At 31.8% G+C, this 45729-nt stretch carries 45 protein-coding genes; 3 read left to right on the forward strand and 42 right to left on the reverse strand.

Annotated features, from left to right (window positions below):
- Positions 1–39: 39 nt before the first annotated feature.
- From atpG to porW, 10 genes are all read right to left on the reverse strand, one after another.
- Positions 40–900, reverse strand: a complete 861-nt coding sequence (gene atpG / locus DZ60_RS0119680) for an ATP synthase F1 subunit gamma (RefSeq protein ID WP_025743734.1) — start codon at positions 898–900, stop codon at positions 40–42.
- A gap of 126 nt (positions 901–1026) precedes the next feature.
- The gene (gene atpA, locus DZ60_RS0119685) at positions 1027–2607 is read right to left on the reverse strand and encodes a F0F1 ATP synthase subunit alpha (protein WP_025743735.1); all 1581 of its coding nucleotides are present in this window, start codon (positions 2605–2607) and stop codon (positions 1027–1029) included.
- Positions 2608–2673: 66 nt separating this feature from the next.
- Positions 2674–3201, reverse strand: a complete 528-nt coding sequence (gene atpH, locus DZ60_RS0119690; RefSeq protein WP_025743736.1) for an ATP synthase F1 subunit delta — start codon at positions 3199–3201, stop codon at positions 2674–2676.
- A 7-nt stretch (positions 3202–3208) separates the two neighbouring features.
- Entirely contained in the window at positions 3209–3709 is a 501-nt protein-coding gene (locus DZ60_RS0119695; RefSeq protein WP_025743737.1) for a F0F1 ATP synthase subunit B, read from the reverse strand.
- A 98-nt stretch (positions 3710–3807) separates the two neighbouring features.
- On the reverse strand, positions 3808–3999 hold the full coding sequence (gene atpE, locus DZ60_RS0119700; RefSeq protein ID WP_025743738.1) for an ATP synthase F0 subunit C: 192 nt from the start codon (positions 3997–3999) through the stop codon (positions 3808–3810).
- Between the two features lie 31 nt (positions 4000–4030).
- A complete protein-coding gene (atpB, locus tag DZ60_RS0119705) occupies positions 4031–5098 on the reverse strand; it encodes a F0F1 ATP synthase subunit A (protein ID WP_025743739.1) in 1068 nt (355 codons plus the stop codon).
- A gap of 122 nt (positions 5099–5220) precedes the next feature.
- The gene (locus tag DZ60_RS0119710; protein ID WP_025743740.1) at positions 5221–5598 is read right to left on the reverse strand and encodes a hypothetical protein; all 378 of its coding nucleotides are present in this window, start codon (positions 5596–5598) and stop codon (positions 5221–5223) included.
- Between the two features lie 139 nt (positions 5599–5737).
- Positions 5738–5980 carry an AtpZ/AtpI family protein gene (locus DZ60_RS24760; protein ID WP_025743741.1) on the reverse strand — a complete coding sequence of 81 codons (243 nt, stop codon included), beginning with the start codon at positions 5978–5980 and terminating at the stop codon, positions 5738–5740.
- Positions 5940–6374, reverse strand: a complete 435-nt coding sequence (locus DZ60_RS0119720; protein ID WP_025743742.1) for a bactofilin family protein — start codon at positions 6372–6374, stop codon at positions 5940–5942. The genes DZ60_RS24760 and DZ60_RS0119720 overlap by 41 nt, the downstream gene beginning before the upstream one ends.
- A 28-nt stretch (positions 6375–6402) precedes the next feature.
- The gene (porW, locus tag DZ60_RS0119725) at positions 6403–9045 is read right to left on the reverse strand and encodes a type IX secretion system periplasmic lipoprotein PorW/SprE (RefSeq protein ID WP_025743743.1); all 2643 of its coding nucleotides are present in this window, start codon (positions 9043–9045) and stop codon (positions 6403–6405) included.
- Between the two features lie 260 nt (positions 9046–9305).
- Between porW and DZ60_RS0119730 the strand changes: the two genes are divergently transcribed.
- Complete coding sequence (locus tag DZ60_RS0119730) at positions 9306–10361, forward strand: ferredoxin--NADP reductase (RefSeq protein ID WP_025743744.1); 1056 nt, start codon at positions 9306–9308, stop codon at positions 10359–10361.
- Positions 10362–10448: 87 nt separating this feature from the next.
- Here the strand turns inward: DZ60_RS0119730 and DZ60_RS0119735 are convergent, their stop codons facing one another.
- From DZ60_RS0119735 to DZ60_RS0119745, 3 genes are all read right to left on the reverse strand, one after another.
- A complete protein-coding gene (locus tag DZ60_RS0119735; RefSeq protein ID WP_025743745.1) occupies positions 10449–11516 on the reverse strand; it encodes a glycosyltransferase family 9 protein in 1068 nt (355 codons plus the stop codon).
- A gap of 33 nt (positions 11517–11549) precedes the next feature.
- The gene (locus DZ60_RS0119740) at positions 11550–12161 is read right to left on the reverse strand and encodes a DUF4254 domain-containing protein (RefSeq protein WP_025743746.1); all 612 of its coding nucleotides are present in this window, start codon (positions 12159–12161) and stop codon (positions 11550–11552) included.
- Between the two features lie 216 nt (positions 12162–12377).
- Positions 12378–13298: a DUF6427 family protein gene (locus tag DZ60_RS0119745; protein ID WP_152537478.1), complete on the reverse strand. Its 921-nt coding sequence runs from the start codon at positions 13296–13298 to the stop codon at positions 12378–12380.
- A gap of 126 nt (positions 13299–13424) precedes the next feature.
- Here DZ60_RS0119745 and DZ60_RS0119750 point away from each other — a divergent pair, with 126 nt between their 5' ends.
- A complete protein-coding gene (locus tag DZ60_RS0119750) occupies positions 13425–13655 on the forward strand; it encodes a DUF6341 family protein (RefSeq protein WP_025743748.1) in 231 nt (76 codons plus the stop codon).
- Positions 13656–13757: 102 nt separating this feature from the next.
- Here the strand turns inward: DZ60_RS0119750 and purD are convergent, their stop codons facing one another.
- The 29 genes from purD to DZ60_RS0119895 form a co-directional block, all read right to left on the reverse strand.
- Positions 13758–15035, reverse strand: a complete 1278-nt coding sequence (purD, locus tag DZ60_RS0119755; protein WP_025743749.1) for a phosphoribosylamine--glycine ligase — start codon at positions 15033–15035, stop codon at positions 13758–13760.
- Positions 15036–15135: 100 nt separating this feature from the next.
- Complete coding sequence (locus DZ60_RS0119760) at positions 15136–16395, reverse strand: O-antigen ligase family protein (RefSeq protein ID WP_025743750.1); 1260 nt, start codon at positions 16393–16395, stop codon at positions 15136–15138.
- A 56-nt stretch (positions 16396–16451) separates the two neighbouring features.
- Positions 16452–17795, reverse strand: coding sequence for an undecaprenyl-phosphate glucose phosphotransferase (locus DZ60_RS0119765; protein WP_025743751.1), 1344 nt, complete (start codon positions 17793–17795; stop codon positions 16452–16454).
- Between the two features lie 12 nt (positions 17796–17807).
- Complete coding sequence (locus DZ60_RS0119770) at positions 17808–18785, reverse strand: UDP-glucuronic acid decarboxylase family protein (protein WP_025743752.1); 978 nt, start codon at positions 18783–18785, stop codon at positions 17808–17810.
- On the reverse strand, positions 18782–20107 hold the full coding sequence (locus tag DZ60_RS0119775; protein ID WP_025743753.1) for a UDP-glucose dehydrogenase family protein: 1326 nt from the start codon (positions 20105–20107) through the stop codon (positions 18782–18784). Before DZ60_RS0119775 ends, DZ60_RS0119770 begins: the two co-directional genes overlap by 4 nt.
- Positions 20104–21234: a glycosyltransferase gene (locus DZ60_RS0119780; RefSeq protein ID WP_025743754.1), complete on the reverse strand. Its 1131-nt coding sequence runs from the start codon at positions 21232–21234 to the stop codon at positions 20104–20106. Before DZ60_RS0119780 ends, DZ60_RS0119775 begins: the two co-directional genes overlap by 4 nt.
- A complete protein-coding gene (locus DZ60_RS25720) occupies positions 21221–22504 on the reverse strand; it encodes an O-antigen ligase family protein (RefSeq protein WP_025743755.1) in 1284 nt (427 codons plus the stop codon). Before DZ60_RS25720 ends, DZ60_RS0119780 begins: the two co-directional genes overlap by 14 nt.
- Positions 22479–23435: a hypothetical protein gene (locus tag DZ60_RS0119790; RefSeq protein WP_241448766.1), complete on the reverse strand. Its 957-nt coding sequence runs from the start codon at positions 23433–23435 to the stop codon at positions 22479–22481. Before DZ60_RS0119790 ends, DZ60_RS25720 begins: the two co-directional genes overlap by 26 nt.
- Before the next feature lie 101 nt (positions 23436–23536).
- A complete protein-coding gene (locus tag DZ60_RS0119795; RefSeq protein WP_161634445.1) occupies positions 23537–24628 on the reverse strand; it encodes a glycosyltransferase in 1092 nt (363 codons plus the stop codon).
- Between the two features lie 117 nt (positions 24629–24745).
- A complete protein-coding gene (locus DZ60_RS0119800) occupies positions 24746–25696 on the reverse strand; it encodes a glycosyltransferase (RefSeq protein ID WP_025743758.1) in 951 nt (316 codons plus the stop codon).
- The gene (glf, locus tag DZ60_RS0119805) at positions 25686–26801 is read right to left on the reverse strand and encodes a UDP-galactopyranose mutase (protein ID WP_025743759.1); all 1116 of its coding nucleotides are present in this window, start codon (positions 26799–26801) and stop codon (positions 25686–25688) included. Before glf ends, DZ60_RS0119800 begins: the two co-directional genes overlap by 11 nt.
- Positions 26802–26806: 5 nt before the next feature.
- Entirely contained in the window at positions 26807–27727 is a 921-nt protein-coding gene (locus DZ60_RS0119810) for a sulfotransferase domain-containing protein (protein WP_025743760.1), read from the reverse strand.
- 2 nt (positions 27728–27729) lie between these two features.
- Positions 27730–29049: an oligosaccharide flippase family protein gene (locus DZ60_RS0119815; RefSeq protein WP_025743761.1), complete on the reverse strand. Its 1320-nt coding sequence runs from the start codon at positions 29047–29049 to the stop codon at positions 27730–27732.
- 4 nt (positions 29050–29053) lie between these two features.
- On the reverse strand, positions 29054–30076 hold the full coding sequence (locus tag DZ60_RS0119820) for an NAD-dependent epimerase (protein WP_025743763.1): 1023 nt from the start codon (positions 30074–30076) through the stop codon (positions 29054–29056).
- Positions 30077–30093: 17 nt separating this feature from the next.
- Positions 30094–31347 (reverse strand): sulfate adenylyltransferase subunit 1, encoded by a 1254-nt coding sequence (locus tag DZ60_RS0119825; protein ID WP_025743764.1) that lies wholly within the window; start codon positions 31345–31347, stop codon positions 30094–30096.
- Between the two features lie 25 nt (positions 31348–31372).
- Positions 31373–32278 (reverse strand): sulfate adenylyltransferase subunit CysD, encoded by a 906-nt coding sequence (gene cysD / locus DZ60_RS0119830; RefSeq protein ID WP_025743765.1) that lies wholly within the window; start codon positions 32276–32278, stop codon positions 31373–31375.
- Positions 32271–32873 carry an adenylyl-sulfate kinase gene (gene cysC / locus DZ60_RS0119835; RefSeq protein ID WP_025743766.1) on the reverse strand — a complete coding sequence of 201 codons (603 nt, stop codon included), beginning with the start codon at positions 32871–32873 and terminating at the stop codon, positions 32271–32273. The genes cysD and cysC overlap by 8 nt, the downstream gene beginning before the upstream one ends.
- On the reverse strand, positions 32858–33286 hold the full coding sequence (locus DZ60_RS0119840; RefSeq protein ID WP_025743767.1) for a DUF2061 domain-containing protein: 429 nt from the start codon (positions 33284–33286) through the stop codon (positions 32858–32860). The genes cysC and DZ60_RS0119840 overlap by 16 nt, the downstream gene beginning before the upstream one ends.
- Positions 33286–34089, reverse strand: coding sequence for a 3'(2'),5'-bisphosphate nucleotidase CysQ (gene cysQ / locus DZ60_RS0119845; RefSeq protein ID WP_034230200.1), 804 nt, complete (start codon positions 34087–34089; stop codon positions 33286–33288). The genes DZ60_RS0119840 and cysQ overlap by 1 nt, the downstream gene beginning before the upstream one ends.
- Positions 34090–34220: 131 nt before the next feature.
- On the reverse strand, positions 34221–35129 hold the full coding sequence (gene rfbD, locus DZ60_RS0119850; RefSeq protein WP_081740540.1) for a dTDP-4-dehydrorhamnose reductase: 909 nt from the start codon (positions 35127–35129) through the stop codon (positions 34221–34223).
- Positions 35110–36150: a hypothetical protein gene (locus DZ60_RS0119855; protein ID WP_025743770.1), complete on the reverse strand. Its 1041-nt coding sequence runs from the start codon at positions 36148–36150 to the stop codon at positions 35110–35112. The genes rfbD and DZ60_RS0119855 overlap by 20 nt, the downstream gene beginning before the upstream one ends.
- Before the next feature lie 296 nt (positions 36151–36446).
- The gene (rfbC, locus tag DZ60_RS0119860; protein ID WP_025743771.1) at positions 36447–37001 is read right to left on the reverse strand and encodes a dTDP-4-dehydrorhamnose 3,5-epimerase; all 555 of its coding nucleotides are present in this window, start codon (positions 36999–37001) and stop codon (positions 36447–36449) included.
- A gap of 72 nt (positions 37002–37073) precedes the next feature.
- On the reverse strand, positions 37074–37931 hold the full coding sequence (gene rfbA, locus DZ60_RS0119865; protein WP_025743772.1) for a glucose-1-phosphate thymidylyltransferase RfbA: 858 nt from the start codon (positions 37929–37931) through the stop codon (positions 37074–37076).
- Between the two features lie 25 nt (positions 37932–37956).
- On the reverse strand, positions 37957–38967 hold the full coding sequence (rfbB, locus tag DZ60_RS0119870) for a dTDP-glucose 4,6-dehydratase (RefSeq protein WP_025743773.1): 1011 nt from the start codon (positions 38965–38967) through the stop codon (positions 37957–37959).
- Between the two features lie 4 nt (positions 38968–38971).
- Entirely contained in the window at positions 38972–39943 is a 972-nt protein-coding gene (locus DZ60_RS0119875; protein WP_025743774.1) for a type I phosphomannose isomerase catalytic subunit, read from the reverse strand.
- 42 nt (positions 39944–39985) lie between these two features.
- On the reverse strand, positions 39986–40987 hold the full coding sequence (locus DZ60_RS0119880) for a hypothetical protein (protein WP_025743775.1): 1002 nt from the start codon (positions 40985–40987) through the stop codon (positions 39986–39988).
- 2 nt (positions 40988–40989) lie between these two features.
- Positions 40990–42687 carry a DUF6909 family protein gene (locus DZ60_RS0119885; RefSeq protein WP_025743776.1) on the reverse strand — a complete coding sequence of 566 codons (1698 nt, stop codon included), beginning with the start codon at positions 42685–42687 and terminating at the stop codon, positions 40990–40992.
- A 25-nt stretch (positions 42688–42712) separates the two neighbouring features.
- Positions 42713–44212, reverse strand: a complete 1500-nt coding sequence (locus DZ60_RS0119890; protein ID WP_025743777.1) for a GH3 auxin-responsive promoter family protein — start codon at positions 44210–44212, stop codon at positions 42713–42715.
- A gap of 116 nt (positions 44213–44328) precedes the next feature.
- The gene (locus DZ60_RS0119895; RefSeq protein ID WP_025743778.1) at positions 44329–45198 is read right to left on the reverse strand and encodes a M23 family metallopeptidase; all 870 of its coding nucleotides are present in this window, start codon (positions 45196–45198) and stop codon (positions 44329–44331) included.
- Positions 45199–45477: 279 nt separating this feature from the next.
- On the opposite strand from DZ60_RS0119895, the gene DZ60_RS0119900 reads away from it, so the two are divergent.
- Positions 45478–45666, forward strand: a complete 189-nt coding sequence (locus tag DZ60_RS0119900) for a twin-arginine translocase TatA/TatE family subunit (RefSeq protein WP_025743779.1) — start codon at positions 45478–45480, stop codon at positions 45664–45666.
- The last annotated feature ends 63 nt before the right edge of the window (positions 45667–45729 follow it).

The following is a 45729-nucleotide window of genomic DNA, read 5'->3' on the forward strand; positions in this document are numbered from 1 at the left end:
TGTAACGATTATTCAGGACGTCACAAAAACAAGATTTTTTTAATTATTCAGTGCCTCAGCACCACCAACTATTTCTAAGATTTCATTAGTAATAGAAGCCTGTCTTGCTTTGTTATAAGATAACTTAAGTGAATCCCTAAGTTCTGTAGCATTATCTGTAGCTTTATGCATGGCAGTCATACGTGCGCCGTGTTCTGATGCAAAAGAATCTCTAATTGCCTTATACAATTGTGTTTTGAGTGATTTTGGTATCAGCTGCTCAACAATTTCCTCCTTAGATGGTTCAAAGATATAATCAAGGCTAACATTTGTGTCACTTTCTACAGGAACAATCGGCAAAAATTGTTCTGTAGTTACATCTTGAGAAGCCGCATTTCTAAATTTATTGTACACGACCACAATCTTATCATAAGATCCATTAGTAAACAATTGCATTAACTCTTCAGCAATAGCTGAAACATTGGCAAATGTAAGATCATCAAATACTTCATTCTTATTAGCAATAACTGTATGCGTTTTAGAAACGATATCATTTACTTTTTTACCAATAGTAACAAATTCTACCTGTTTACCAGCGTATACGTTTTCGTACAGTTCTCTAACCCCTTTAACTATATTAGAGTTAAATGCGCCTGCCAAACCACGATTTGAGGCTATAGCAACTACAAGTACCTTATTGACTTCTCTTTGTTCTGAATAAACACTTGCACTATCTCCTTCTAATGAAGCGCTCAAGTTTTGCAATAACTCTGTAAGTTTATCTGCATAAGGACGCATTGCAGTAATTGCCATCTGTGCTTTATTCAACTTTGCAGCAGATACCATTTTCATGGCACTGGTAATTTGCATCGTCGAAGAGACAGAGGTAATTCTACTACGTAATTCTTTTAAGTTTGCCATTTTTCTTAGTATTGAGCATTGAGTAGTTAGTAAAAAAATACTATCTAAATCAACACCTATCTAATATTAAACTTTATAAAGTACAGCTTACTGAGAAGTTAATTTCTCAGTAAGCTGTACTAAATGCTAATTTTTATATTTCGCTGAAATCTCTTTACAAGCTGACAGTAGCACATCTGTTACTTCATCAGTTAATTTTCCAGCTTTAAGTGTGTCTAGGGTATCTCTATGCTTTGCATTAAGGTACTCTATGAAATCACCTTCAAATTCCTTTATTTTATTTACAGGAACATCTCTTAGTAGATTCTTAGACCCTGCGTAAATAATTGCAATCTGATCTTCTACTGTATATGGATCATTTTGAGCTTGCTTAAGAATTTCAACATTACGCTTTCCTTTCTCAATTACATTTAATGTTGCTGCATCAAGATCAGAACCAAACTTAGCAAATGCTTCTAGTTCACGGAACTGTGCTTGATCTAACTTAAGTGTACCTGCTACCTTCTTCATTGATTTAATCTGAGCAGATCCTCCTACACGAGATACAGATATACCTACATTAATTGCCGGACGAACACCAGAGTTAAATAAATCTGAAGTTAAAAATATTTGACCATCTGTAATCGAAATTACGTTTGTAGGGATATATGCAGATACATCTCCTGCTTGTGTTTCGATAATTGGCAATGCAGTTAACGATCCTCCTCCTTTTACTTTTGACTTTAATGACTCAGGAAGGTCATTCATATCTTTTGCAATAGTATCATCAGCAATTACTTTTGCTGCACGCTCTAATAATCTAGAGTGAAGATAGAATACATCTCCTGGATACGCCTCACGACCCGGTGGACGACGTAATAAAAGAGATACCTCACGATATGCAACTGCCTGTTTAGATAAATCATCATAGATGATTAATGCAGGACGTCCCGTATCTCTAAAATATTCTCCGATAGCAGCACCTGCAAACGGAGCATATACTTGCATAGGAGCAGGATCAGAAGCATTAGCAGCAACAATAGTTGTATATGCCATTGCACCTTTATCTTCTAATACTTTAGCAATTCCTGCTACCGTAGACGCTTTTTGACCAATAGCAACGTATATACAATATACTGGTTCTCCTGCGTCAAAAAATTCTTTTTGATTAAGTATCGTATCTATACATACGGTAGTTTTACCAGTTTGACGGTCACCAATTACCAACTCACGTTGTCCTCTACCTACAGGCACCATGGCATCTATAGATTTAATACCCGTTTGTAATGGTTCTGTTACTGGTTGACGAAAAACTACTCCAGGAGCTTTACGCTCTAATGGCATTTCGAAAGTTTCACCTTCTATCGCACCTTTACCATCGATTGGAGTACCTAAAGTATCTACCACACGACCAACGATTCCTTCTCCTACATTGATAGATGCAATACGTTGTGTACGTTTTACTGTTGCACCTTCTTTCACTTCTGTTGAAGAACCTAATAGTACTACCCCAACGTTATCCTCTTCGAGGTTCAATACGATACCTTCTAATCCAGATTCGAACTGTACTAATTCTCCATATTGAGCATTAGCCAAGCCATATACTCTGGCGATACCATCTCCGATCTGTAGTACTGTACCTACTTCTTCTAATGAAGCTGATGCTTCAAATCCAGATAACTGTTGTTTTAATATTGCTGAAACTTCAGCAGGATTCACTTCTGCCATTTTATAATAGTTTGTAAGACCAAATTAGTAGCCTCTTATTATTAAATTTATATTATTAGGTAATTATTAATTACTTAATTCTCTTTTTAAATGTGTTAATTTATGTGCAATACTTGCATTATACTGCAAGTCTCCCACTCGAAGAATAAATCCCCCGATAATACTTTCATCAACACTATTTTCTATTGTTGCTTCATTACCTGTAAGCTCTTTGACTTTGGCCATCACCATAGTACTCAAAGCTTCGTTTATTGGAACCGCAGTTGTAACCTTGGCTACCTGTGTATTATGTAACTGATCAAACAAAATCGTATATTGTTTTGCTACATTAGGCAATAGATCTATTCTTTTGTTTGCGATCAAAACTTCAAATAGTTTTTGAGTACCTTCTCCAACATTTTTGAATATTTCTTTCAAAGAAGCTAATTTGACTTCACTTTTAATCAATGGGCTACTTAACACCATTTTGAGTTCGGCACTACCATCTACCGTAGCGATAATACTTTGCATATCTTCCTGAATGGCCGAAGTAGTCTTGTTGTCCTGAGCTAAACTCAAAACTGCTTTTGCATAACGTATTGCTGCTCTACTCATTTACTTCTTAGTTTAAAGTAACTTCTCCCAACATAGACTCAACCAATTCTAGTTGCTTACCATTGTCAGACAATTCTTTTCGTACTATTTTTTCTGCGATCTCAATAGAAAGGCCTGCTACTTGTGTTTTTACTTCTGCAATTGCAGCCTTTTTCTCACTTGCTATTGTTGCTTGTGCTTGTGCAACTACTTTATCAGCTTCTGCTTGAGCTTCTGCTTTTGCCTCTGCAATTATATTTTCTTTAAGCTCCTTTGCTTCTTTAAGCATTCCATCTCTCTGAGCTCTTGCTTCATTTAAAATTCTCTCATTATCAGATTGTAGGTTCTGCATTTCTTTTCTAGCTTCTTCTGCAGACTCTAATGCATTTTTAATTCCTTCTTCTCTACTATTAACAGCATCAAGAATAGGTTTCCATGCAAATTTTCTTAGTAGTAATACAAGTCCAACAAAAAGTAATATCTGCCAAAAAAACAGACCGAACGAAAAATCATTTATTAACTTCTCCATAATTAATGTATGTTATTCTTTTTTATGGTTTAATTTTAAAAAATATTAAACAACAACTACAACCAACCGTTGCAGTTGTTGTTATCTGTCATAATGAATTAAGATGCAAATAATGCAGCAAATCCAATACCTTCAATAAGAGCGGCAGCAATAAGCATAGCTGTTTGGATCTTACCAGAAGCTTCTGGTTGACGTGCGATAGCTTCCATCGCTTGTCCACCAATTCTACCGATACCTAAACCAGCACCAATTACTATTAAACCTGCTCCAACAATGTTTGGGATAGTCATAACTATATAATTAAAATTAAACGTTCAAAAATTAGTGATGTGCCTCTTCATTAGCCATACCAAAATACAGCGCAGACAACATCGTAAATATATATGCTTGTAATGCAGCTACCAATAATTCTAATATTGATAACGCAAATGCTAGTCCAAATGATAATGGACTACCAATCCAACTTTTAAATAAAAATATCATTCCTACAATACTCATTATTACTACGTGACCTGCAGTCATATTAGCGTATAAACGAATCATTAATGAGAAAGGCTTGATAAAAACACCTAATAACTCAATAGGCGCTAATACTACTTTCATAAAAGTAGGTACACCGGGCATCCAAAAGATATGACCCCAGTAGTTTTTATTTGCCGTTAAATTTGTAATTAAAAATGTAATTAATGCCAGTGCAAATGTAACAGCAATGTTACCCGTAACATTTACTCCCAGAGGAGTCATTCCTAACAAATTTAACAACCATATAAAGAAGAACGTTGTTAGCAGAAAGCTCATGTACTTCTTGTATTTCTTTTCTCCTATATTAGGGATAGCAATTTCGTCTCTAACAAAAAGAACAAGTGGCTCTAAAAAACGACCAATCCCTGTCGGTATACCATTATTCTTTTTATATGATTTAGCCAAGCTTCTAAACATAAAAAACATTAGCACACCTATAAAAAATATTGTCATTACATTTTTAGTAATTGAAAAATCTAGTGGCTTATCATTTGTTGCATGGTGGTGATCGTCATAATTGATCGTCCCCTCGGCATCTGTTTTGTATATTTTAGAGTGGTACAATTTGTAGTAATTTCCATCCACCTCAGCAACGGTTTCTCCATGATGGAATTTTGAAGAAGAAAAAACTTTTAAGCCTCCATCCCAAAGAATCACAGGAAGCGGAAATCCGTAATGCTTTCCTGTTTCTTTATCAGAAAATAACGTAAAATCATGTGAATCCTGAAGGTGATGATCTATAAACTCTTTGATTTCTGTTTTTAAATCTCCTTTTGCCTCTGTTTTTGACTCTTTTGCGAATAAAATGGTATTCGTAAACACCAGAGTAACAATCAATAAAAATTTAACAATAGTACGTTTTTGCATTACGCGTAAAATTTCGGTTCCTAAATTTGGGTGCAAATGTACATAATTATGTTAGATTCTTACACCTTTTTTCCGAAATAAGTTTGAGATTATTAATTTCAGTTTAAAATATTGAATTTCAATTATTTATAATCTTTTAAAATTCTTGAAACCCAATACACTTCTAATATCAGACAAATGACATATGCAATAAAGAAGTCGAGAAAAACACTTTTATGAATTTCTAAATCGGCTACCCTACTAATTACAAGAAAAAGTCCCAGTTTAACCAGACTTCCTGCCATAAAAATAAAACCCACCTGATCTTTGAATTTTTCCCTGAGTACCACAATGATAATTGTTAATAGACAACTAAAAACACCATTAAATACATACGAAAAATTGATAATGAAAAAATCCTTAGTCGGTGTCAAATACTTTACCACAACACTATGTATAAAGTATCCTACGACCAAAACGATACTACACAAAAACAAAAAACGAACTATTTCTTTAATCATTCTTACAAAAACCTCTTTTGCAAATCCTTATCGCGGATTGCTTGTATCCACTAAAGAATCTATAAAACCAAAAATGGTATGTACTTTTAGCATTGTGCAAACAAATTTGAAGAAAAACAAACACTATCTTAATTGGGATTCATCGATTAGACTTATTATTAATACGGTCTAATTGTTTAATTACCACGTATATTGAGGTTACCATTCCAAAAAGCACAAAGCCCATAGTGAACCATTGTTTTTCTAGCTGATAATGGGCATCAAGTTTTTTCCCGGCGTAGGCACATAGAAATATAGTCGCTCCCATCTGAAATGCTATTCCAGATAATGCGGCATATTTTCTAAGCTGTTTGCCCTTGTGGTTGTCCTGTTTTTTGTCCAATAGGTTTGCTTATAGATTTGATGCTTCCGCCTTTCATAGAGCATGATGCATTAAAGTTTGCTCCTGGTTCTACTGCTAGCTTACCTACACTTACTTCACCTTCTATATGTGCAGTTGGTTTAAGGGATAGTGTATTAGACACTGTAAGAGTTCCTGAAAACTTACCTTCAAAATCAGCATCAGAACATTCTAAAGTTCCTTGTATATAGCCTGATTTTCCTACGACTACCTTACCCGTAGTTTTGAATGTTCCTTCTATTGTTCCTTCTATTCTAAAACCACCTTCAGAAACAACATCACCTACGATTTTTGTTCCCTCAGAGATTTTGTTCTGATTGCGTGAGAAATCAGCTGTATTGCTCTGATCTCTGCCTTTTTTATTGTCTGAAAACATAGTATATAATTAAAGGGGGATTAAATTATTATTCTGATTCTAACTCTACTTCTGGGGGTTGGTATTCTTCAATATTTTTATGAATTTGAATAATTCTGTAATTAGGCGACGCAATTGTTAAAAAAGCATGGTCTACTTTATCAAAATATTTCTTTTTTCTATTCCATTTAGTAAGGTCAACACCTCGGGTATCTTCTGTTTTACCCAATGATAGTAACTCTCCAAATCCTTCTGCTTCTAGTTTTGTTCTTCTGGTATGAACAACAACAATTTGCTGATCTTTATCATAAACATCAAGAGAGACTTTCATTTTCTCATAACGAAGCTCTTTGATAATATTTTCTATGTGCTCTTTTAGACCTTGAGCCTGATTATTACCAAAAGTCGAAAAAACATACATCAATTTATGATTTTTTTCTTCTTCTAAGCCTGTTAAGAAGGTTTTTTCTTGTATTTGAGGAATTGTTACTTGATAAATCAACTGTGCCTTTTTTCCTTCTGGACTTTGTGGGTAATTAAGGGCCACATAGTTAAGTGCTTCTTTGTATGCTTCAAAACCTCTATATCTGCCTATTGCCTGAGCTTTTAACAACTCAAATTTTGGTAAAAATTCTCCTTCGCCTCCAAATTTGGTAATCAGCTCATCGCTTCGTTTAATAACTTCTGCATATTTTTGATCCCCAAAATCTTTGTATAATTGATTATACATAGCATTGGGACTATTTTTATCATCTTCTAATGCTTGATCAGGGTTTTGAAGAATCTTAGCATATCTTGATGTCGTATGATTATTAATAATATCTTGTTTGTACGCATTTGACTTTGTCGTATTTCCTTGTGCCAAATAAATTTTATACAGATTATATTTTGTCGGAATTATTAATCTTTCCTCTGGGTTACTGCTTAATAGATTCTCAAACTTATCTATTGCCAACCCATATTCCTGAAACTTTTCTTTATAAACAACTCCTAATTGATAGTATGCAAAATTTCTATCTGTTTGCAAGCTATCAATGATCGCAGGATCTGTTGGTAATTGAGAAATATATGTTTGAGGATCAAATGTTGGGTCAGTGTCTATTGAATATTTCTCTTCTTTCTCTTTTTCTTCTTTTGGAGCTGCGCTTGGGTTAGAAATACTAGAAACTCTCCAGTTATCCTGTAATTCTCTATTCCCAAAAGTTCTTTTAAAAACAGTCTTACCAAAAGCAACTGTTGTTTGATTATAAAAATAAAAAGTGCCTTCACTAGAGTTGTTAGGTCCTCTAGAAGTTGTTCCTATGCCAGCTCCTGGTTGTCTAAACCTCTGTTCTGTTGGCAACTCTCCCTTTATACGAGCAATTTCAGCTGCTCTCTCTGCTATTATTGCCTTGGCTTTTAACTTATCTGTATACTCTTTGTAGTACGCTATTCTTTCTTCGGGAGACATGGCATATACAGTAAGAATACTATCATTTACTGTTGCTATACCTTCATACAAAATTACATCCTCAAGATTATCACGTTTTTTCTTTAAAACTCTATATCTTTTTGAATCTACAACCATACGCTGAAGCGTACTATCATAATACGCTCCTGAATTAGCATATTCTTTTCTATCAAAACTTATATCACCTAATGTATAATAATTGAGAGATTCTAAATACTTATCTTCTGAGTTAGTTCGCAATGATTTATTGTAATAGTCTACTGCCAAATCAATAGAATCATTTGTTTTATGATAAACCGCTATTTGATTATATATCATATCTAGAAATGGCCTGTTTTCTCTATTCTCTTCTAGATCTGTTAATAGTTCTAAAAATTCTTCTATATTACCACTTTCGTAGTCAAAATTTCTAGCTTTGGCCATATAGGCATTCATCATATATCTTCTCGGAGTACGCCTGTTAAGGTCTATAACTTGATCAAATGCATAATTAGCACTATCCTTTCGTCCAAGTTCATTTAACAATTGTCCTTTTATATAGAAATATCGTCCTTTTTCTTCGTTTTTTCTCGTATGAATGGCAGCTTTATTAATATAGGTAACCGCAGAATCTTTTAGTTTAAGATTTATACATGCTTGCGCAATCATTGCGGCAGCATCTGCATACTCCTGAGGTGTCATAACCTCCTGTTCTATCATTCTATTGAGATCTTCAATAGCCTTTTCATTATTATCTAGACGAAGGTTGGTTTTAGCCTTCCACACTTTGGCATGATTAATTGTGTTACTTGCGGGATATTTATAGAGTATATAATTAAAAGCCTCTAAAGCGGGAACAAAACGTTGTTCAAAATATCGTGCTTTCCCTAATAATAAAAATGCCTCATCGATTTTAGGATTACGCTCTTTCCCATCAATTAGCATACTATGCTTCTGGATAGATTTTACAGCTTTTTCTTCTGCTCTGTCAAAATTCTGGTTCAATACTTCGTTAGGCAGCCTCACATCTTCGCTCACAATCATACGTTCTATCGGTAGTAATTCCCAGAAATTATCCTTATAGGAGTCTATAAGCTCTTCCTGACCACTATCAAAAGCTAACCTACCGTTGTATAAAGTGTTATTTTTGGTTGTGACATCATGCCATGCGCGATTTACAAACTTGTTTTTCTTACGAGAACAAGCAAGTCCAATAGTAGCCAAAAGCAACACAAGAGTAACCTGTGATATTTTTCTTCCCAAACCAAATGATTTATTACGAGTGATAACTAAAAAAAAATCTTTTTAGTGTATTTTTTATACAAAAATATGATGTATGTGGTAAAAATACATTTCTTTATCCAAAAAAAAGGTTATTAACAAAAAATTCTCCTTGGGCTCGTGATTTTTAGTATCCTAAGTAGAGTTATCAACAACTTAATTGATTCATAGGATTTTGTCAATAATTTTACCTTAAAATACATTTGCTTTTGTTGCATTTATTACTTTTGCAAAAAAAAGTAATGTCAGATTTTAATACACTCACTATAGCAAATATTATACGTGAGACAGCTAAAGCAGTATCTATAACCTTCGAAATTCCGGCGAACTTAAAAGAAGCATACTCATTTATTTCAGGTCAGTATATCACCATCAAGACCCAAGTCAACGAAAAAGAAATTCGAAGAGCTTATTCAATTTGTAGCACTCCTAAGAGTAATCAGTTGACTGTCGCTGTTAAAGAAATTAAAGACGGAACTTTTTCTGTTATTGCTAATAACGAACTAAAAGTTGGCGACCAACTTGATGTGCATACTCCCGAGGGTAATTTTTTATTACACCAAAATTCTGAGTTAAGTAATACGTACTGTGCATTTGCTGCAGGAAGCGGAATCACCCCTATTCTTAGCATGATCAAATCTGTATTAGAATCTACACCTAATGGTAAATTTGTACTTGTTTATGGTAATAAAACTCCCGAAGAAACTATTTTTCTAAAAGAGCTTCTATCACTAAAAGATCAATACCCAGATCGCTTTTTTCTAGAACTTTTCTATAGTAGAACTGATCAAGAAGGTGCGCATTTTGGAAGAATAGAAAAACCTACCATTAATTATATCTCAAAAAACAAATTCAAAGATGTTTCTTTCGATGCCTTTTATCTCTGTGGGCCCGAAGAAATGATTACAACCGTAACCGAAGTGCTAATTGAAAATAATATCCAAAAAGAAAAAATTCATTTTGAGTTATTTACAAGTAGTAGTGATTCCTCAAATGAAACTGTTTCTAATCTCGAAGGCAAATCTACAATTACTGTAGTTGTTGATGATGAAGAGTTTAATTTTCTTATGGATCAGAAAAAAACGATATTAGATGCTACATTAGAAGAGGACATTGACGCCCCTTACTCATGTCAAGGAGGTGTATGTAGCTCATGCATTTGTAGAATAAAAAATGGTACTGCTGTTATGGAAAAAAACAGTATTCTTACAGATTCAGAAATAGCAGAGGGGCTTGTACTTGCGTGTCAAGCACATCCTACTTCATCTGTTGTGACCGTAGATTTTGATGATGTATAGATAAAGCTAATGTGTTAATAATTGAATTATTTAGTATTAACCGCAATTTGCTGAAAACACAAAACTCTTTTTTATTGTTTTTGTGATTCAAATATTCAATAACTTCTTAATCTGACTCACCACATGTTTCGGAGCGATGGTATACATCACTTTTTCATATCCAGAGGGTACTTTATTACCATATATTGATGTGGGAATCTGACTATATCTCTCTAAATCAGGCAGAATAGCATTTTCTAATGGCTGATTAAAAGGCGCAAATCCTGTAAAAGGGTGTGTTACGCCCCATAACGTAATAGTAGGTATCCCATACATCGCGGCTAAATGTCCGTTGCCACTATCCATAGACAGCATACCGTCTAGATTACTTATTAGTGTCAATTCATCTGCAAAGGGTAATTTGCCAGCAATATTAGTCACATTTTGATATTTACTAGATACCATATGTAAAATATCCTCTTCTTTTTTACCTCCTCCGAAAAGAAAAATCTCTACAGTATTTGTAGCATCTATTGTTTCTATTACCTCAATAATTAATTCTAATGGGTATGTCTTGCTATCATATTGAGCAAATGGAGCAATACCTAACCATTTTTTTACAGAGTTTTGAGTTAACGTTAAAACACCTTGAGTCAATGACTTTTTTACAGGAAACTCATGTTTAGACAAATCTAATGGGTATCCTAATCCTGAGAAAACATCAGCATATCTCTGATGTGTAGTTTTTAGCGATCTAAATACTTTATTCTCTGGTCTTGTTAATGATTTTTTCTCTTTTCTACCTTTATTAATTTGAACTACTTTTATACCTGATAAAGAAAATACTGTCTTTAAAACATTCGATCGTAGCACATTATGCATATCAGCCACAGCCGTTATTTCTAACTTTTTTAGGGCATTGGCCAATCGAATTAGACCTAGAAATCCTTTATGAGCTCCATCAACGTCGGCATGAAACACATTTACATGTTCGATATCAGAGAATATAGGTTCAAAAAACTTTCTTGTAAGTATAGTAATCTTAACATCGGGATATGTCGCCCTAAAAGTGCGAATAACAGGAACGGTCATCGCAATATCACCCATTGCTGATAACCTGATAACCAGAATATGAGTTGATTTTTTCTCTACATCGACCTTATCAATATTTGACATAGGTGTATTAATAAATATGAAAAAATTCGCTTATTAGGATTTTTCTGCTCTCAAAACAGGGTTAAGCTCGTCATCATTATACATTTTCATCTGTTTATAGACTTTCATGTATTTATCTCCTTCCTCAATATCCTTTAATAAAGTATCGATTGCTGTCGATAAATCAACTCGTTGTTCTAAAAGTATATCTAATTTTTTTTGACAAGCATTCTTATGATCTGCCGTAGCATTTTCTCTTACAGTTTCTACATGCATATGGTAAACTTTAAGTGCCAAAATAGACAACCTATCCACTCCCCATGCCGGACTTTCTGTATTTATTGTAGCTCCTTTTTTTGGTGTTACATTGCTATACTTTTCTAAAAAGTAACTATCTATGTACTCTACCATATCAGTGCGGTCCTGATTAGAAGCATCTATTTTCCTTTTTAATGTTAGTGCTGCTACTGGATCAATCTGTGGATCACGAATAATATCTTCATAATGCCATTGCACCGTATCTATCCAGCACTTTCTATATAATAAATGCTCTATGGCTTGTGACTTACTATCATAAGGGTTAGAAAATTCTTGATCTACAGTGTCAATAATATGGTACTTTTCTATGACTTCTCTAAAAATTGAGTTTGCTTTATTGGTAAACATTTCTATTGTTATTTTATCTAAAATGCGTGTTTCCTATTTTGTTTCTACCGGTACTCTCAGTATGTGCATTATCATACATATAATAGTACTCCAACTCCCTTTAACTAAAAAAGGTTTTGAATTCTATTTTCGGCAGATACAAAGGTATCATATTTTGTAATAGTAAAAGAAATCTCAGGTAATAATCAATATAATTCTGGAATACAGATATTTGTATTAAAAAAACACCAGTGTAAAAGGAATTAGTATAAATATCCAAATATTAATTTCTTTGGCAAACTGGTTATACTGCATCTCTAAATAGGTAGTCCCTATTATGGCTAATGGGGTAGAAATGAAAAACAACTCTGAAGTATTTTTTTCTGGAGCAATAAGCCCGACTGCAATTGCAAAAATAAAGTAAGCTATGATAACATTCAGCACCGGCTTAGTACTGGCTGTTTTTTTACCAAACTTAACCAAATACACCGAAAAAAAGAATACAATAAGAATAGCACATACTACAACAGAGAAAAGCCGATCTTTTATAAGATATGCGTCGAACGAAAACGAAACAGGCTCTATATAACCAGAAAATGAGAAAAAAGTGTCATAAAATAACAAGGTAAAACAATTCGCCAGGACATAAACAGAAGTAAGCCCGATAACAGGAATAATCCAATTTTTATAATTCTTGGGATCAAAGTAAAGTATCCCAAAAAACACCAAGCCCATGAAACCAATGCTCCAAAAACAGACCAATGATGCCAGCCCTATGCATATAGAGGCGTTAAGAATTTTGAGATTAACATGCTTTTCATTTTTAAGATATACTATGTTTTGTGCCGCCAATTGCACAAAAATACTAGACAATAAAATATCAAAATTGATTAAGGAATATGGCAACATCCCCGTTATAACAGCATATAATAATATTGTAAATGTTCCTTTCTGTGTGAGATCGTTTCTTTGAACTTCTGCACTAAGCATTCTCATCGGTAATATATACAACAACATGCTGCCAATTGTAATCAATATATGGCTGTTTTCTAGTGTAAATCCTTTTTTGTAAAAGGCTATACAAAACAAAATAGCCATGTATAATGCCACTACAATGTAATTAATAGGTTTTGATTTACTAAAAAAGCTTGATAACACTAGTATTTTTTATATTTTTGCAAAGGAAAATACTCTGGTATTTCCATTATTATATATTATTAGCAATTTATAAAAAGTTTTTAGTTTAACTCATTAGAAGTTTCTAAAAGAAATATAGAATATATTATGAAAGAATTTTTTGAAGCAATCCAATCCTTTTTTGTTGATTTATTATTTGCTCCTTTTGATGCGCTAAGAGCATTAGAATTAGAAAGCTGGACTGCAGCAAATGTGGTAAATTGGATATTTATGATTGTAGGTTCCTTAGCATTTATTTATTGGATGAAGGAACTTAAAAAATTTAATGATAATGATGAAGAGGATAGAGATCCTAAAGCACATTCATTTTTGAATTAAAAAACTCCTAAAAATACACTCTCAGTTTAGAGATACTATTAAAAAACTCCTACTAAAAACAATTTTAGTAAGAGTTTTTTTTGTACCACAGAATTAGAAAGATTACAAATCGAATCCCAAATCTTTTCTATAATACATTTTGTCAAAGTGCATTTTTTCTATACTATTATAAGACTTTTTTAAGGCACCCTTAAAATCTTCATCAAAAGATGTAATTGCAATTACTCTACCCCCATTAGTTACTACTTTATCACCATTTACAGTAGTTCCTGCATGAAAAATAATAGATTCTGAACCTGAAATTGTGTCTAAACCTTTAATTTCTTTTCCTTTTTCATAAGCCTCGGGATATCCTCCAGAAACTGTCATTACTGTAGTAGCGGTTCTAGGATCAAGCTCTAATTGAACGGTATCCAAAGTTTGTGCACCAACATGATTAAATAACTCTACCAAATCAGTTTTGACTCTTGGTAGTACCGCCTCTGTTTCTGGGTCTCCCATACGTACATTGTATTCAATAACCTTAGGGTCGTTTCCTACTTTGATAAGCCCAATAAAAATAAAACCTTTATAGTCTATATTTTCTTTTGCCAAGCCATCTACTGTAGGTTTAATGATCTGCTCTTCTATCTTCTTCATAAAAGCATCATTAGCAAAAGGAACAGGTGAAATTGCTCCCATACCTCCTGTATTAAGTCCTGTATCTCCTTCTCCTATTCGTTTATAATCTTTGGCGGTTGGTAGTGTTACATAGTTTTTACCATCTGTTAATACGAAAACACTAAGCTCAATACCATCCAGAAACTCTTCTATAACAACTTTTTCACTGGCCGCTCCAAATTTCTTATTGGTAAGCATATTTTCGAGTTCTAACTTGGCTTCCTCGAGATTCTGAAGGATCAAAACTCCTTTACCCGCTGCAAGACCATCTGCCTTCAAAACATATGGTGCGCTAAGTGTTTCTAAAAATTGCTTTCCTTCGTTTACAGTCTCTGCATCAAAACTTTGGTATGCAGCTGTAGGTATATTATGTCTAAATAAAAATTCTTTTGCATACTCCTTACTTCCTTCTAATCGTGCTCCTTCCTGAGAAGGTCCAATCACAACAACATCCTTAAGACCTTCATCTTTTGCAAAATAATCACTAATACCCTGAACCAATGGATCTTCTGGCCCTACTACAACCATTTCAATATTCTTTTCTAATACTAAATTTTTAATAGCGGAAAAGTCTGTAACTGCTATCGGTATATTAGTGGCTATTTCTCTTGTTCCTGCGTTACCTGGGGCAACAAACAAGTTATCGCAAAGTGAACTTTGTGTAATTTTATAAGCGAATGTGTGTTCTCTTCCTCCGGATCCAAGTACTAAAATATTCATGATATGCTATAAGTGTTTTTACGGCCTCAAAAATAGTTTATTCGATGTTGTATAGCTAATTGTTTTTAGATAAAAACAATATATCTAGTAAGCCATTTACTTATTTATTGAGGTTATTACGAATAATTCTACTGCTTAAAATACTTCTTTTCTTTAACAATAGAGGAATTACAATAGAGAAGAATACTATTCCACTAAATCTCACGAGCATAGATTCGAACAATAATGATATTAAAAGAATAAGAAATACTGAAAATTCATTTCTGCTTCGCTTCATTCGTATTGCCAGTACTACAAAAATACTGACTAATACACCAAATCCTATAATCCCTGTTTGTAGATAGGTTTGCAAAAATTGATTATGCGAATTGTATCTATTTTGATAATTGAGTCGATATTCTAATTCTTTATATTTAGATATAAGGACATCATTTGCATCTCCCACTCCATATCCTAAAATAGGTGCATCTTTTATTAACTTTATACTTGCATCCCAAGCCAATATTTTTGATTTGGCAGATGTATTTACCTCATACCCTTCTATTTTATTATAATATTTTATTCTAGAATAAATATCTGTGAGTTTAGGGTTGTTCAAAAATAAGATGGTTCCCAAAACAAACACTATCAACATAATATACTTCTTCTCTTTGTCTACAATTTCAAAAATAAGCACTAACGACATAATCCATAAAATAAGGTATGCTGATACCGAAGCCAATAAAAAGAGGTAAAAGAATAATATGACGATTACTACGAATCTTAGTCTTGACTCTATCTTGTTTTTGAGATAATAACTTAGTACCAATAAGATATAGATAGATATGTAATTAGAATTCACTGATTTTGAAAATGAATCGCCAATAAAAAAATGGTGCCATTCTCTATATATTCCTTCTATAAATGAAAATGCTTCATTTGATTTATTAATATCATTAAGGTGCCATATTAAATCACATCCCGTACGTATGATATTGATAAAAAATGAAACTAACAGTCCTAACAACAGAAAATCAAATAACCGTCGTACCGTAGCTGCATCTTCTTTCACAAATAAAAAAATAATAGGAAATAACAGTAATGTTAGAGATCGCTGTACTAATTCTAATCCACTAGATAGGTTTTCGGTATAAATCAAGCCAAAGAGCATTACTATGAAATACAAAGGAAATAGTAATACTGATTTATCTAAAACAAATTTTCTTTTTGTTTTAAATATCATTGCGACACCAAAAACAATCGAAAGCATAAAGAAAGGAGTAGGCAGATTTATTCCCAAAGGAAGCAAAAAAAAGGCTACAAATAGGCTGTTCCAGAAGATCATGGTAGTCCAGTGATCTTCTTTATAAAACATATTCATTATCCGAGCTATTCTTTTAGATAATTTCACTTAACTTTTTATTATTAATAATGATCCTAATAGGCTTTATCCTCTCCCCTAATTGCATTAATTGCTGTTAAAATTGTAATTTTAATGTCTAAAAGAAGTGACCAATTTTCTACATAAAAAATATCATACTTTACTCGATTCACAATGTCCTTATTAGTTTCTATTTCTCCTCTAAAGCCACTCACCTGAGCTAACCCAGTTATTCCTGGCTTAACAAAATGCCTTACCATAAACTTATCTACTCTCTGTGCAAAATCTTCATTATGCTTAACCATATGCGGTCGGGGACCCACAACTGACATTTCTCCTTTGAGTACGTTAAGAAATTGAGGGAGTTCATCAATACTTGTTCTTCTTATAAACTTCCCTACCCTTGTAACTCTTACATCGCCTTTAGTCGCTTGATTTACATTGTTATTAGGTTTCATAGATCTATATTTATAACAATAGAATTCTCTATAATCTAATCCGTTTCTACGTTGTTTAAAAAACACGGGGCCCTTAGATTCTAATTGTATAAGTATTGCAATAAGAGGTGTCATCCAAGAAAGAATTCCTACTAAAACAAAAAGAGAAAGTAAAATATCAAAAGTTCTTTTGGTAAATTTATTAATTGAATCCTCTAACGGTATTTCTCGAAATGACAATACCGGAATGTATTCGTAATAATTAAAGATTAATTTTTTAGTGAAAATATCCTTATTATCCGGTATAAATTTTAAAATTTTTAAGTTGTTTTCAGTAAAATTCACAATATCTTGTAATTGATCATTTGATAATTCAGCAATTGAACAGTAGACCTCATCAATTTCATTTTCTACTATATAATCAAAACAAGCATCAAGATTAAATGTGTGTTTTTCAACACAAAACTTTTTTAGAAACTTATATCCAAAATCCGGTTTCTCCTTAAAAATTTTAATTAATTGATCTGTTTTTTTATTATCCCCAATAACAACAACTTTTCTAATATTTCCCCCAAACACCCTATATTTTGATAATAAGTATAGAAAAACCAATTTGCCAAAAGTAACTAAAACTATAATGGCCAGAAGGTATTTCCCCATTTCTAACCTACTAATATCTGGTTGTCTAAAAAACCCTATAAAAGCATAAAGGATTAGAGAAAAAATTAAAAATTGCCGAATTGAAGAAGCTAAAATTTGAACAAGTTTCGAGAAACGTTTAATATCATAAAACCCATTCTTTATTGAAAGGAAAATCCATAATATCGAGATATAACCTAAAAACAAAAGTTTTTGTTCCATATTAGTCTGGAACAAAAATATTGTGACATTAATAATAAATAAATCTACCAAACAGAAAAGAGGCTTTATATAAGCCGAATATCTACCAATCCTACTTTTCATGTATTGTTAAATTTATGATTTTAAAAAATCTCTATGTTCACTCTTATTAAGTTCTTCAGAAGACAGTCTATTAAAATAGTCTAATGTTAACCGCATACCATCTATTCGTTTAACTTTAGGCTCCCATCCTAAGATTTCTTTTGCTTTTTTAATATCCGGTTGTCTTTGTAACGGGTCATCAGTAGGCAACGGCTTATATATCACTTTTTGGTTTGTACCTGTTAATTTCACAATTTCTTGAGCAAAGTCTTTGATTGTAATTTCGTCTGGATTACCGATATTAACTGGATAACAATAATTGCTTAATAATAATTTATAAATTCCTTCTATTTGATCATCAACATAACAAAAAGATCTTGTCTGAGATCCATCACCAAATATAGTTAAATCTTCACCTCGTAATGCCTGTCCGATAAATGCGGGAACCACTCTACCATCATTTAGTCTCATTCTAGGACCATAAGTATTAAAAATTCGTGCTATTCTTGTTTCTAAACCATGATAAGTGTGATAAGCCATGGTTATTGATTCCTGAAATCGTTTTGCCTCATCATATACTCCACGTGGCCCAATGGTATTTACATTACCATAATACTCTTCATTTTGAGGATGTACTAATGGATCTCCATAAACTTCACTTGTTGAAGCAATTAAAATTCTTGCATTTTTTTCTTTAGCAAGACCTAAAAGATTATGGGTGCCTAAAGATCCAACTTTTAAAGTTTGAATAGGAATTTTTAAATAATCAATAGGACTAGCCGGAGAAGCAAAATGTAAAATATATTCTAATTTACCTGGTACGTGAACAAATTTTGAAACATCATGATGATAAAACTCAAAATTCTTAAACTTAAATAAATGTTGAATATTTTTAAGATCTCCCGTTATCAGATTGTCCATTGCAATAACATGAAAACCTTCCTCTACAAATCTATCGCATAAATGAGACCCTAAAAAACCGGCCGCTCCAGTGATTAACACTCTTTTCATACTTGCTTTTTTGAAATAACAGTATCTCTACCAATTGAATAATATGAAAGATTTTCTTTTCTAATATCTTCTAAATCATATAGGTTCCTACCATCAAAAATTACATTACCTCCCATAGCCTCTTTTAGTTTTGAAAAATTCGGAGTTCTAAAAATACTCCATTCTGTGCAAATTATCAGTGCATCGGCTTCTTTCAAAGCATCATACATTGTTTTGGCAAATTTTATTTTCGTATCATACTTACGTGCAACATTATCCATTGCTTCTGGGTCAAAAGTTGAGATGCTTACCCCTTCTTCCAATAATGCATTAATTACATCTAACGCAGGTGCTTCTCTAATATCATCAGTCTCTGGTTTAAATGCTAATCCCCAAATCGCAAACTTTTTTCCTGCTAGATCATTATTAAAATGACTTTTAATCTTAGGCAATAAAGCTACTTTTTGTTTTTTATTAACTTCAATTACTGATTCTAATATTTTAAAATCATATTGATCTTCTTTTCCTGATTTATGAAGTGCTTTTACATCTTTTGGAAAGCATGACCCACCGTATCCAATACCTGGAAATAAAAAGCGTTTACCGATTCTAGAATCTGTACCCATACCTTTTCTCACTTTATCAACATCAGCACCAACTTTTTCGCAATAATTCGCAATTTCATTCATAAAGGTAATTTTGGTTGCCAAAAAAGAATTAGCAGCATACTTCGTAAGCTCTGCGGATTTCTCGTCCATAATAATTATTGGATTTCCAGATCTTACATATGGTTTATATAGTTTTTGCATTAACTCAATTGCTCTCTCAGAAGTTGACCCTATTACGATTCTTTCTGGTTTCAGAAAATCATCAACTGCTAAACCTTCTCGAAGAAACTCAGGGTTTGACACTACGTCAAAAGAACATTTCGCATTTTCTGAAATTACAGACTTTACTTTTTCTGCTGTTCCGACAGGCACAGTACTTTTATCTACAATAACTTTATACTCAGAAATTAATCTTCCTATTTGTTCAGACACTCCTAAAATATAGGATAAATCTGCGGACCCATCTTCATCTTCAGGGGTTGGCAATGCTAAAAAAATAATTTGTCCGTGATTCAGGCCTTCTTCTAAAGAGGTAGAAAACGTTAGTCTACCCGCTTTTATATTTCTTTCAAAAAGAACGTCAAGATGTGGTTCGTAAATAGGGACTTCACCATTCCGCATTTTTTTTACCTTTTCTTCATTTATATCTACGCAAACCACTTCGTTCCCTGTTTCGGCTAAGCAAGTCCCTGTTACTAAACCTACATAACCTGTTCCTATTACTGATATTTTCATTTACTATATTCTTTATAGATATCCTCTAAATATCTTATATTAAAATTCAAATTATAATTATTCTTAAACAATTCAGATGAATTCTCTTCAAATTTTTTCCTAAGTTTATCATTTTTATAAAGTTCGATAATTTTCTTGGCCATAAGTAAGTGATTACTATTTTCAACTATGTAGCCATTATAATTGTCCTTTACTAAATCTCTATTGCCATCACATTCTGTTACAACACAGGCCTTTGAAAGAGCCAGGCTTTCAATAATAGAATATGGTAATCCTTCATACCTTGAAGTTGAAATGTAAAACAAAGAATTCTTTATAATAGCAAGAATTTTTTCTCTTTCTATCCAATTTATCAAGATAACGTTATTATCAAGATTTAATTCTTTTATCAGTTCAACAATATTATCTCTGTTTGGACTATACTGTCCAACGCCCATAATAACGAGATATACATCTGGTATTTGATCTTTGACCTTTTTAATAACATTGATCATCATTTCAATATTCTTTTGATACGAAGGTCGTCCCACTGTGCATATATATTTATTCGGTAAATCTAAATGGGGAGAGTTTCCGAAAGCATCAAGAGGAATAATAGAATTATTAAACTTTAGCGCTCTTTTATTCGAATAACCTACTTCTTTAACACCTCTAATCCTTTCAGATTCTGAAGTCGCTAGTAAAATTGAATTAAACTTTCTAAATACTCTTTCAAGAAATAAAAACAATTTCCTTTTTAAGGGAGATTTTGCACTTAAATAGGAATAAGCATGTGGTGTATGTAAAACATTAATTCGAAAAAATATAGATGCAGCTCTGGCAATTATACCTCCTTTTGCACTATGTGCATGTAGAACATCAGGTTTTTCATTTTTTAATATTTTAATTGTTTTGTAAACAGCCATTATATCTTTGAAAAGACTAATTTCTCTTTGGATCGGGATAAAAAATTGTTTAATCTCTTCTCCATAAGAATTCAAATATTTCTTTTTACTCTCTCCTTTCTGATGTATTATAATGTTTTCGACATTAGCGGCATCTATGTTTTCTGTCACTAATCTTAAGTAAACATCAACACCTCCAACAGATTGCAAAACATGGGCTACTTTAATTCTATTCGATTTCAACTTTTTTCAAAAATTTGAATTGATGTGCAAATATAGAAAACCATAAGCCACTAAATGTTATTCCATCATATCTAATTAAAAAATCATCCGTAAAATTGCAAATAAAAAAAATTACACAAAAAGAAATAATTAGTGGATTATTGAGCTTAATACCCAGCCAACCGATACCTAAAATGTATATTAAAACAACCAACAGTCCTAATAATCCAAATTTTAAAAGAAAATCAATATACTGATTATGTGTTGGAAACTTATTTCTGGCCAAAAATTTTTGATCCGTTTCCTCATAATATTTTATAAGTTCTTTTTTTCCATCCGATGAACCGAATCCCGTAAATATTCTTTCCTTAGATAATGATATTGCAGATTTCCAAATAGTAACTCTGGTTACTAATTTGCCGTATATTTGTTTTTCTGGGTTTTCGAACTCATCAAGTTTTCCGACCATATCCAAATTCGAAAAACTACCTTTTGTGTATTTATGAGTTACATAAGGAAAAGACTTTGCGAAAATTGATAAAGCAACGACAATAAATAAAATCGTTAAAACAGCCATTTTTACTAATTTTTCTGTTTTCATTGTTTTGTTCAAAAAATGATGCGTCAAGACAATAAAACAACCAATAATACTAGTTAAAACAGCAACTCGGGTATTAATAATTAATAAATAAAAGAATGATAATAGAAATGAAGTGATTTGAAATACTAACATATACTTTGAACTTCGCTTTGAAAAAAGCAAGAAAAAAGCACCTACAGTAACAAAAGAAACGTGCATATTGAGTGCAGGAGCATGCATAAAAAAACTGGATGAAAAATGATAACCCATCTCCCACAAATGTATTCCTTTTAAATATTTTGTGACATTTTCGGGATACAATATCAAATATCTAAAAAATAAGATCGTCAATATAATAGTCATAGTACCAACATATGACTGTATTAGTTTCAAAAAATCAATCTTTTTCGAAAAACCAAGTATAAATAATGGGAAGATTAATAACGTAAGCCTTTTTTCTGCCGATTTTAAACCTGAAACTAAACTATCATTATTCCAGAAAAAAAGTACATCTAATAAAAATGGGCTCGCTATTATTATTAATAAAACTATATTCTTTTTATCATATTTTAATTTTTTAAAAAATAAAATATTGAATAGAACAAATGCCATTATTAAAACAGTACTTAGTTTTCTAAATATTAATGTTGAAGCAATTACAACAAGAAAACAATTATATATATCTTCATATTTTTTTTCTAAAAACTTCATAATTCAATAAATAGTAAATTAATGGAAATACACCTATTTTATGTCTGGCTGCTGACCCTAAATCAGGCTCAAAAACCCCTTGAATTATAAAATATGAAAATAAAAAATAAAACATCCATATATCATAATTGCCTTTTTCTCCTTCTTTTAAACACCTCCCATATCTTCTATACAACATAATAAATAATGATAATTGCCAAAAAACAAAAGCAATAATTTGAGGTTTAAAAAGAAATTTAAGTCCGTTAATGGGTAAATTAACGGTAAAAAAACCATACACTATTCCAAATGACTCACCATACCAAGTATCTGTAGATAATGGCGGAATTATCATTGAATTTGCATTTCCTGACCCAATTCTATGTTCGTTTACCAACTCTCGCGTTTTATGAGAAATAAAAACCCCTTTTAGCAATCCATAACTTAAAGATACTCCGATCATAATAAGTATACCGTATAAGATGCTAATAACTCGCTTATTCTTAAGTTTAATCAAACTTATCCCATACATAACAACCATTAGAAAAACAATAAGTATATAATAACGTCTAAAAAAAAACCCAAAAAAAAGAATTAGTGACAATCCTATAAATACTGTTTTTTTTATATTTTGATTTCTTTTCTGAAAAATTCTAATAATAATAAAAATGCATAAAAAATTGATAAACTCTTTTGTTGGCATTGAAATAAAAATCGCCAAAATTACAATGGATACATAAATCAAAATATTTTTACCAGTAAGCCTATTAAATTCTTTAGGGACACCTATTTTAAAAAGCAAAATATAAACAATGAAAAATTGAATTACCCCTATAATTGAAAAGTGCAAGTATTTTAGGCCTGTAATCTTGTAAAACCATATAGAAAAAGGATAACTCCCCAGAAGTCCTATCTCGTTCAACTTATCAAAAATAATGATCTTGGAATCCAAAAAAAAACTTTTGGGAAGCACATAATATGATAGGGCAGAAATTATTAATCCCAAAAAGAACAATAGAAAAAAAACACTATTTGATTTAGATACTTTCAATATTATCCCATTTTTTTTAAGACATCAAATACTTTTTTTGCACTACTGTCAAGGCTTCTGTTTTCTTTGAGCCAATTAGTGAAAAAACTAATTTGATATTCAAATTCATTAGTACCTAAATTATCCAATTTATTATTAAGTCGTATAATTGAGTTTGAAAAATCTTCTACATTATTTTTAGCTACTTCACCAGATTTAGAATCTAATATTGTTTCTAAATGATCACCTATATCTGACCCAACTACAAATTTCCCAAAACTCATATAATCTAAAGTTTTTAGAGGTGAATTATACTTTAAAATATAATTATGATCATATAAATAAGGGCTTAAGCCTATCCTGGCTTCTTCTAAAACATATTTTAATTGATACATAGGGATTTGATCGTATAAAAAAATATGGTTTTGTAGATTGAGCGTGTTTATTTTTTCTCTTAGTTCAATAAAATCTTTATCTGTTCCTTTTCCAAAAATATTTAATTCTTTTTGTAATCCTTTTGCGTGAATATTGGCAATTACTTCGATTATAAAATTTAATCCTCTAGAACTCGAGATTGTTCCTAAATAACAAAGGCTATTCTTTTTAACTTTTCTTTTTATAGCCTTTATTCTTTCAGGTATTTCTAGAGTTTGCGAATCATCATACATTTTTACACAAGAAGATATACAATGAATTTCTCTGTTAATAAAATTTTGAAAATACTGTTTCATATCTTCACTCATTACAATGACAGCGTCAGCCCTTTTAATCAGAAAGTTCCTTAACCATTTTGCAAAACTTGAGAGTATTGCATATTTAAATCCTTTTGATTGACCCACTTCTTCTGCTTTTAAATGAGTAATTCTGTATATAAATTTTTTTCGTCTTAATCTAGCAGCAACATAAGATACAAATGCAATGATTGGTTCATCATGAACCAAAATATACTTCATTCCTTTAACTCTAGAATCAAATATTAGTGTTTTAAAGACATAAAAAATTAAATAAGCACTATAAGCGACTCTTCTTGCTATATTTTTTGTACTATTTTTTTTAAGTTTTAGTAGTACATTTCTATGATCGAAATCAGATTCTCCTCTTTCTGTAACAATCATTTTAGTTTTTATATTGTACTTTTCTTCGAGTATATCTAAGTAAACATATTTATAATGATCAGGAAAATGAAAATTTACGGGTTCATCATTAATAACTACTAAATCTATCATCTGATATTAATTAAAATCATTTTTTATGCCTTTATAATAAGCCTTATATACTTTAACAAGATCTTTGAACTTTAGGCGAAATGAATAATAAAGTCCATATTTAATGTAATCCTTATAGATTTTAAACTTAAAATAATTCTTGGCTATGTACCCTTTATTTCTATAATAAATCTCTTCTCTTTGCTCCTTAATATTAATCTTGAAAAAATTTAAAAATGGAATTATTGGTGATTTTACAGTACGAGCTTTGGGATGGTAGTGAATTGCTTTTACAATTGTAGCTAACTTTTTGTTTGCTTTCTTTGCTCTATGAATATACTCTGCCTCATCTCCCCAAATAAACATTTCCTTCTTTAAGAACCCAATATCATGAACTAATGATCTTTTAAGAAGAGTTCCATTAAACGGGTTAATATCCCCTTCAATTATATCATTTTCAACAATATCTTCTACATAATTATACGTTCTTAAATCGAACGATAGTTTTTTTGGCTCATCAATATCTAAAACTAAGGCATTTGAAAAATCTATTTGATATTTAGTAGAATAATTTACTAGGTTTTCTAATTGAGAATTTTTGGGCAACCCATCATCATCCATTAACCATATCCATTCAAACCCTTCGTCATAAGCAAGTTTCATACCTCTATAAAACCCTCCAGCTCCACCATCATTCAATGCTTTTCTGATGTAACTTACTTTTATTTCCTCATTGCTATTATTTAATAGTTTTTGTTCTATTAATTGGTCTTCTGATATGTCTTCTTTAATCATAGAAGCCTCATCAAGTATATTTTTGCTTTTCAGGTATTCAAAAGTACCATCAGTAGATTTATTATCTATAATAAATATCTTATCCACTTTCTTAGTTTGTGATAGAACAGCATCTATACAATTTACTAAAAGTTCTTTTCTGTTATACGATACAATTACTGCGCATACCGATTTATTCTTCATTATCAACTAGCTTTTTTACTGTTTGCAATGCTACATCAATAACATTATGCATATCGTAATATTTATAATCTGCCAAACGTCCTCCAAACAATACGTTACTTTCTTTATTTGCTAATTCTTTATATTTTTCAAAAAGGGTCTGGTTTTTATCATCATTAAGGGGGTAATACGGCTCATTATCTTTTGAAAACTCATGTGGATATTCTCTGGTTATGATCGTATTACTTTGTTTTCCAAACTCAAAATGTTTGTGTTCAATAATTCTGGTAAATGGAATTTCTTTTTCAGTATAATTTACAACAGCATTTCCCTGAAAATCCTGAATATCTAACTCTTCATGTTCAAAGTGTAAACTTCTATATTCTAATTTACCATATTTATACTCAAAAAACTCATCAATCTTTCCTGTATATACAACCTTATGAGCTATGGATGTTAACTTCTCTTTCTCTTCAAAGAAATTAATTCCCAAATTCACCTCAACTCCATCTAATAAACCCTCTATTAGTTTATTATAACCCCCTTTAGGTATTCCCTGATACGTATCATTAAAATAATTATTATCAAAAGTAAAGCGAAAAGGGAGTCTTCTTATGATAAAAGCGGGGATTTGTGTTGCAGGTCTACCCCACTGCTTTTCTGTATACCCTTTTATTAGTTTTTCATAAATATCTTTACCTCCTAAAACCAATGCTTGTTCTTCTAAGTTTTTAGGCTCTTTGATATGTGAATATTCTTTTTTCTGTTCTTCTATTTTAGCTTTAGCTTCTTCTGGTGTCTTTACTCCCCATAATTTATAAAAAGTATTCATATTAAAAGGAAGGTTGAACAATTCTCCCTTAAAATTCGCAATTGGAGAATTGGTATATCTATTAAACTCTACAAATGAATTAACATAATCCCAAATTTCTTTATTGCTTGTATGAAATATATGGGCGCCATATTTGTGCACATTAATCCCATTTATGTTCTCACAGAATACATTCCCTCCAATATGATCTCTTTTATCTACTACCAAAACGGATTTTCCAGCTTTACTCATTTCATGTGCAAAAACACTTCCAAATAAACCAGCCCCTACTATTAAAAAATCGTATTTTTTCATATGTCTTATTTTAACCAATGAGATAAGTCTCTATTTATTAACTGTTGTAACTTTATAATGTCATTAGAATAAAATTCTATTAACTCTTTCTTTGTTGTGATATCTAATCTTGGTGCTTTATCCAAGTTTTTTATCAAAAACTCCTGCCTGATTCTTTCTCTTAAGGTCGTTCTAAATCTTTTACTCATAAAAGCACCTACAAACTTCCTCAAAAGTTTATTAGTTTTTATAATTCTATAGATTACCGTTTTTAGATTCTTCTTAGGGACACCTGACTTATTAAAAATCTTTTGCTGTCCCAATTCAATTTGAGAAGCACCGATTGATAAGCATATATCATCAATTACTTTTTGAGGATTATTTTTCAAATCTTCAAATAAGATAACTTGACAATTACTAAAATTGTCAATAAATGCTTTTACTTGTTCAAAATAAAGTCCAACGTCTTTATAATGCCAAATAAATTCATATCCTTTTTGAATTCTTTCCTTTTCTAATTTTAAGGCAGTATCAAAATCTTCGGTTTCTCTATTATCCCTTCTCAAATGGGTATAAGCTGAGTATGCTCTTTCTACTGGATTTCGTAAAACAATTACAATTGATGGATCAAATAATGGTGTATTTTTTATAAAAGGTATTACTGATTTATAATAATACAAACTATCTGCACTAGACTCGCCGTTAAATTTTTGATCAGAATCAAATAAATCCAAATACTCAGGCTCTGATTTTATAACTCCATCCTTAATATATTCATCTTCAGGTCCACTATACTTGACATCGACAGTACAATAGGACAGGTATTTTGGTTCTTTAGGAAACGACATTGCTATCTCTGGATGCTCTAAAAGATAATTATGTAAAGATGTTGTTCCAGACTTCGCAGCTCCAACAATTAAAAGGTTTGGATAACATTTCTCTTTCATTGCTATATTTTATAAGGAATAGTTAAAATTTTTGTTCTTTTTTTGGCATAAATCACCTTAGTTATATTCTCTAAAGATAATGTTATTGCCCCAGCAATTGCAGCTCCAATCACACCAAAAAAAGAAATTAAAATAAAACTTAACGTAATATTCAAAATTACAAATACCGTAGATATCATTGCGTGTGTATTTTCATATCCACACATAATCAAAACGAAGCCAGAAGCCCCAGTACCTATATTAAAAAATTGACCCATACTTAAAATGACAAGAATGGTATAAGCTTCTTTAAACTCCTCTCCCCAAAAACCTAAAAAAAACTTTCCAAAAACCAAGAATGTTACAAAAAATAATAAGCCTATGATTATAAGACCAAAAGTAATTTTTTGGACCATTTGATTCATAAGTTTAATTTTTCCTTGGCTATACATTGATGCCAATTTAGGTGAAATCGCAGAATTTGTAACCTGTAAAAAAAAACTCGTAAACAATGCGATACGAGCTCCGACAGCATACAAACCAACATCCTTTGTACTTGCTAACCAACCTATTAAAATACCATCAATATTTGCCGCTAATATTCCGGTTATACTAATAAGAAAAAAAGAAGGCGATTGTTTTAGTAATTTTGCAATAATTATTTTGGTTTTATTTCTATGATTATAGAGTTTATTCCAATAATATCCCATGCAAATTGTAACAAAAGATCGACTTATGGCATAAGACAACGCGACATTATTAACCGTAAGTCTAATATCATAAAAATAGTATTGTATCACTAATAGTATCCCTAAAATTAGAGATCCTAATGCTTCATCTACTAAGTTACTTTGCCATATTTTCCTATAACCAATTAAAGCAGAAGAGAAAATACGAGAAAAAACTTGTGGAGTAATAGCAATTAGACCAATTATTAAAGGTGTGGTTAACTTTGGTTCATTAAAAACGTATTTTGAGATATAGGGTGCCAAATAAATTAATACCAAAGACACTGTAAGTGACAATAACCCATTCAATAAATAGGAGGATCTTATACAACTTCCAATATGTGCCCAATCCTTATTCTGGTGGGCTATTGCAATCTCCTTGACATTTAGTTGATAAAAACCTAATAAGCTAAAAGTTATTAAAATAATAGAAATTCTATTAATTAAGTTTATTATTCCAAAATTTTCAGCTCCTAGAGCTTGCCCCAATAGGATACTTATTAATAAGCTAATGCAAATTCCTGCTGTCTTAACAACTAGAGATATACTAGATTTTTTGACAACTTCTAATGTATTGTTGTCTAGGTTTTTAATTTTATCTAGAAAGTTAATCATATTGTTAAATTTCGTAAAACTTTTTATACCATTTTACGAAATTCTCTACACCTTCATCTATACTAGTTTTGCTTGAATACCCCAAAGATTCAAGTTCTTTTGTATCGGCCCAGGTACGAGGCACATCTCCTGGTTGCATAGGTAATAAATTTCTAACTGCTTTTTTATTAAGGCTTTTCTCAATGGCCATTATAAAATTATCTAAAGATTCTGGGGAACCATTTCCAATATTTAATATCTTATGAGAAACTGTGGAAGTTTTTGAAAGAGGAGATTCTTTCATTACTAATTCAACGCCCGCTATTATATCATCAATGTATGTAAAATCTCTTTTCATTTCACCCCTATTAAATACATCAATACTTTTTCCTTCTAAAATTGCCTTCGTAAAAAGAAACATTGCCATATCAGGTCTTCCCCATGGACCATAAACAGTAAAAAATCTCAACCCTGTTGTTGGTATATTGTATAAATGGCTATACGTGTAAGCCATTAATTCATTACTCTTTTTTGTAGCCGCATATAGACTTATGGGGTGATCAACATTATCAACAACAGAAAAAGGCACTTTTTCATTTTGACCATATACACTAGAACTACTAGCATAAATCAAATGTTTAACTTTTGTATGCCTACAACCCTCTAGCACATTTAAGAAACCAACTAAATTACTTTGTACATATATGCCAGGGTTATCAATACTATATCTTACGCCTGCTTGTGCCGCCAAGTTACATACGACATCAAATTTTTCTCTTTTAAAAAATTCACTTATAATCTTCTCGTCTTCTAAATTAGAACGTACAAAAGTAAAATTGCTGTACTTATCACTTTGCACATTTTTATTAAATTTTTTCGCATCTTCTTTATAAATACCAAGTTCATTTAGGCGAGCAAACTTTAGATTGACATCGTAATAATCATTAATATTATCGAGACCAATAATTTCAGTATCTTTCTCTAATAGGGCTTTACACAAATGAAAGCCAATAAAACCTGCAGCTCCTGTAATTAATACTTTTTTCATTCCAAATTATTAATCTATTATATAATCATTCCTGCTGCTACAGTTTCATTAGTATTATCGTCAACCAATATCACACTTCCTGTACTTCTATTTTTTCTGTAGGATTCTGCCATCAAAGGCTTTGTTGTTCTAACTTTTACACGAGCAATATCATTCATTATTAAAGACTTATCTTCTGAATTTCTTCCATAAGTATTTACATCTACTTTATAGACAATCTCTTTGATCATGGCTTTTTGTTCATTGGTCGTATGCTTAATTGTATATTTTGCACGATCTCTTGCTGGTTTGTCATTAAGCCAACATAGCATTATATCCAGATCCTGAGAAGGTTCGGGCTTATTGTTAGACTTTACAATCATATCTCCTCGGGATATATCAATATCATCCTCTAAGGTAATACTAACAGACATAGGAGCGTATGCTTCTTCTATAGTTCCTTCAAGTGTATCGATTGTCTTTATGATAGAGGTAAACCCTGAAGGTAGAACTGTTACCTCATCTCCTGGTCTATAGATACCACTATTTACTCTGCCTGCATACCCTCGATAATCTCTAAACGTATCTCCTTGAGGTCTCAGTACTGTCTGTACAGCAAACCTTGCATCTACTTTATTAATGTCACTACTAATATGCAATGTTTCTAAAGTATGTAATAAAGGAGCTCCATCATACCAATCCATACTCTTAGAACGATTTACTACGTTATCTCCTTCTAAGGCACTCATAGGAATAAAACGAATATCCTTTACCATCAATTTAGATGAAAATTTTTCGAATTCAGTAATGATATTAGAATATATTTCTTGAGAAAAATCTACTAAATCCATTTTATTGACACATACAATAATGTGTGGTATTTGTAATAATGATGCTATAAAGCTGTGTCGTTTAGTTTGCTCAATAACACCGTGTCTTGCATCTATTAAAATTAATGCTGCATTTGCTGTTGATGCCCCTGTGACCATATTACGAGTATATTGAATATGACCTGGTGTATCTGCAATAATAAATTTACGTTTTGGTGTGGTAAAATATCTATATGCGACATCGATGGTTATACCTTGCTCTCTTTCGTCTCTTAGCCCATCTGTAAACAACGCTAAATCTACACCTTCATGCCCTTTTTTCTTACTTGTGTTTTCGATAGCCTCTAATTGATCCTCAAATATTGATTTAGAATCATAAAGTAATCGTCCTATAAGAGTACTTTTACCATCATCTACACTCCCAGCAGTAGTAAATCTTAATAATTGATTAGTATCTAACATTTTAAAATTTATTTTTTTGTGTCAATTAAAAATATCCTTGACGTTTTCTATCTTCCATTGCACTTTCAGAACGCTTATCATCTGTTCTATTCCCTCGTTCTGTTTGACGCATACCAGAAACCTCATTTGCGATTTTTTCTAAAGTATCCGCATCTGATTCTATTCCTCCGGTTATTGTTATATCTCCTAGAGTTCTAAATCGAACTTTCTTGGTCACTACTTCTTCACCTGGTTCTAATTTCAAAAATTCGGAGTTAGGGATCCAAGAATTACTTCTCCAAACCACTTCTCTTTCATGAGCAAAATACAAGGACGGGATTGCAATATTTTCTCGTTTTATATAATTCCAAACATCCATTTCTGTCCAATTACTTATCGGAAATGCTCGGAAATGCTCTCCTTCAAAATGTTTTCCGTTAAATAAGTTCCAGAGTTCTGGGCGTTGATTTTTAGGATCCCATTGCCCAAAATCATCTCGATGCGAGAAAAACCGTTCTTTAGCTCTTGCTTTTTCTTCATCTCTTCTTCCGCCACCAATTGCGCAATCTATTTTATTAGATTCTATTGCATCTAGTAATGTTGTAATTTGTAAAGCATTTCTAGTTGCATTCTTTCCTTTTTCTTCTGCAACTCTACCTTCGTCTATAGATTCTTGTACAGAACCGACAATTAATGAAGCTCCCAATTCTTCAATAATATCATCTCTAAATTGTATGGTTTCAGGAAAGTTATGCCCTGTGTCAACATGCATAAGAGGAAACGGAATTTTTGATGGATAAAACGCTTTCTTTGCTAAATGCGTAACCAATATCGAATCTTTTCCTCCCGAAAAAAGAATTACAGGGTTCTGAAATTGAGCCCATACTTCTCTCAAAATATAAATTGCTTCTGATTCTAATTCGTCCAAATAATTCAAATAATATTTACTCATCTCTTTTGAGTTCAAGTTTACTTTTGATTTCTTTATAAATAATCTCTACCGATTCTTTAACAGAATTTAAATGTGTAACCTCAACGGTAGGGTTTTCTGGGGTTTCATAGGGTGCAGATATTCCTGTCATATTTTTGATCTCTCCTGCTCTAGCCTTTTTGTACAGACCCTTTACATCTCTATTTTCGCATTCTTCTAGACTAGTATTAACAAAAATTTCAACATAGTTGGAAGGCTTTACAGTCTCCTTTATAAAATCTCTGTCCTTCTTATAAGGTGCAACAAATGCAGCTAAAACTACAATTCCTGAATCAATAAACAAATTTGATATTTCTCCTATTCGTCTATTGTTTTCTGAACGATCTTCTGGAGAAAAATTTAAATCTCGATTAATTCCTCGTCTTATATTATCTCCGTCTAAAATATACGTTTTTATATTTTCCTTATATAACTTTTGTTCTAAAGCACATGCTATTGTTGACTTCCCAGATCCGGATAGCCCCGTAAAAAAGATTAAAAAAGAATTATGTCCATTTGATTCCATTCTTTCTTTTCTCGAAACCTTGTACTCATGTTTGACTATGTTCTTTTCCATTTTTTTAGTCTTCTATATTTTTCAATACCATAATCAACCTTATACCATACTCGTTCATGTACGTAATACAAAATCATTTTGGTGATAACTTCTGATAAACCAATCTGTAATCCAACTAACGGATTTCCTGTTATAAACCAAGCTAATAGAATGGTATCAAGGGTTCCTATACAACGCCAAGTAATTGTTTTAATAATATGTCTCTTCCTACTATTAGGAATTTTATATTTAAACCATAATCGTTCATGCACAAAATAAAGAAACATTTTGGTAACAACTTCTGACAAACCTATTTTAAGACCTGCCAGAGGGTTACCTGATATAAGCCATGATAATAACATGGTATCAATAGTACCAACTAATCTCCAGGTAATGGTTTTTGCAATATGTCTTTTGTAGGTGCTATTTGTCATTATTTGGTAACAAGAAAATAATTATTAAGCATATTTTCTCTGTTGTATAGCATAGGTTTATTGGTTTGCATATCCAACACCTTGAGTCCTACAGCTTCGCATATTGCTTGTCCTGCAGCAGTATCCCACTCCATCGTAGGTGCAAATCGAGGATAAATATCTGCTAGGCCTTCGGCAACGATACAAAATTTTAATGAACTTCCTTTTGCTACCATTACTACATCCTCATATTTTTCTTTTAATTTTTTAACAAATTCTTCGGTGTCATCATTCATATGAGATCTACTTCCTACTACTTTTATTTCTTTCGCCGATGTTTCTGATTTATTAATTTTGTCTCTATCAAGAAATAAACCATGGTCAGTTTTATCAAAATCACGCAAAATAGTTTTATAAGCCAGTGTTTTGTTTTCATTGGTATAGTAACACTCTCCTGTAACAGGAACATAAATAACCCCAAATAAGGTTTTGCCATTTTCTAATAAGGCTATGTTAACAGTGAACTCTCCATTCCTTTTTATAAACTCTTTTGTCCCATCAATCGGGTCAACAATCCAACAACGATTCCATTCTCTTCTATCTGCATATGGCAATTGTTTATTTTCTTCACTAATTGCGGGAATCCCTGTATCCTTCAAGAATGACATGATAACCTCATTAGAGGCCGTATCTGCCTCAGTTAATGGTGATTGATCTTCTTTGTAATCAATTTTAAAATCTTTTTTATAAATTTTCAAAATCTCCTTACCTGCTTCGATCGAAGCGGCAATAGCAGTTTTTAATAAGTCTATATCATTTATCATTGAGGTACTAATATTTAAATCTTTAATCCCTAATACTAAGCGGTATTAACTTCTTGAGGCAGACCTCAAAGACAAATACCTTTTTTCAAAATCAAACATCTCAAACTTACTTCGTCTGTGTTAATTTCTTTCTATTTATCTGGGGATTCTATTATTAATTTTCTTAATGATTCTTTCCAGTCTAAAATAGTTAATCCAAAAAGCCGTGTTGTATTTTCCTTATTTAAAACACTGTACACCGGTCTTTTTGCAAAAGTAGGGTAATTATCGGTTTTTTTTAGCATTATAGCTTCATGTTTACCTGAAACAGTCAAAATTTCTTTTGCAAAATCGTACCAAGAAGCTTCACCAAAGTTACTATAATGATATAGACCATATTCTTGCCTTGCGCTTTCTATTAAGTCAAGAATGAATTTTGCCAAATCATTTGCGTTCGTCGGTGTTCCTATCTCTGATGTAGTGATTGTTAATTCTTTCTCTGTTTGAGATTTCTTTAGAATAGTTTTATAAAAATTATGTCCAAATTCTGAATACAACCAAGAAGTCCTTAGAATAAAATACTTGTCAAGAATATATTGAATGTGTTCCTCTCCTTTCAACTTCGACTTTCCGTATTCATTAATTGGATTTGTACGATCTTTTTCTGTATATGGAGTGTGTTTTTTTCCATCAAAAACATAATCCGTAGAAATATGAATTAGAGTTGCATCATAATTTTTACATACTTCGGCTAAATTTTTAACTCCTTCTGCATTTACCAAAAATGCTTTCTCAGATTCTTTTTCTGCCTGTTCTACATTGGTGTATGCTGCACAATTAATTATATAATCAAAATGTTTTTTTTCAAAAAAATTATTTACTTCCTGACTGTTGGTAATGTCTACATCCTGCGAAGTAGTAGATATAATTTCTAGTTTACCATATTTTTTATGAACATTTTTAATACACTGGCCAAGCTGACCCGAAGCGCCTATTATGACAACTCTTACCATGTCTTTTTCGCTGATAATTTGTTTAATTTTAGTTAAGTTTTCGTTCATAATTCACTAAGTATTTGTTCAAAGAAATAATACTCAATATTACGAACAAAATACAAATGAATAACATAGGCATTAAAACTACTTTTTTTTGTAGCATGTCATCAATTAATGCGCCTCTATTCGGAAATTCGGAAATAATATTTATGGTGTTTTTTGTATTCGCCTTTTCTTGATTTAATTCAATTATTTCATCTTTTAGTTCACGCGCATGATTTAATATTTCAATATCTGATGTTTGCTCTACCTCACTTTCAGAAAAGCTAATGCTTGTACTTCCTTCGGGTTTTTTAGCTTCAATGATTTTTAATTCCTTATAGAAGGCTAACAAATTGTTCAACTCTCCTTGTTGTGTTTTTATGACAGAATCTTTGAGTAAGAGATTAGAATCGTTTACCTCTCTTTGTAATCTAAAATATTCATTATTCTCAACAGATGTAACAATTGATTTTTGACACTTTTTTGCAACTTCAGGTGATGTCGCTTCGATTTGTATTTTATGAAACTTTGCATTTATATCATTGAAATTAGTCAAGTAATCCTCATAATCCACTTGCTTTTGCGAAATAGAATCCAGCTCACTTATAAATTCGCTAAACTGTTTTATACGTTGCGTTTCGTCAGAAAAAGATTCAATACTAATCATTTTAATGTATGATGCTTCTTTTTCATTAATCTCTAAAGCTTCGGCTAAAATTTTACTTTCCTTTTGTTCTGCCAGCTGATTATAAAACTGTACGCTATTATATAGTTGCTGGGCACTGTTAAAATTAGGTTCAATGATCATAGATGACCTATATACTGGTAAGTCCATGTAATCCAATAAAGCTCCAACACCAACTCCAGTGCATAAAGCAATGATGAATTTAACAAAATGAACTCTTAGAAACTGTAGAAATAAAATAAAAAAGTAAAAAAGACTTTTAAAAAAATTTCTAACAACACCAACTAACTTGTTCACTGCGTTTCCTAATAATAAAAATAATTGACCTAAATCAATTTCCTCTGAAGCACTTTCTTTCATCGTAATCCATGTTTTTTACGAATGCTCTTGTTTCGTCAAAAAAAATAAAACATTGACACAGAAATATTTAAACAACTCTGTAACAAAGAACAAAAAATTAATCTATATTTTTTTGACATCGGGGTAGGAAAAGATATCAAATAAAAGTATCGAATTAGTACAACAAAATTTTGTGTCAATTCATTCTACGATACTTATTTCACACTATGTAGATAGCGAGTACAAATAAATGAAAAAAAACATTAATCTAGAATTACTTTAAAAAACTTAACATTTAACTAACAAAATGCTCTTTTTCAAAAATTGATCGTTCTAAAATCACTAATACGAGGTAACCCCTTGTCTTTTTCTGATAATTGAATTTCTGATAGATCTAATTCCCAATCTATTGCAAGGTTTGGATCATTATACATAATTCCAGATTCTGAAGATTTATCATAATAATTATCGCATTTATATCCGAAAATAGCCGTCTCACTTAATACTGCAAATCCGTGGGCAAAACCACGCGGTATAAATAGCTGAAAATTGTTTTGATCATTTAATCGAATTGAGAAATGTTTTCCATAAGTTGGCGAATCTTCTCGCAAATCAACGGCAATATCAAGAATCTCTCCCTGAATAGCTCTTACTAACTTTGCCTGAGCAAAATCACCTTTCTGAAAGTGTAATCCTCTAATTACGCCTCGTTTAGAAATGGATTGATTATCTTGAATAAAATCTATTTTTAGTCCGGTTAGTTCTTCGAATACTTTTTGGTTAAAACTTTCGAAAAAAGATCCACGCTCATCTTTAATAACTCTGGGTTTGACAATAAAACAACCTGATAAAAAAGTTTTTTCTACTTGCATTTGATTTACCTAAATTTTGTATAATTTGGTCACTTCTAGATTCTTTTTTTGTTAAATTTTAACAAAAAAAGACTATTCTAACCCTAATAAATACTTACCGTATCCACTTTTTATTAGCGGTTCGGCTAATTTATTAAGTTGCTTTTTGTCTATAAAGCCTTTTTTGTATGCTATTTCTTCGATAGCTCCTATTTTGAGTCCCTGTCTTTCCTCAATTACTTGCACAAACTGACCTGCTTGCATAAGAGAATTAAATGTTCCTGTATCTAACCAAGCTGTTCCTTTATCCAATATACGAACTTGAAGTTTTTCTAGTTTTAGATATTCGTTATTAACATCAGTAATTTCTAGTTCGCCACGATTACTGGGCTCAATCGCCTTTGCTATTTCTACAACTTGATTATCATAAAAGTAAATCCCAGGAACCGCATAATTTGATTTAGGCTCCTTCGGTTTTTCTTCTATAGAAGTTACTTTTCCATTCTTATCAAAGTCTACTACGCCATATCTTTCTGGGTCCTGAACGTGGTATGCATAAATAATACCACCATCTGGGTTATTATTACTTTCTAATAAAGTATCTAATCCTGATCCATAAAAAATATTGTCTCCTAATATTAAGGCTACTTTATCCTTTCCTATAAATGATTCACCTATTATGAAGGCTTCTGCCAATCCGTTGGGCTGATCTTGAATTTCATACTCAAACCTGCATCCATAATTTTTCCCATCTCCTAATAATTTCTCAAAAAACGGTAAATCTTTAGGGGTAGAAATAATAAGTATCTCGCGAATTCCTGCAGACATTAATGTCGAAAGCGGATAGTATATCATCGGCTTATCATATACTGGCATTAACTGCTTACTCACGGCTAATGTTAACGGGTGTAGTCTTGTTCCTGATCCTCCGGCTAATATTATTCCTTTCATTACACTTAAATTCCTTAAAAAGAGGTTAATTAATAGTCTTATACTTGTTCAGATACCATATAATAGTTTTTTCGATTCCTGTTTCAAAATTTTCCTCAGCAGTCCACCCTAGCTCATTTTCTATCTTAGACGCATCGATTGCGTATCTAAAATCATGACCTGGCCGATCATTTACAAACGTAATAAGTTCTTTATATGATACTCCGCTTTTTCTCGGTAGTTGAGTGTCTAAAATATCACAAATCTTATTAGCAATATAAAGGTTTTCTCTTTCATTCTTTCCTCCTATATTATATGTGTCTCCTAATCTTCCCGAGCGTAATACTAGATCAATACCTTTACAATGATCCAAAACATATAACCAATCTCTTATATTTTTGCCATCACCATAAATAGGTATGTTTTCGTTGTTAATTGCCTTTCTTATAATAGTAGGAATTAACTTTTCATCATGTTGTCTGGGCCCGTAGTTATTTGAACAATTTGTAGTTACAACAGGCAATCCATAAGTATGAAAATAACTCCTTACTAACATATCAGAGGATGCTTTAGAAGCACTATATGGACTATTCGGGGCGTACGGTGTTTCTTCTGTAAAAAGTCCTGTCTCTCCTAAAGTTCCATATACCTCATCTGTAGAAACATGTAAAAAACGAACATTTTTATATTCTGGGTTTGGTTTTTGTGGCCCTATCATCCAGGCCTTATAAGCTATTTGTAGTAAATTAAATGTACCTACTATATTAGTTTCTATAAAGGCCTTGGGACCTGTTATGGAGTTATCAACATGAGACTCGGCAGCAAAATGTACTACCGTGTCAATTTTATATAACTCAAAAACCTTTTCAACAAATTCATAATCACATATATCACCTTCAATAAAGGTATAATTATCCTTTATTATGATGTTGTCTAGGTTTGCAGCGTATGTAAGTTTATCTAAATTAATTATATTTAACTCTACGTTATCTACTGCGTAATTGATATAATTCGACCCTATAAACCCTGCTCCTCCTGTTACCAATATATTCTTCATAGTTCTAAATATACACCTCTAATAATTTCATTGTTAATTCATCCTTTTCTATTATCAAATGCTTTATCATCGCAGGTATCAAAAGGGTTTCTCCGAATGTTATTGCTGTAACTTTATCATCTACAACTATCCTTCCGCTTCCCTGAACGCACATAAAAATCTTAAAAGAATCAAGTCCTCGATAATCTCTTTTTAAGCTTTTATTGACTGTAATTGTATTGGTAGTAAAATATTTTGTTGAGATTATTTCGTCTACATCATTTGCAATTTTTTTGCAGTTCAACTTAAAGTTATTATTTTTCTTATAATCCAGCGCATCTAAAGCCAAATCTGTGTGTAATTCCCTATAATTTCCATTTTTATCTTTTCTATCCCAATCATAAACTCTATAGGTAATATCTGATGTTTGTTGTATTTCTGCAATAAGACATCCTTTGTTAATAGCATGTATTCTACCTGCTTCAATAAAATAACTATCTCCTTTATAAACAGTTTCAAAATTAAGTAACTGAGTTATTTTTCCTTTTTTCAAAAAAGTTTCATATTCCTCTTTGTTTGTATCCTTATCAAACCCTATAATCAATTTTGCATTAGGATCTGCCTGAACTACATGCCACATTTCTGTTTTACCAAACGAGTTATGTCGCTTTCTTGCCAATTCATCACCAGGGTGTAATTGAACGGATAGATCCTCTTTGGCGTCAATAAACTTGATTAATAAAGGAAACTGATTACCAAATTCTTTATAAACTCTAGTACCTAACAAGTCTGATTTATACTTTATAATTAAGTCGTTCAGTTTCTCTCCTTTATACGCGCCATTAGAAACTATAGAAATATCCTCATCTACCGTCGAAATCTCCCAACTCTCACCAACATTATTTGTTATTGAAGGTTTTTTAAGTATCGTTCTTAATTTATCTCCTCCCCAAATCTTTTCTTTTAAAATTGGATAAAATTTTATTGGATATAACATAAGTTTAGGTGTGCATTATTATAAAGCATAAAATGTTCAACTTTAATCCTCCTCCTTAGCAAAATTAACCGCAGATTTCGATAAATATTTTAAAAAATAGAACATAGAAGTAAATCCAAATAATAATAGTGGTATTAAAAACAATGTTCGATTTACTAATACCTTTTTTATCGAAATAATATCTCCATAATCAACAATGGTAATTACATCTTTATCTAATTCTAAAATTCTTTCCTGACTATCAATTGTCTCCATCAACGTCTCTTTTTGATTAAATAAGTATGCAATCGTAGTTATAGGAGTATCTTCATTATTTTGAATTACAACTACATTATCCTCTTTTCTAGGAGGGTTATTACTTAGTTTTTCAAGGTATTCGTTTACAAGCTTTAGCGTTTCCTTGTTCTCTTTTAGACTAACCTTATTTTGCTGAATTACCAAACTTGCCTTTTTTACATAATAATCATTAGTCATTAAATATTGAATAATGGCATCTGATATTTTGGAGTTCTCAAGGTTCTTGTTTTTAAAACTAAAAGTTAATTTATGATGCTTATAAAAATCTCTAAACCCTTCTTCTTCTACCTTATCCTCGTCATAGGCGGTCATTACATCTTTAAAAAACTCTTTGTTTTCATATCTTTCCTGCAAGTTGTCCAAAACATCCGTTCCTTTAACTACAGGTTCAATAGTAACTTCCTTTAGATTTTCAACGGCATCAGGACTTACTTTTAGTTTTTTCAAGAACGCTTCATCTCCAATATTATCTTCTAACTCTTCTATAAAATCGTATACATACTTTGTACTATTATACTTAGGCTCAATGATTACGTCTTGCAAATATTCATCTCCAGATTCTTTGTATTTGTCTATAAAAACACCTAAACCAACTCCTAAAACAATTAAAATCAAAAATAAAATCGCTTTCTTTCTATAAAATCTAAAAACAGAAATAATAGCTTTTACAAAGTTTCTAAAGACTCTCTTAAAGATTTTAAAAATTTGTATCAAATCTATTTCATCATTGTAACTTTCATTACTCATAATTATTGTTTTTCTTTAAGTATTTGTTCTATTATCTTTTCTGTAATCAAATATGTGGGTTTTACCCCTGTTGTGCCTAATCCCCCAGAAGCCAGTGTACTTCCTGTTTCTAATGGATTATCTGAGGCATAGTATGCATATCGTACTTTTACCTCTGGTTGTATACTCCCTCTAATTTTTGATGCAGACTGTATTGCTTTTTGATAGTGTGCCCCTTCCATTTCTAACCCTGTAACATTCCAGGTAGAATCATGAAAGAATTTTAATATATCTCTATTTTGTAAAGATGTTCCTAAGACAGTTATCATTGCTCCATCATAAATGTCGATACCTTGTCCTTTGAGATCCTCTTTTGTAAGCTGATTCTCAAAAGGATAATTATCTGCTGTTCCTTCAAAAACATGAGCCGAAGGAATCATAATATCTCCCTTTCCTCCTTCTAGTATTCCTGCTTTACCCATTATCGATATGGATTTTACATCTAGATGCACTTTTTTGTCTAAAGAGTTTATATAAGGTTTCAAAAGTTCATCCATAGTCTCATATGCCTGTTCACCAAAGGCATAATCCATTACTATAATAACGGGTTTATTATCGTTTTCTATAGTAGAAATTAGATCAGAATATATCCCATTTGTATATTTTGTTGTATCAAAGATTTGAACATTAATATTGGCGCCACTTTGATCTTCTATATAGGTCATTCCTTTTTGTAACGCCAATTTTTTGACCTTTGCTCCTAACTTACTGTTATTTGTATCGCTAAGTGCTTCATAAATGTCAAAAGTACTCTTGTTTTTAAACTCTGTTTTTAATGCCACAGGTGCATACAATACATTCATTACACTATGCATATTTGCACTAATAATGTGAATTGGACGCCCTAGTAACTCTTGTTCTTCTAACTTTTTTTTAATTGAATTTGCCCAAATTTCGCCATGAATATGATGACCTAATCGTTCTCTAAGTACTGGACTAAAGGTTACAATTCGTTTATTATCTTCTATAGATTCTTCTATTGCTAATTTACCTAACCAATAAATAATATCTAGGAATCGTTCTTTATTCTCAAGGCAAGAAAAATCACTATACACTGATGAAACCTCTTCAAATGTTCTTCCTAATATATTAGCTGTATGTGTAAGTGCTACTTCTCTTTGGGTCTGTGTTAACTCTTTTTTTGACAAAACCGCTTTTTCTAACTTTTGCCAATCACGAGTAACATTACCTTGTTCGTTAATCACTACACGATTCATGATCTTATGTGACTCTATAAATAAAAAAGTAAGATGTGTAAGAATATCATAAATTTCTGATCGCCCACGAGTAATCTCAATATTCATTTGTTCTTCATCAATACGATAACAATTACGTCTTCTCTTTGGTGGAACAATTACCTTAAAATGAGAATTCTTATAACCTTCTTCACTTGTAAGATTTATAAAACGACACTCTTCTATCCCAAAAGGTAAACGATCTATTACATATAACAATCCATTAAGTTCTACTTTTTCTTCTGCTACAGAACCATAAATTTCTGGCCCCAAAATCAATAGGGCTTCTCTAAGTGTATCACCAGATACTCCCATAGGTTTATAAAAACCTCGATTAAAAAGATGGCGCATGGTAATGTACATACGCTCTATTGCGCTTGAGCTCTCCTGAGCTCTTGTTCTGCCTTGTAATATAAGATTTGCCATATAATTTTTACTAAACAAATATAACTTATTTGTCTATCATAGCGGTGAGTGAGTCTGCAATATTTCTATCGTTTGAAAGTCTCGGAAGTTTATTCTGTCCGCCCAACTTACCAATAGATTTCATGTAATTCTTAAACCCATCTTTGGGAACAGGAGTTATTTTTAATGTTCTCAGTATTTTTCCATCAATCAAATCATCGTAATAGGAGTTCTGTTTTCGAAGAGAATTCTCAATTTCTCTGGCCAATTCTTCAATACTTTTAGGCTCTTCTTTAAACTCTATAAACCATTCATGATAAGGTAATTCATCGACAACAGGGTTCACTTGGGGTGCTACCGTAAAATCATTGATAATCGTTCCTGTTGCATCAGCACCATCTTTTAGTGCTTGATCTACTTCTTTTCCTATAACATGTTCCCCAAAAGCCGAAATAAAATGTTTTATACGCCCAGAAACCACAAGTCGATATGGTAAAATACTTGTAAACATAACCGTATCTCCTATGTTATAAGACCACAAACCAGCATTTGTAGAAATAAGCATTACATAGTTTACGCCTACCTCAACATCACCTATAGTCAATCTTTTTGGTTGTTCCTCAAAAAACTCATCAGCACGCACAAATTCATAAAACATCCCTGAATCTAGTTGAAGTAACATCCCTTTTTCATTCTGACGGTCCTGAAATGCAAAAAAACCTTCTGAAGCCGGATATAATTCTATCCCTGGCACTTTTCTTCCTATTAGTTTCTCGAAAGTGGATTTATATGGTTCAAAATTAACTCCTCCGTAAATAAATAATTCAAAGTTTTTAAAGAGGTCACCAATAGTTTTATTGGTCTTTTTCTGTAATTTTTCAAAATACATTTGCACCCAAGGTGGAATACCACTGATAACTGTCATATTCTCGTTCATTGTCTCTAACACAATAGCATCTACCTTTTGTTCCCAATCCTCAATACAATTAGTTTTCCAGGTTGGCATTCTGTTTTTTTGAAGATATTTCGGCACATAATGTGCTACAATCCCTGACAGTCTTCCTAGCAAAATGCCATTTTTCTCTTCCATTTCTGGGCTTCCCTGAAGAAAAATCATTTTGCCATCCACAAAATCTGTTTTCCCACTTTCTTCTATATAACACAAAATTGCATTTCGTGCAGCTCGAATATGGGTAGGCATAGAATCTTTGGTAAGCGGGATATATTTGGCACCGCTTGTCGTTCCTGATGTTTTTGCAAAATATAATGGTTTTCCAGGCCAAAGGATATCTTTCTCTCCTTGTACAACAAGGTCAACGTACGATTTTAGCCCCTCATAATCTCTTATGGGTACTTGTCTGGCAAAATCTGAATATGTATTAATAGTTGCAAAATTATGGTCTTGACCAAATCTGGTCATTTTTGCCTTTTTGAGCAAGTTGTTAAAAACACGTTCCTGAGTTTTTACAGGGTCTAATGCCCATTTATTAATTTTTTTTCGAATGCGCTTGGCAAAGACTTTTGCTCCTAGTGCTTTTAATGACATCTTATTGTATTTAATACGTAGTTTCACTTGAAAAAAGAGAGGTTTCTTTTCTTTTGACTCAAAATCAATGAATCGCCTTTTTTCTCATAAAATCGTCGCCTAATGTAGTAACATTATTATTCAAAATCAATAAAATTAGATGGATCTACAGGGTAGCCATCTCTCCATAATTCAAAATGCAAATGAGGTCCGGTAGACAATTCTCCTGTAGAGCCCGCTGTTGCAATTACTTCTCCGGGTTTTACTTGTTCTCCCTGTTGTTTGGTTAATGATGCATTATGCTTGTACACCGTAATTACATTATCCGCATGCTTGAGAATAATTACATGTCCCGTTTCTGCGGTCCATTCAGCAAAAATTACAGTACCAAAAGAGGCTGCTTTTACAGGAGTATCCTGAGGTGCAGCAACATCGATCCCAAAATGTTTTTCATTAACATTATAAGTTGACGTAATAGTTCCTTTTATTGGTGGAAAAAGAGAAAAACTCGAACTTGATTTTTCACTCTCAAACAAACTATACTTATCTTCTTTTGAAACTTCTTCTCTAAGTTTTATATCTTCTTTTGACGGGTTTAAATCTACTTCCTCAGGGTTTAACTTTTGTGATTGAACTGCAGAATCAATATCAAACTCTACTGTTTTTACTTCTCCTCTGAGAACTTTTTTTATAGATTTGAAGTATTCTTGATTTATTATAACTTTTGCTTCTAGAGAATCAGCGGTGGCTGATAATCTGGCTGCTTTTAGGTTTAAAGATGTAGACGAATACCCTGGGATGTATTCTCTGAGCGGTGTAAATGCAATAAGAAAAGTAGTGCACGCCACTAATACAATAGAAGTAATAGTAACCATAACAAAGACATTTAGCCTATTTAACTTAAAGGATATTCGTTCCTCAAAAGTGTCTTCATTAAGAATAACTAATCGATACTTATTGAGTAGCTTCTTAGTGATTTTTTTCTTTTCTTTCTTCTTTTTAGCCATAGATTACATCTTATATAAAAGAATGTTACCAAATCGATAGTAATAGCAAATATACATAATGAACTTATCTTGCCTTTATGTTTTCGCTCTGAAATTTATATTTTATGCTGTTACGCAGGGTAAACAATAAAATTCTTGTTACATCATTTAAATACTATTACTTAATATTTTCATTGACTACATATTCTGCAATAATAAACCCGGTTTTTGGTTAAAGATTGTTTAAATCGTGTAGGTTTCATCAATTCTTGCTAACTTTGTACTTTAATTATAAAGATCATGATGTTATCTAGTATATTTTTAGGAATGATTGGACCATGGCAAATAGCTATTATAGTTGCCGTTATATTACTTATGTTTGGAGGAAAGAAAATTCCTGAATTAATGAGAGGACTCGGTAGTGGCATAAAAGAATTTAAAGATGCGACCAAAGAGGATGAAGACCCAAAAATTGAAGAAAAGGAGTAGTTTTTTAAACACTCATGTGACGTCCTGAATAATTGTTACAAGAATTAATAAATACAAGGTAGC

Origin of the sequence: Aquimarina pacifica, from assembly GCF_000520955.1 — a bacterium.
GTDB classification, from domain to species: domain Bacteria; phylum Bacteroidota; class Bacteroidia; order Flavobacteriales; family Flavobacteriaceae; genus Aquimarina; species Aquimarina pacifica.

Coding starts and splice junctions, on each gene's coding strand:
- glf (WP_025743759.1), bottom strand. CDS start 26,801: ATGAAAAAATACGATTTTTTAATAGTAGGGGCTGGTTTATTTGGAAGT.
- cysC (WP_025743766.1), bottom strand. CDS start 32,873: ATGGAAAAGAACATAGTCAAACATGAGTACAAGGTTTCGAGAAAAGAA.
- DZ60_RS0119740 (WP_025743746.1), bottom strand. CDS start 12,161: ATGTTTACCAATAAAGCAAACTCAATTTTTAGAGAAGTCATAGAAAAG.
- DZ60_RS0119900 (WP_025743779.1), top strand. CDS start 45,478: ATGATGTTATCTAGTATATTTTTAGGAATGATTGGACCATGGCAAATA.
- DZ60_RS0119895 (WP_025743778.1), bottom strand. CDS start 45,198: ATGGCTAAAAAGAAGAAAGAAAAGAAAAAAATCACTAAGAAGCTACTC.
- atpA (WP_025743735.1), bottom strand. CDS start 2,607: ATGGCAGAAGTGAATCCTGCTGAAGTTTCAGCAATATTAAAACAACAG.
- DZ60_RS0119710 (WP_025743740.1), bottom strand. CDS start 5,598: ATGATTAAAGAAATAGTTCGTTTTTTGTTTTTGTGTAGTATCGTTTTG.
- atpG (WP_025743734.1), bottom strand. CDS start 900: ATGGCAAACTTAAAAGAATTACGTAGTAGAATTACCTCTGTCTCTTCG.
- DZ60_RS0119855 (WP_025743770.1), bottom strand. CDS start 36,150: ATGAAAGAAAGTGCTTCAGAGGAAATTGATTTAGGTCAATTATTTTTA.
- DZ60_RS0119810 (WP_025743760.1), bottom strand. CDS start 27,727: ATGAAAGAGAAATGTTATCCAAACCTTTTAATTGTTGGAGCTGCGAAG.
- rfbC (WP_025743771.1), bottom strand. CDS start 37,001: ATGCAAGTAGAAAAAACTTTTTTATCAGGTTGTTTTATTGTCAAACCC.
- atpE (WP_025743738.1), bottom strand. CDS start 3,999: ATGACTATCCCAAACATTGTTGGAGCAGGTTTAATAGTAATTGGTGCT.
- DZ60_RS0119885 (WP_025743776.1), bottom strand. CDS start 42,687: ATGGCAAATCTTATATTACAAGGCAGAACAAGAGCTCAGGAGAGCTCA.
- DZ60_RS0119695 (WP_025743737.1), bottom strand. CDS start 3,709: ATGGAGAAGTTAATAAATGATTTTTCGTTCGGTCTGTTTTTTTGGCAG.
- atpH (WP_025743736.1), bottom strand. CDS start 3,201: ATGAGTAGAGCAGCAATACGTTATGCAAAAGCAGTTTTGAGTTTAGCT.
- DZ60_RS0119730 (WP_025743744.1), top strand. CDS start 9,306: ATGTCAGATTTTAATACACTCACTATAGCAAATATTATACGTGAGACA.
- DZ60_RS0119765 (WP_025743751.1), bottom strand. CDS start 17,795: ATGAAAAGTAGGATTGGTAGATATTCGGCTTATATAAAGCCTCTTTTC.
- DZ60_RS0119825 (WP_025743764.1), bottom strand. CDS start 31,347: ATGTTAGATACTAATCAATTATTAAGATTTACTACTGCTGGGAGTGTA.
- rfbD (WP_081740540.1), bottom strand. CDS start 35,129: ATGAACGAAAACTTAACTAAAATTAAACAAATTATCAGCGAAAAAGAC.
- DZ60_RS0119735 (WP_025743745.1), bottom strand. CDS start 11,516: ATGTCAAATATTGATAAGGTCGATGTAGAGAAAAAATCAACTCATATT.
- DZ60_RS0119760 (WP_025743750.1), bottom strand. CDS start 16,395: ATGAATATGTTTTATAAAGAAGATCACTGGACTACCATGATCTTCTGG.
- DZ60_RS0119815 (WP_025743761.1), bottom strand. CDS start 29,049: ATGATTAACTTTCTAGATAAAATTAAAAACCTAGACAACAATACATTA.
- DZ60_RS0119890 (WP_025743777.1), bottom strand. CDS start 44,212: ATGTCATTAAAAGCACTAGGAGCAAAAGTCTTTGCCAAGCGCATTCGA.
- DZ60_RS0119775 (WP_025743753.1), bottom strand. CDS start 20,107: ATGAAAATATCAGTAATAGGAACAGGTTATGTAGGTTTAGTAACAGGG.
- DZ60_RS0119800 (WP_025743758.1), bottom strand. CDS start 25,696: ATGAAGAATAAATCGGTATGCGCAGTAATTGTATCGTATAACAGAAAA.
- DZ60_RS0119720 (WP_025743742.1), bottom strand. CDS start 6,374: ATGTTTTCAGACAATAAAAAAGGCAGAGATCAGAGCAATACAGCTGAT.
- rfbB (WP_025743773.1), bottom strand. CDS start 38,967: ATGAAGAATATATTGGTAACAGGAGGAGCAGGGTTTATAGGGTCGAAT.
- DZ60_RS0119770 (WP_025743752.1), bottom strand. CDS start 18,785: ATGAAAAGAGTGTTAATCACTGGAGCGGCCGGTTTTTTAGGGTCTCAT.
- DZ60_RS0119880 (WP_025743775.1), bottom strand. CDS start 40,987: ATGAGTAATGAAAGTTACAATGATGAAATAGATTTGATACAAATTTTT.
- DZ60_RS0119750 (WP_025743748.1), top strand. CDS start 13,425: ATGAAAGAATTTTTTGAAGCAATCCAATCCTTTTTTGTTGATTTATTA.
- DZ60_RS0119840 (WP_025743767.1), bottom strand. CDS start 33,286: ATGACAAATAGCACCTACAAAAGACATATTGCAAAAACCATTACCTGG.
- cysD (WP_025743765.1), bottom strand. CDS start 32,278: ATGAGTAAATATTATTTGAATTATTTGGACGAATTAGAATCAGAAGCA.
- cysQ (WP_034230200.1), bottom strand. CDS start 34,089: ATGATAAATGATATAGACTTATTAAAAACTGCTATTGCCGCTTCGATC.
- DZ60_RS0119795 (WP_161634445.1), bottom strand. CDS start 24,628: ATGATTGTTACAGAAAGAGGAGAATCTGATTTCGATCATAGAAATGTA.
- DZ60_RS0119875 (WP_025743774.1), bottom strand. CDS start 39,943: ATGTTATATCCAATAAAATTTTATCCAATTTTAAAAGAAAAGATTTGG.
- DZ60_RS25720 (WP_025743755.1), bottom strand. CDS start 22,504: ATGAAGTTTTTAGAAAAAAAATATGAAGATATATATAATTGTTTTCTT.
- purD (WP_025743749.1), bottom strand. CDS start 15,035: ATGAATATTTTAGTACTTGGATCCGGAGGAAGAGAACACACATTCGCT.
- DZ60_RS0119820 (WP_025743763.1), bottom strand. CDS start 30,076: ATGAAAAAAGTATTAATTACAGGAGCTGCAGGTTTTATTGGCTTTCAT.
- atpB (WP_025743739.1), bottom strand. CDS start 5,098: ATGCAAAAACGTACTATTGTTAAATTTTTATTGATTGTTACTCTGGTG.
- rfbA (WP_025743772.1), bottom strand. CDS start 37,931: ATGAAAGGAATAATATTAGCCGGAGGATCAGGAACAAGACTACACCCG.